This is a genomic window from Sphingobacterium sp. MYb388, from assembly GCF_037479535.1.
Taxonomy (GTDB): Bacteria; Bacteroidota; Bacteroidia; order Sphingobacteriales; family Sphingobacteriaceae; genus Sphingobacterium; species Sphingobacterium anhuiense.
Map to the genome: position 1 here is coordinate 173,015 of NZ_JBBGYV010000008.1, position 57,671 is coordinate 230,685.

The 57,671-nt window shown below is 35.7% G+C and carries 52 protein-coding genes (2 of these 52 running past the window's edge); 21 read left to right on the plus strand and 31 right to left on the minus strand.

Annotated features, from left to right (window positions below; all coding sequences use genetic code 11):
• Positions 1 to 869, plus strand: the 3' portion of a protein-coding gene (locus tag WH188_RS21205) for a mechanosensitive ion channel family protein (protein WP_132772163.1). 457 nt of this gene lie to the left of the window's left edge; the window shows 869 of its 1,326 coding nt (coding positions 458-1,326); the start codon falls outside the window, past its left edge; it ends in the stop codon at positions 867 to 869.
• 237 nt (positions 870 to 1,106) lie between these two features.
• Here the strand turns inward: WH188_RS21205 and WH188_RS21210 are convergent, their stop codons facing one another.
• The 3 genes from WH188_RS21210 to WH188_RS21220 form a co-directional block, all read right to left on the minus strand.
• Positions 1,107 to 2,678 carry a calcineurin-like phosphoesterase C-terminal domain-containing protein gene (locus WH188_RS21210; RefSeq protein ID WP_207898696.1) on the minus strand — a complete coding sequence of 524 codons (1,572 nt, stop codon included), beginning with the start codon at positions 2,676 to 2,678 and terminating at the stop codon, positions 1,107 to 1,109.
• A 144-nt stretch (positions 2,679 to 2,822) separates the two neighbouring features.
• On the minus strand, positions 2,823 to 3,251 hold the full coding sequence (locus WH188_RS21215) for a hypothetical protein (RefSeq protein ID WP_132772321.1): 429 nt from the start codon (positions 3,249 to 3,251) through the stop codon (positions 2,823 to 2,825).
• A gap of 177 nt (positions 3,252 to 3,428) precedes the next feature.
• Positions 3,429 to 3,920 (minus strand): C40 family peptidase, encoded by a 492-nt coding sequence (locus WH188_RS21220; protein ID WP_243656097.1) that lies wholly within the window; start codon positions 3,918 to 3,920, stop codon positions 3,429 to 3,431.
• A gap of 190 nt (positions 3,921 to 4,110) precedes the next feature.
• Between WH188_RS21220 and WH188_RS21225 the strand changes: the two genes are divergently transcribed.
• Positions 4,111 to 5,007, plus strand: coding sequence for an EamA family transporter (locus tag WH188_RS21225; RefSeq protein ID WP_132772160.1), 897 nt, complete (start codon positions 4,111 to 4,113; stop codon positions 5,005 to 5,007).
• Positions 5,008 to 5,062: 55 nt separating this feature from the next.
• Here WH188_RS21225 and mtaB read toward each other — a convergent pair whose 3' ends face one another.
• On the minus strand, positions 5,063 to 6,382 hold the full coding sequence (gene mtaB / locus WH188_RS21230) for a tRNA (N(6)-L-threonylcarbamoyladenosine(37)-C(2))-methylthiotransferase MtaB (protein ID WP_339424631.1): 1,320 nt from the start codon (positions 6,380 to 6,382) through the stop codon (positions 5,063 to 5,065).
• A 334-nt stretch (positions 6,383 to 6,716) separates the two neighbouring features.
• Here mtaB and WH188_RS21235 point away from each other — a divergent pair, with 334 nt between their 5' ends.
• The 3 genes from WH188_RS21235 to WH188_RS21245 all read left to right on the plus strand — a co-directional run bounded on the left by WH188_RS21235 (position 6,717) and on the right by WH188_RS21245 (position 9,391).
• Positions 6,717 to 7,538 (plus strand): thymidylate synthase, encoded by an 822-nt coding sequence (locus WH188_RS21235; RefSeq protein ID WP_132772159.1) that lies wholly within the window; start codon positions 6,717 to 6,719, stop codon positions 7,536 to 7,538.
• A gap of 37 nt (positions 7,539 to 7,575) precedes the next feature.
• Entirely contained in the window at positions 7,576 to 8,070 is a 495-nt protein-coding gene (locus tag WH188_RS21240) for a dihydrofolate reductase (protein ID WP_339424632.1), read from the plus strand.
• 136 nt (positions 8,071 to 8,206) lie between these two features.
• The gene (locus WH188_RS21245) at positions 8,207 to 9,391 is read left to right on the plus strand and encodes a serine hydrolase (RefSeq protein WP_132772157.1); all 1,185 of its coding nucleotides are present in this window, start codon (positions 8,207 to 8,209) and stop codon (positions 9,389 to 9,391) included.
• Between the two features lie 54 nt (positions 9,392 to 9,445).
• On the opposite strand, the gene WH188_RS21250 is transcribed toward WH188_RS21245, so the two are convergent.
• A complete protein-coding gene (locus WH188_RS21250) occupies positions 9,446 to 10,450 on the minus strand; it encodes a D-alanine--D-alanine ligase (RefSeq protein WP_132772156.1) in 1,005 nt (334 codons plus the stop codon).
• Positions 10,451 to 10,605: 155 nt separating this feature from the next.
• Here WH188_RS21250 and WH188_RS21255 point away from each other — a divergent pair, with 155 nt between their 5' ends.
• The 8 genes from WH188_RS21255 (at position 10,606) to WH188_RS21290 (ending at position 18,233) form a co-directional block, all read left to right on the plus strand.
• Entirely contained in the window at positions 10,606 to 11,424 is an 819-nt protein-coding gene (locus tag WH188_RS21255; protein WP_132772155.1) for a PASTA domain-containing protein, read from the plus strand.
• Between the two features lie 2 nt (positions 11,425 to 11,426).
• Positions 11,427 to 12,467, plus strand: a complete 1,041-nt coding sequence (gene mltG / locus WH188_RS21260) for an endolytic transglycosylase MltG (RefSeq protein ID WP_339424633.1) — start codon at positions 11,427 to 11,429, stop codon at positions 12,465 to 12,467.
• Position 12,468: 1 nt separating this feature from the next.
• Complete coding sequence (locus WH188_RS21265) at positions 12,469 to 12,876, plus strand: acyl-CoA thioesterase (RefSeq protein WP_168128372.1); 408 nt, start codon at positions 12,469 to 12,471, stop codon at positions 12,874 to 12,876.
• 2 nt (positions 12,877 to 12,878) lie between these two features.
• Positions 12,879 to 13,853: a YihY/virulence factor BrkB family protein gene (locus WH188_RS21270; protein ID WP_031288364.1), complete on the plus strand. Its 975-nt coding sequence runs from the start codon at positions 12,879 to 12,881 to the stop codon at positions 13,851 to 13,853.
• A gap of 467 nt (positions 13,854 to 14,320) precedes the next feature.
• Positions 14,321 to 16,255: a 30S ribosomal protein S1 gene (gene rpsA, locus WH188_RS21275; protein ID WP_021190131.1), complete on the plus strand. Its 1,935-nt coding sequence runs from the start codon at positions 14,321 to 14,323 to the stop codon at positions 16,253 to 16,255.
• Between the two features lie 105 nt (positions 16,256 to 16,360).
• On the plus strand, positions 16,361 to 17,194 hold the full coding sequence (locus WH188_RS21280; RefSeq protein ID WP_339424634.1) for a sulfurtransferase: 834 nt from the start codon (positions 16,361 to 16,363) through the stop codon (positions 17,192 to 17,194).
• A gap of 13 nt (positions 17,195 to 17,207) precedes the next feature.
• Positions 17,208 to 17,771: a YdeI/OmpD-associated family protein gene (locus tag WH188_RS21285; protein WP_132772152.1), complete on the plus strand. Its 564-nt coding sequence runs from the start codon at positions 17,208 to 17,210 to the stop codon at positions 17,769 to 17,771.
• A gap of 123 nt (positions 17,772 to 17,894) precedes the next feature.
• Positions 17,895 to 18,233, plus strand: coding sequence for a YciI family protein (locus WH188_RS21290; RefSeq protein WP_206368701.1), 339 nt, complete (start codon positions 17,895 to 17,897; stop codon positions 18,231 to 18,233).
• Between the two features lies 1 nt (position 18,234).
• Here WH188_RS21290 and WH188_RS21295 read toward each other — a convergent pair whose 3' ends face one another.
• The 4 genes from WH188_RS21295 to gyrB form a co-directional block, all read right to left on the minus strand.
• Positions 18,235 to 20,136, minus strand: a complete 1,902-nt coding sequence (locus tag WH188_RS21295) for a RecQ family ATP-dependent DNA helicase (RefSeq protein ID WP_339424635.1) — start codon at positions 20,134 to 20,136, stop codon at positions 18,235 to 18,237.
• Positions 20,133 to 22,220 (minus strand): ComEC/Rec2 family competence protein, encoded by a 2,088-nt coding sequence (locus WH188_RS21300; RefSeq protein ID WP_339424636.1) that lies wholly within the window; start codon positions 22,218 to 22,220, stop codon positions 20,133 to 20,135. Before WH188_RS21300 ends, WH188_RS21295 begins: the two co-directional genes overlap by 4 nt.
• Complete coding sequence (locus WH188_RS21305) at positions 22,220 to 24,265, minus strand: helix-hairpin-helix domain-containing protein (RefSeq protein WP_206368698.1); 2,046 nt, start codon at positions 24,263 to 24,265, stop codon at positions 22,220 to 22,222. The genes WH188_RS21300 and WH188_RS21305 overlap by 1 nt, the downstream gene beginning before the upstream one ends.
• A 566-nt stretch (positions 24,266 to 24,831) precedes the next feature.
• Positions 24,832 to 26,790, minus strand: coding sequence for a DNA topoisomerase (ATP-hydrolyzing) subunit B (gene gyrB / locus WH188_RS21310; protein WP_168128367.1), 1,959 nt, complete (start codon positions 26,788 to 26,790; stop codon positions 24,832 to 24,834).
• 190 nt (positions 26,791 to 26,980) lie between these two features.
• Here gyrB and WH188_RS21315 point away from each other — a divergent pair, with 190 nt between their 5' ends.
• Both WH188_RS21315 and WH188_RS21320 read left to right on the plus strand, forming a co-directional pair.
• On the plus strand, positions 26,981 to 27,592 hold the full coding sequence (locus tag WH188_RS21315) for an OmpH family outer membrane protein (protein ID WP_021190122.1): 612 nt from the start codon (positions 26,981 to 26,983) through the stop codon (positions 27,590 to 27,592).
• A gap of 111 nt (positions 27,593 to 27,703) precedes the next feature.
• Positions 27,704 to 28,606, plus strand: coding sequence for a CorA family divalent cation transporter (locus WH188_RS21320; protein WP_168128366.1), 903 nt, complete (start codon positions 27,704 to 27,706; stop codon positions 28,604 to 28,606).
• Here WH188_RS21320 and tsaB read toward each other — a convergent pair.
• The 5 genes from tsaB to mscL form a co-directional block, all read right to left on the minus strand.
• Positions 28,601 to 29,308 (minus strand): tRNA (adenosine(37)-N6)-threonylcarbamoyltransferase complex dimerization subunit type 1 TsaB, encoded by a 708-nt coding sequence (tsaB, locus tag WH188_RS21325; RefSeq protein ID WP_168128365.1) that lies wholly within the window; start codon positions 29,306 to 29,308, stop codon positions 28,601 to 28,603. The two genes, WH188_RS21320 and tsaB, sit on opposite strands and share 6 nt — an antisense overlap.
• A 16-nt stretch (positions 29,309 to 29,324) precedes the next feature.
• The gene (gene yidD, locus WH188_RS21330; protein ID WP_168128364.1) at positions 29,325 to 29,579 is read right to left on the minus strand and encodes a membrane protein insertion efficiency factor YidD; all 255 of its coding nucleotides are present in this window, start codon (positions 29,577 to 29,579) and stop codon (positions 29,325 to 29,327) included.
• Positions 29,530 to 29,967: a ribonuclease P protein component gene (locus WH188_RS21335; RefSeq protein ID WP_168128363.1), complete on the minus strand. Its 438-nt coding sequence runs from the start codon at positions 29,965 to 29,967 to the stop codon at positions 29,530 to 29,532. Before WH188_RS21335 ends, yidD begins: the two co-directional genes overlap by 50 nt.
• Positions 29,968 to 30,033: 66 nt before the next feature.
• Positions 30,034 to 30,192 carry a 50S ribosomal protein L34 gene (rpmH, locus tag WH188_RS21340; protein ID WP_045753170.1) on the minus strand — a complete coding sequence of 53 codons (159 nt, stop codon included), beginning with the start codon at positions 30,190 to 30,192 and terminating at the stop codon, positions 30,034 to 30,036.
• 187 nt (positions 30,193 to 30,379) lie between these two features.
• Entirely contained in the window at positions 30,380 to 30,787 is a 408-nt protein-coding gene (gene mscL, locus WH188_RS21345; protein WP_021190117.1) for a large-conductance mechanosensitive channel protein MscL, read from the minus strand.
• 258 nt (positions 30,788 to 31,045) lie between these two features.
• On the opposite strand from mscL, the gene WH188_RS21350 reads away from it, so the two are divergent.
• On the plus strand, positions 31,046 to 31,687 hold the full coding sequence (locus tag WH188_RS21350; RefSeq protein WP_168128362.1) for a response regulator transcription factor: 642 nt from the start codon (positions 31,046 to 31,048) through the stop codon (positions 31,685 to 31,687).
• Between the two features lie 23 nt (positions 31,688 to 31,710).
• Here the strand turns inward: WH188_RS21350 and WH188_RS21355 are convergent, their stop codons facing one another.
• From WH188_RS21355 to mraZ, 14 genes are all read right to left on the minus strand, one after another.
• The gene (locus tag WH188_RS21355) at positions 31,711 to 32,853 is read right to left on the minus strand and encodes a sugar phosphate isomerase/epimerase family protein (RefSeq protein WP_168128361.1); all 1,143 of its coding nucleotides are present in this window, start codon (positions 32,851 to 32,853) and stop codon (positions 31,711 to 31,713) included.
• A gap of 181 nt (positions 32,854 to 33,034) precedes the next feature.
• The gene (gene ftsZ, locus WH188_RS21360; RefSeq protein ID WP_168128360.1) at positions 33,035 to 34,720 is read right to left on the minus strand and encodes a cell division protein FtsZ; all 1,686 of its coding nucleotides are present in this window, start codon (positions 34,718 to 34,720) and stop codon (positions 33,035 to 33,037) included.
• A gap of 140 nt (positions 34,721 to 34,860) precedes the next feature.
• Complete coding sequence (gene ftsA / locus WH188_RS21365; RefSeq protein ID WP_132844597.1) at positions 34,861 to 36,225, minus strand: cell division protein FtsA; 1,365 nt, start codon at positions 36,223 to 36,225, stop codon at positions 34,861 to 34,863.
• A gap of 24 nt (positions 36,226 to 36,249) precedes the next feature.
• Positions 36,250 to 37,092 (minus strand): cell division protein FtsQ/DivIB, encoded by an 843-nt coding sequence (locus WH188_RS21370; RefSeq protein ID WP_021190259.1) that lies wholly within the window; start codon positions 37,090 to 37,092, stop codon positions 36,250 to 36,252.
• Positions 37,085 to 38,440 carry a UDP-N-acetylmuramate--L-alanine ligase gene (gene murC / locus WH188_RS21375; RefSeq protein WP_168128359.1) on the minus strand — a complete coding sequence of 452 codons (1,356 nt, stop codon included), beginning with the start codon at positions 38,438 to 38,440 and terminating at the stop codon, positions 37,085 to 37,087. The genes WH188_RS21370 and murC overlap by 8 nt, the downstream gene beginning before the upstream one ends.
• 5 nt (positions 38,441 to 38,445) lie before the next feature.
• A complete protein-coding gene (murG, locus tag WH188_RS21380) occupies positions 38,446 to 39,549 on the minus strand; it encodes an undecaprenyldiphospho-muramoylpentapeptide beta-N-acetylglucosaminyltransferase (RefSeq protein WP_168128358.1) in 1,104 nt (367 codons plus the stop codon).
• A gap of 12 nt (positions 39,550 to 39,561) precedes the next feature.
• Complete coding sequence (locus WH188_RS21385) at positions 39,562 to 40,770, minus strand: FtsW/RodA/SpoVE family cell cycle protein (RefSeq protein ID WP_021190261.1); 1,209 nt, start codon at positions 40,768 to 40,770, stop codon at positions 39,562 to 39,564.
• Between the two features lie 35 nt (positions 40,771 to 40,805).
• Positions 40,806 to 42,179: a UDP-N-acetylmuramoyl-L-alanine--D-glutamate ligase gene (gene murD, locus WH188_RS21390; protein WP_168128357.1), complete on the minus strand. Its 1,374-nt coding sequence runs from the start codon at positions 42,177 to 42,179 to the stop codon at positions 40,806 to 40,808.
• Between the two features lie 4 nt (positions 42,180 to 42,183).
• The gene (gene mraY / locus WH188_RS21395) at positions 42,184 to 43,428 is read right to left on the minus strand and encodes a phospho-N-acetylmuramoyl-pentapeptide-transferase (RefSeq protein ID WP_132772137.1); all 1,245 of its coding nucleotides are present in this window, start codon (positions 43,426 to 43,428) and stop codon (positions 42,184 to 42,186) included.
• 4 nt (positions 43,429 to 43,432) lie between these two features.
• Positions 43,433 to 44,890 (minus strand): UDP-N-acetylmuramoyl-L-alanyl-D-glutamate--2,6-diaminopimelate ligase, encoded by a 1,458-nt coding sequence (locus WH188_RS21400; protein ID WP_168128356.1) that lies wholly within the window; start codon positions 44,888 to 44,890, stop codon positions 43,433 to 43,435.
• A 1-nt stretch (position 44,891) separates the two neighbouring features.
• Entirely contained in the window at positions 44,892 to 47,015 is a 2,124-nt protein-coding gene (locus WH188_RS21405; protein ID WP_021189602.1) for a penicillin-binding protein, read from the minus strand.
• A gap of 9 nt (positions 47,016 to 47,024) precedes the next feature.
• Complete coding sequence (locus tag WH188_RS21410; RefSeq protein ID WP_021189603.1) at positions 47,025 to 47,435, minus strand: FtsL-like putative cell division protein; 411 nt, start codon at positions 47,433 to 47,435, stop codon at positions 47,025 to 47,027.
• A gap of 20 nt (positions 47,436 to 47,455) precedes the next feature.
• The gene (gene rsmH, locus WH188_RS21415; protein ID WP_168128355.1) at positions 47,456 to 48,370 is read right to left on the minus strand and encodes a 16S rRNA (cytosine(1402)-N(4))-methyltransferase RsmH; all 915 of its coding nucleotides are present in this window, start codon (positions 48,368 to 48,370) and stop codon (positions 47,456 to 47,458) included.
• The gene (mraZ, locus tag WH188_RS21420; RefSeq protein WP_031288067.1) at positions 48,363 to 48,836 is read right to left on the minus strand and encodes a division/cell wall cluster transcriptional repressor MraZ; all 474 of its coding nucleotides are present in this window, start codon (positions 48,834 to 48,836) and stop codon (positions 48,363 to 48,365) included. Before mraZ ends, rsmH begins: the two co-directional genes overlap by 8 nt.
• Before the next feature lie 519 nt (positions 48,837 to 49,355).
• Here mraZ and aspS point away from each other — a divergent pair.
• The 3 genes from aspS to WH188_RS21435 all read left to right on the plus strand — a co-directional run bounded on the left by aspS (position 49,356) and on the right by WH188_RS21435 (position 53,809).
• Positions 49,356 to 51,110 carry an aspartate--tRNA ligase gene (gene aspS / locus WH188_RS21425; protein WP_168128354.1) on the plus strand — a complete coding sequence of 585 codons (1,755 nt, stop codon included), beginning with the start codon at positions 49,356 to 49,358 and terminating at the stop codon, positions 51,108 to 51,110.
• A gap of 93 nt (positions 51,111 to 51,203) precedes the next feature.
• On the plus strand, positions 51,204 to 52,592 hold the full coding sequence (locus tag WH188_RS21430; RefSeq protein ID WP_168128353.1) for a LutB/LldF family L-lactate oxidation iron-sulfur protein: 1,389 nt from the start codon (positions 51,204 to 51,206) through the stop codon (positions 52,590 to 52,592).
• An 80-nt stretch (positions 52,593 to 52,672) separates the two neighbouring features.
• Positions 52,673 to 53,809 carry an acyltransferase gene (locus WH188_RS21435; protein WP_168128352.1) on the plus strand — a complete coding sequence of 379 codons (1,137 nt, stop codon included), beginning with the start codon at positions 52,673 to 52,675 and terminating at the stop codon, positions 53,807 to 53,809.
• Between the two features lie 69 nt (positions 53,810 to 53,878).
• Here WH188_RS21435 and WH188_RS21440 read toward each other — a convergent pair whose 3' ends face one another.
• Positions 53,879 to 54,388 carry a hypothetical protein gene (locus WH188_RS21440; RefSeq protein ID WP_168128351.1) on the minus strand — a complete coding sequence of 170 codons (510 nt, stop codon included), beginning with the start codon at positions 54,386 to 54,388 and terminating at the stop codon, positions 53,879 to 53,881.
• Between the two features lie 147 nt (positions 54,389 to 54,535).
• Positions 54,536 to 55,432, minus strand: coding sequence for an energy transducer TonB (locus WH188_RS21445; protein ID WP_168128350.1), 897 nt, complete (start codon positions 55,430 to 55,432; stop codon positions 54,536 to 54,538).
• A gap of 195 nt (positions 55,433 to 55,627) precedes the next feature.
• Here WH188_RS21445 and WH188_RS21450 point away from each other — a divergent pair, with 195 nt between their 5' ends.
• Complete coding sequence (locus WH188_RS21450; protein WP_132772129.1) at positions 55,628 to 56,413, plus strand: hypothetical protein; 786 nt, start codon at positions 55,628 to 55,630, stop codon at positions 56,411 to 56,413.
• A 57-nt stretch (positions 56,414 to 56,470) separates the two neighbouring features.
• On the opposite strand, the gene tsaD is transcribed toward WH188_RS21450, so the two are convergent.
• Positions 56,471 to 57,472 (minus strand): tRNA (adenosine(37)-N6)-threonylcarbamoyltransferase complex transferase subunit TsaD, encoded by a 1,002-nt coding sequence (gene tsaD, locus WH188_RS21455; RefSeq protein ID WP_168128349.1) that lies wholly within the window; start codon positions 57,470 to 57,472, stop codon positions 56,471 to 56,473.
• A 20-nt stretch (positions 57,473 to 57,492) separates the two neighbouring features.
• Between tsaD and WH188_RS21460 the strand changes: the two genes are divergently transcribed.
• On the plus strand, positions 57,493 to 57,671 hold the start of the coding sequence (locus WH188_RS21460; RefSeq protein ID WP_206368696.1) for a translocation/assembly module TamB domain-containing protein. 4,204 nt of this gene lie beyond the right edge of the window; 179 of the gene's 4,383 nt are visible here — the first part of the coding sequence; the start codon lies at positions 57,493 to 57,495; its stop codon lies beyond the right edge, outside the window.

Sequence of the window (57,671 nt, forward strand, 5' to 3'; positions counted from 1 at the left end):
TTGCTGACAAACCATTGGAAAGTTATTTGCAAGTTTCACAGATTGTCTTAATCTGTATTGGAGGAACAATTACTTTTTCTATCTTAACAGGTATTTCTCCGCTATCATTTTTGGTCTCGCTAGGAGCTGCCTCTGCCATTTTAATGTTGGTTTTTAAAGACACCATCCTTGGCTTTGTCGCAAGCATATCCGTTTCTGCAAATGACTCCATACGGGTGGGGGACTGGATTGAAATGCCAAAACATAATGCCGATGGAACAGTTATCGAAATCAACCTAAATAATGTGAAGGTGCAAAATTTTGACAAAACGATCACCACGATACCCACGCATACTTTATTGATTGATTCTTTTAAAAATTATAGAGGTATGCAGACCTCTGGTGGGCGAAGAATAAAAAGGGCAATAAATATTAAGATTTCGACTATTCGGTTTATGACTGAGGAAGAAATCAAAGATTTAGAGAGAATTCAAATTCTTAAACCTTTTATTGAACAACGCAGGTTAGAAATTAGCGAATACAACAATAGAAGTCAAGCCGATCAATCCATGCCTGTAAATGGACGCAAAATGACAAATATCGGTCTGTTTAGAGCTTATGCGACAGCATATATTAGACAGAATCCAAACATAAACAAGGATATGATCAGTATGGTACGTCAAATGGATCCGACAGAACATGGAGTACCATTAGAAATATACGTATTTTCAAATGACACCCGCTTTGAGATCTATGAAGGTATCCGATCTGATTTATTTGACCATTTATTTGCTGTCATTACATACTTCAAACTAGAAGTTTTTGAAAGTCCTGCATCTGATGATCTGCGTAACTTAAGTATAAAAATAGATCATACACATTTACAATAAAAAAAGAAAAGGTAATCTTCTCCAAGATTACCTTTCTTTTTAAAAACAAACTAAATTTCTGGGTGTGTTTCCCAACAGACCCCACATTAACCCTTTACTATATGAATCAAAAATTACTCTGATACAAATATAAAGTTGTCATATTAAGCAATCCTTAACTAAAGTTTAATCTTTCATCATTATTTATAAAAAAAGCAACCTTAAAAAGGTTGCTTCACGGTTTTATATGGTTATTTACTATTTTGTTTTATTTACAACCTCAATTTCCTTTACAGCTGTATGTATCCGGTTAAATAAATCAGTGGCTTTCACTTCAATTTTATATTTTCCTGCCTTTAATTTTGGCAATTTCAATCTCCATAAGTGAGAACTATTAGTACCATCAGAAGGCCTTCTTCCCTCTTTATAATCGGTTGCTAGGTCATACTGCTTAACCGCATCATCAAAGGATGGATCAACTTCTTTGACCTGATCCATTTCTTTCCATTGACTATCATTTATACGATATAATACTTGATCACCTTCTTTTCCAATAAAAAAATTTGCATAAACTGGGTATCGTTGTACATATTTTTGATCTACAATTGATGGTCCAGATAGTGCAATTTGATAAGCCTCATCTTTCCCTACCACCTTATAATCAAATGTATATTGATTATTTTTAATATTTAAAATAGCGTAACCTTTTGGGGTACCATCTCGCATGGTCGATACAGGTATTCCATTTTCATCCAGTTCTCCAGAGTACCAATCGCCAGAAGTTGTTCCTACATTATATTCATGGTGCGGTTTTGATTGCTTCCAGCCATCCTTAGCGCCAAAGAAATTTTGTTGCTGGAAATGTGTATGAGCCGATAAAGAAAGTGTGTGGGGAAATTCACTTAAAATATCAAATAATCGATCACGATCTTCAGTACGAAAAACCTCAGAATTTTCATGTTCAAGCGGGATGTGAAAAGCCAATACAATTAACTTATCTTTTGGCACAAACTTCAGATCATTGGCAATAAACTCCAATTGATCTTTACGCAAACCTCCTTTATATCCTTTTCCTGTATCAGGATTAGGATAAATAATATCATCAAGAACTAAAAAGTGAGCATTTCCATAATTAAAAGAATAAGTTGCGGGACCAAAAGAAGCTTCAAAAGCTTCATCCGAATAGCTATCATCTTTTGTATCAAAATTTAAATCATGATTACCAATTACATTAAACCAGGGTAAACCCATTAATGAAATTGTACTTTTATATGCCGGATGCAATGACAAATCATTACCAACTAGATCTCCTAAGCTGATCCCAAACACAGCAGCATTTTTATTGGATATACGATCTATAATTCCTCTTTTAAAATAATCCATTTCGGTCATATCATAAGCTTGTGGATCTCCAAATACAAACGCAGAAAAATCTCTTGATTCAGATTGAGCTGTCAAACCAAAATTGATATCCTTAGGTAATTTTCCAGTAGGTGAAACTCCCTTATAGGTCAATTCGGGACTTCCCTGAGGTTTATGTATATAATAAAATTGTGGTTGATTTGCTGTACTAAGCGGTAGTGCATAATCAGCAGGTTTAATAACAAAAATAATATTGTCTTCATCAACAGGCAATTTATATTGACCCTGAGCATCAGTTTGAACGACCTCTACCCCATTACTCACAGAGACATTTGGTATACCCCGTTCTTTTTTATCAAGAATTCCATTTTTATTGATATCATCAAAAACAACACCTTTTGCAATTTCCTGAGCACTAACCGTGTAATTTAGAGATAAAGCTGTTGCAACAGCAAAAATATTTTTCATTTGAATATATAGCATAATTAAAGCCGAAGCTAATACTCTAATATGAATCAATAGTCACCTGATGTTTAACAAACTGTTAATTTATATACAAAAAAGGGATAATCATATGATTATCCCTTTTTTGTATATAATATTTTATTTTATCTACTTAACGTTCGATCTAGATTGAGCCGCGGCTAATATTCGGTTGACTTCATCGATCATAGACTTTCCTGCATTCCGCATTTTTTCATTACCCGCAAAATCAGCGTCCATCGTGACTTTTTTTGATTTGTCTTTATAATTCATCTCTAAATAAAATCGAGGCGTTTCTGTTTCAGGATTTACTTTTGCTTCAGGTCCCGTCATGTCATCATCCAAATTCCAAAAACCTAATTCTTGAGCTTTTCGATGTAAGTAAAGCAAATCATCTTTAGTCATGCGAACGGTATCACGCTCTATCTCGTTTGTTTTGGTCACATACTGAAAAATTCCAGTTTTTGAATCATACTGATTATCCATATGATTAGGCTCACCGTATCGAAAGACCACAGACTGAAAATCTGTGAAACGGAAAGGCGCATTGCTAATCATATTACTGTAGTAGTAAACACAGTAAATTAGAAATGGTACAACAATACATAAACCCAAAAAAATCTTTTTACCCTTGATACTCATCTTTATTTTAGTTTTTGACAAAAATAAGGATTAAAATAGCTTTATAAAGTTTTATCTATTATTTGACATAAAAAAGGGAATTCGTATTACCTATCAGGATTTTGGTGTTCCAGCATTCGTGAAATATTTGGCGTACCACGAATCTTTTAAGTCAGAAATAATAACACCTTTTTTTGTCGATACATGCACAAATTTATTATTATGCAGATATACGCCAACATGATCCACATTACGTCCCCCGAACGAAAAAAATACCAAATCACCTTCTTTAAGTTGGGAATTTCGCTTGCTCTTAATTGCACCATCCATATCTCTAGATGAACGAGGTAAATTCTCTTTATATACTTTAAGATATAATATATTAACAAAACCTGAACAATCCACCCCTCTTTTTGTTGCACCTCCCATTCGATGTGGTATACCCATCCATTCGTCAATAAAAGAATAAAGCGTAGGATTGAGTTCCTTTTTCTTTACTTGCAAAAGATCTGCGTAATTATCTAATGAGCTTGTACTATAATTCTTACCTCTAGCTTCACTGGCATCTGTCAAAACTGAACTGCTGTGGCCACTGTTACTGTTCACCTTTTTATTAACTGAACAACTACTGAGTAAAAGTATCAGGCTGAAAAAAAATAATATATTACGTTTTATAGACATATCAATATCAAATGTTAGGTAAATGTAATAAAACCAAATTTAACTGACAAACAAGCCCTTCTTTCTTCATATCTCTTTTCAAATTGTAATTTTGTCGGAATTTGTAAAATATAATATGGAAAAATTAAAAGGTGCTATTGCTGTATTTGTCGGTGCAAGTAGTTTTGGACTGTTGTCAACATTTGTCAAAAAAGCATATGCGCAAGATTACACTTTAGGGCAAGTAACAGGAGTACAAGCTATTTTTGGAATGATTATCTTATGGGCAGTTTATCTACTGATTCAGTTGCTAAACCCAAAAGCAAATCATGGTTTCTCTAAAAAATCTAATAAATGGAAAATTGTTATCAGTGGTATTTCTACAGGTCTAGTAAGTTTAGTTTATTACAAATGCGTTCAATTAGTGCCTGCTTCATTGGCGATTGTTCTATTAATGCAATACATCTGGATAGGAACGTTAATTGAATATATTATATTCAAAAATAGACCTACTAATCGTCAATTGATTGGTATTGCAATTGTACTTATAGGAACTGTATTTGCAACAGGTCTTATTGAACAAGGAATCGATAAACTCAATTGGACCGGCATTACCTACGGAGTATTAGCAGCAACTGCTTATGCAGTATTTCTAATTGTTAACGGACGAGTTGGAAATGACTATCCGCCAGTTCAAAAAAGTGCATTAATGGTCACTGGATCCTGCATCATGATCTGTTCCATCTTTCCGCCAACATTTTTGATATCGGGAGCTTTAGGTGACAGCATATGGCATTTCGGACTTATTCTTTCTTTCTTCGGAACTGTTATTCCACCATTATTATTTGCTTATGGAATTCCTAAAATCGGTTATTCTCTAAGTGGTATTTTAAGTTCTGCAGAACTACCAGTAGCAACTGCTATGTCATACTTCATACTTAAAGAAGCTGTAAGTCCTGTTCAATGGATAGGTGTATTCATGATATTAGCAACCGTCATTTGGTTAAATGCTAAAAAAGAAAAAGTCGCATAACGACAAGGGCTCAATTCGATTAGAATTGAGCCCTTATCTTTTATATCATCTAGCATTAGTGTGCTAATATTTCTTTTAACTCTACTATTTCAACTTCACAACCGTCTGTAATCGATAAGAATTTTACATGTGCAACTTCGTTGACCAGCAAAGGATCGTAGGCTGTACGAACTTTCACATAATTTTTGGAGAAACCATGCATATATCCGTCCTTCTCATCACTCTCAAAAAGTACTTCGCCTACTTTATCCAATTGTTTCTCATAGAAAGCACGACGCTTTTTCTCTGACAAAATGTGTAGCATTTTACTACGGTCACTGCGCTGAGATCCAGGGACTGCCCCTTCCATCTGTGCAGCTATTGTATTTTCACGTTCAGAATAAGTAAAGACATGCAAATAGGAAATGTCCATGTCATTTAAAAAATTGTAAGTGTCTATAAAGTCTTCACGAGTCTCTCCAGGAAACCCCACAATGACATCAACGCCAATACAGCAATCCGGCATTAATTCCTTAATCTTCTCCACACGCTGTGCATAAAGCTCCCGCTTGTAACGGCGGCGCATCATACTCAATACTTTATTATTTCCAGACTGTAAAGGCATATGAAAATGTGGAACAAAACGTTTTGATTGTGCTACAAATTCAATAATCTCATTGGCCAAAAGATTTGGCTCTATCGAAGAAATACGGATACGGTCTATTCCTGACACTTCGTCCAAAGCCTTTACAAGGTCTAAGAATTTATCTTGTCGTTTACCGTCTCGAATACCAAAATCACCGATATTTACACCCGTTAGCACAATTTCTTTTACGCCAGATGCCGCAATTTCCTCGGCTTGACGTACGATATCCTCAATTTTCCCCGAACGGCTTGCTCCACGAGCAAGAGGAATTGTACAAAAAGTACAAGAATAATCACATCCATCTTGTACTTTTAGGAATGTACGCGTACGGTCACCGATTGAATATGCAGATACAAATTGATTGGTTTCATCAATTGGTGCATTATGAACAACAGCCTTCTCGTTTTTTGTCAGATCATTGATATGTTCGATAATATTGAACTTTTCTGCGGCACCTAAAACCATATCCACTCCCGGAATTTCAGCAATCTCAGCTGGTTTCAACTGCGCATAACAACCGACAATGGTGATATAAGCATTAGGTGAATATTTAAGTGCTTCCTTTACTACCTTGCGACATTTCTTATCTGCATGATCCGTTACTGAACATGTATTAATAACATAAACATCTGCCGCACTATTGAATGGCGTGGTTTCATAACCCGCATCTTGAAAGACACGACCTATGGAGGATGTTTCTGAAAAATTCAATTTACATCCTAAGGTATAGAAAGCTACTTTTTTACTCATAATGATTTTGCAAAAATACAACAAAAAGCTCCAAATGAAAATTCTTAATTCTGATTTAAACGCTTTTCAATTAATTATGAGATTTTAATGATCCAAAATTTAACAATATCAGTTTTGATTTCTTTATTTTACAGTCTTTCTTTACATTGCTATGATAGTGTAACACATATGAAAATGATGTGCACACTTTTATAAATTTTCATGAGAATACTTCAAAAAATCTTACCTTCGTATAGAATATTACATGATTATACAGCGAGCATCTTTGTTGGTATATTACAGCCAAAAAGACGCTGTTTGTTAATCACAAAATAAATAAAAGCAACTATTTACAATGAAACAATATATTGACTTACTAAAGCACGTATATACAAACGGGGTTATTAAAACTGACCGTACTGGAACTGGAACTAAAAGTGTATTTGGATATCAGATGCGTTTCAATTTAAAGGAGGGCTTTCCACTTGTTACGACAAAAAAATTACATTTAAGATCAATTATCCATGAATTGATCTGGTTTTTGAAAGGTGAAACAAACATCAAATATTTAAAAGACAATGGTGTCAGTATCTGGGATGAGTGGGCTGATGAAAATGGTAATTTAGGTCCTGTTTATGGATCACAATGGCGTTCATGGCCAACTCCTGATGGAGGCCATATCGATCAGATTGAAAAAATAATCAAGCAATTGAAGACTTCACCCGATTCAAGAAGAATCATTGTGTCTGCCTGGAATGTTGCAGAAATTGAAAATATGGCTTTACCTCCTTGTCATGCATTTTTTCAATTCTATGTTGCTCCTGCTGATCCTGAAAATGGAATCTTAAAACCACAGTTGTCTTGTCAGCTATATCAAAGAAGTGCAGATATCTTTCTAGGTGTACCATTTAATATTGCATCTTATGCTTTATTAACCATGATGGTGGCACAGGTTTGTGATATGGAAGCCGCTGAATTTATTCACACCTTAGGAGATGCCCATATATACAGTAATCACTTCGAACAAACAGAATTACAATTGAGCCGTGAACCAAAGGCTTTACCTCAATTAAAAATCAATCCAGAAGTAAAAGATATCTTTGATTTTAAATTTGAGGACTTCGAGTTGTTAAATTATGAATCCCATTCGCATATTAAAGCTCCTGTAGCAGTTTAAAAAGAATCTTCTTTATATACATGTGTAACCTATAGAAATGAGTAAACTTAAAATAACATTAATTGTCGCCGCTACTGAAAATAATGTAATCGGTAAAGGAAATAAAATGCCTTGGCATTTACCAAATGATCTTAAATATTTCAAAAAAAACACACTTGAACATAGTGTGGTTATGGGGAGAAAAACTTTTGAGTCTCTTGGTAAACCATTACCAGATCGCAGAAATATTATCTTGACAAGAGACATGACCGCAAAATCTGATGATGTGGATATCGCCAATAGCTTTCAAGAAGTATTAAATTATTGCAGAGATGAAAGAGAGATCTTTGTTATTGGTGGTGGCGAAATATTTAAACAAACGTTACCATTCGCAGATAAAATATTATTGACCAGGTTGCATACAACTATTGATGGAGATGCTTACTTTCTAGAATTACCAGCACATGAATGGATATTAGAAAGCGAAGACACGCATGAAAAAGATGAAAAACATGCTTTTGACTATAGCTTTCAGGTGTACGTCAGAAAATAAAGATAAAGGCTTCTCTAATTGTAAGAAGCCTTTATTGTAAACCATCCTTTCGAAAATCAGTATACTAAATCCAATTATGCATAAATTTCTAACATTTTTTTTCATCAGTATCATTCCTTACTCCTTTGCTCAAAAAATGGATACAATTTACCTCGAAAAATTATTACAAGGCCATCCCGAATTGTTTCAAAAGATCTTAGATCACCCGAGTAAAAATGAAGTTCAAATTCTCTATACGCAAATTGATCGGGATAAAAATAATGTGCCACATTTTAAATCATTCAGTTATAGATTAAATCCAAACTGGTATTTCTATCCTGCCAGCACAGTTAAGCTCCCAACGGCAATCCTAGCATTAGAAAAAATAAATGAGCTAAAGATTGCTGGATTATCAAAAGATACACCGTTAAGAATCGACTCTTCTTATGAGAAACAAACAGCTGTTGTACAAGATGAGTCTGCTAAAAATGGTCTCCCGTCAGTTGGTCAATATATTAAAAAAATCCTTTTGACAAGTGACAATGACGCACAGAACAGACTTTTCGAATTTATCGGACGTGCTGAATTGAATAGCAAATTACAAAAGCATGGCGCACAAAACTCACGCATTGTCAATAGACTGGCCATAGGTGACAAAGGTGTCTGGGCAAAACACACCAATCCCATTACTTTCTACTTAGAAGATAAAACCCTCTATAAACAGGATGCCCAATTTGATCCAAACGACTACCCTATTAAGCTAGAAAATACTCGTCAAGGAAAAGGTTACATGAATGACAAAGACGAGCTTATTCATGAACAATGGAGTTTTGAAGGGTTAAATGTTTACCCGTTAGATGATCAGCAACTGATCATGAAAAAATTACTTTTCCCGGAAGCTTTCGATGCTCGCAAAAGATTCAAATTAACAAATGATGATTATTCATTTTTGTACGACTACATGTCGCGTTATCCGTTTGAGTCGGATTACCCTAAATATGACACAACTGAATTCTGGCCGACATATAGTAAATTGCTTTTTTATGGCCGTGATAAAAAGGCAACAATAAATCCAAATATTCGCATTTTCAATAAATATGGAGATTCCTATGGTTATAATATTGATAACGCATACATTGTTGATTTTGAAAAGGGGATAGAGTTCCTATTGGCTGTAGTAATCCAATCTAATGAAAATGGAATTTATAATGATGGAATCTACGAGTATGAAACTGTCACCTACCCATTTCTAAAAAACATAGGCCAAATTATCTACCAGGAAGAACTCAAAAGAACGAAAGAATTTAGACCTGATCTAACGAAATTTGATTTTAGAAAATAAAAAAAGTTACATTACATGAAGTTGTAATGTAACTTTTAAAATCTCATACTGAAGTTATTTTTTTAGCGCCACTTCGATTAAATTACCGTAAAACTCTTGTTCCGTCAATCCTGCCGCGCGGACTTGTTGAGGAATAAAACTTTGGGGAGTTTGCCCTGGAATGGTATTGATTTCAATAAAATAAAACTTATCCGTATCGTTTTCCAAAAAGAAATCAATACGGACCATTCCTTTACAATTCAATCGCACATAAATATCTTTTAAAATCTTTCCTATACGCAATTGCTGATTTACATCCAGATCCGCTGGTGTAATTTCTTCTGTAAGCCCGGGAATATACTTTGCCTCAAAATCAAAAAACTCACGTGTTGTTTTCACTTCAGTAGCCGGTAAAACAACCAATTCCCCGTCGACATTACGATAAATACCTTCCGAAAATTCACGGCCGTTTACAAACTCCTCAACAATAACCTGGCTACCGGTGTTTTCAGCATCAAAAGCTTTATCAATGGCTACTTTTAGTTCATCTGCCACTTTTACTTTGGTCATACCTATACTACTACCTCCAGCATTAGGTTTTACAAAATAAGGCAGGGATAATTTATCTTCTACTAGCTCAACGGCTTGAGCTCGTTGATTTTCAAACAATAAGACAGATTTAGCTAAAAACAAATCATTAAGATCTGCCAAAATCGCTTTTGTATATCCCTTATTCATTGTTAGCGCCGAAGTCAACGCATCACATGATGTATAAGGTATGCCAACTAAGTCAAAATAGCTCTGTAATCGCCCATCTTCACCGGGTGAACCATGAACCATTATAAAAGCCAATTCAAACTGAACAATACTATCATCAAGCACTAAAGTAAAATCTTCTTTATTGATTGCATGCTTTATTCCTGAATCACTAACATAAAACCATGCATCTTTGGTAATCGTAATTTGATAGATATCGTACTTATTGTGATCAAGCTGTGAGTATACAAATGCAGAACTTTTAAAAGAAACTTCTGCTTCACCTGTATAACCTCCAGTTATTAATGCTATTTTTGTTTTCATAAAATTATCGTGATTCTTCTAACAAATATAATTTGCTATACACAGAAAAACGAATATTTTTGTTCAATATTTAAAAGGGCAGATATTGAACAAAAATAGTGGCTTTAATCTTGCTTAGAAAATATACGATAAAATGATTTTTTAAAGAAATATAAATGTCAAAAATATTACAGTATTTAAAAACGAATACGTTTAGAAACAACATTCTAATCGCTATTGGATTTGTTTTAGCAATTTTCCTATTCATCTATCTTGGTTTAAAAGTATATACCAAACACGATGAATCGATAGAAGTTCCACAAGTAAAAGGCTTACATATTAATGCTGCTATCTCAGCATTAGAAAATGCGAACTTGGAATATCAAATTGATTCCGTTTATCAAATGGATGCTAAACCAGGTCTAGTAATTGAACAAGATCCCGAAGCTAAATTTCATGTAAAAAGCGGACGTACAATCTACTTAACTATTATTACACAGGTAGCTCCTGAAATCGCGTTTCCAAAAATCAAGGATAAAACATTAATTGAAGCATCCTCTATACTAAAAAACCATAATTTACGTATAGGTGATACAACTTATATTGCAGACATAGCAAGAGATATTGTTTTAGATGCCCAATTTGCAGGGCAATCTATTCGTGATGGCAGAATGATTCCAAAAGGATCTAAAATTGATTTAATATTGGGTAATGGTCAGGGCGCAAATGAAGTTCAAATACCGGATTTATCAGGATTGACTGTTACGGAAGCAAAATTTGCATTACAGGGAATAGGATTATCTTTGGGTACGGTGACTTACGATATTGGCGTGTCGGATACGAGTACAGCCCGTGTTATCACACAGTTTCCTGGTTTAGAGACCGGGATCACGAGTATTGGATCCAAAGTGGATCTTACGTTGTCCAATACTGTCCCTGCTACTCCACCAGTAACAGCTCCTTCTTCACCGCAAAAACAAAAAACAAATCCATAAATATGGAAAATAAAAAGAGAATACCAAATTGGTTAAAAATCATTGCACTCCTAATCTTTATTATTGGAGGATATTTCGGCTGGACAGCTTACACCACTTTCCTAGCATCAAATGTTACAGATAATCAAAAATACCTGTATATCAATACAGGTGATACTTATTTACAAGTATTACAAAAAATAAAAGATCAAAAAATAGTGGAAGATCCAAATAGTTTTGATCGCGCTGCTAAATATCAGAATTATACGGAGAGTGTTAAGCCTGGTCGTTATGCTTTGACTCCAGGAATGAACAACCGAAGATTTATCGGTAATTTGAGAGGAGGCTATCAAGATGCTGTTAAATTTAGATTCGAAAATATCCGCTTAAAGGAAAACTTTGCTGGTAAACTTGCAGAAAATTTCGAGGCTGACTCTATCACGTTCTTAAAACTATTAAATGATGAGAATCTAGCAAAGTCATACGGTTTTAATAAAGATAATTTCATTGCAATGTTTATTCCAAATACATATGAACTTTATTGGAATACTGCGCCCGAAAAATTATTTGCACGTTTTCATGATGAATGGGAAAAATTCTGGACAAAAGATCGCTTAGCAAAAGCAAAAGCAATCAACCTGACACCACAAGAAGTTAGTTCCCTTGCTGCCATCGTTAAAGGTGAAGCACTTCACAAAGACGAGATGCCCGCTATCGCTGGGTTATATCTCAACAGATTAAAAAAAGGAATGCTTTTACAGGCTGATCCGACAGTTATTTTTGCCACTCAAGATTTTACTATCCGACGTGTATTGAATAAACATTTAAGAACTGATAATCCATATAATACCTATATCTATAAAGGTCTTCCTCCAGGTCCTATTATGATGCCTAGTATTGTTGCCATAGATGCTGTATTAAATTATAAGCATCACGACTATATTTATATGTGTGCTAAAGAAGACTTTTCTGGATACCATGCTTTTGCTACTAATGTCGCTGAACATCAAATAAACGCCCGCAAATTTCAAAAAGCATTAGACGAACGAAATATCAAAAAATAGTATGTTTCAATTCGAATATCAAACACGTGTACGGTATGCAGAAACCGATCAAATGGGTTATGTGTACTATGGAAACTACGCTGCATTCTACGAAATAGCTCGAACCGAAATGCTACGAAGCACCGGAATCTCTTACCGTGAACTGGAGGAGATGGGTGTTATGCTACCGGTTATGGAGATGAAATGTAAATACATTAAACCTGCACGTTACGATGATTTTATAACGATTAAAACTACAATCAGAAAAAAACCTGCAGTAAGAATAGTTTTTGAATATGAACTGTTCAATGAAAAAGAAGAGCTCCTAAATACAGGTGAAACAACACTCGTATTTGTTGATATCAGTAAGAACAAACCCACAATGCCACCCGCCATTTTTCTTGAAAAAATGGCGCAATACTTTGAATAAACATGTCCAATATTCATCAATACTTATTGAAATTAAAACCTTACAATCAAGTTATTGAATGGAGTAAAGGAGTGATTTTACCTGGATTTGGATCTTTGCCTCTCTATACTGTAGCCATATTCTTTTTTCAAGAAATATCTCGTGACTCTATTTTAAGCAAAGCATCATCACTTTCTTATAGTTTCATGCTGGCTATTTTTCCGGGGATCATCTTTCTATTTACATTGATCCCTTATATACCAATAGACAATTTTCAAGAACAGCTTTTAGATTTTTTGGAAGTAGTCATTCCACATAATGCTTATGAAGTAGTCGAGACTACATTAGAAGACATTATTAAAAATCAGAATGGAGGACTTTTATCTTTCGGTTTTATATTGGCAGCTTACTTTGCTACCAATGGAATGGCCTCCATGATGCGGGCTTTCAATAAGGCTTCTCTTATTGCTGAAAAACGTACGTGGATAAAACGTAGAATGATTGCGCTTGGACTCGCTTTTTTGATTATAACAGCCTTAACCATAGGAATGACTATATTTACTTATGCTGGCATTGTTGTTAATTATCTTAAAGATAGTATTGCTATAACCAATAGTTTCTGGGCCTTTGTCATAAAGGCGGCTCGTTGGTTCGTCATATTCGGTATATATTTCTTTACTGTGAGCTGCCTTTATAAATTTGCACCAACATCTTCCCGTCGCTGGAAAATATTTAGCCCCGGAGCAACTTTAGCTACTATTTTAGCTATTCTAACTTTCTCCGGATTCGCATTCTATATCAACCACTTTGGCACGTACAATAAGCTATATGGGTCTATTGGAACTTTAATTGTCATCATGATCTGGATGTATCTCAATACATTAATATTACTGATAGGTTACGAACTAAATGCGGCCATTGCTCTGTCCAAACAAAGTATTAAAATCGTAAGGCCAAAAACCTACAATTCATTCAGAGCAAATAACGAAAATTTATAGTTCGGCTTGAGATATCGTCTATTTTTTAAAAATTAGTTTATTACAATATAAATCGGAACAGCTGTTCAATCTTCTTATTAATTCTGCTTTTAAATATCGGCTACCAGAAAAAAGGCACAATCCCCTATCTCCCTCTAAATCAACAAAATTCATAGCCCCTATTTTTTACGTTACAATTCGATCATACTGCTCAATAATTTCTCAAATGTACTTGTACAACCAAATCAAAGTAATTTACACCCTACAATAACTCCTAGATTGGAACAATTGATAGGAACATACGCCCAATTCCATATGGAAGAGTCATAATTCAATTATGTTTTAGCAGTGGATTTCACTCGAAATTGCAAGCAATTCCATAAATGTGGATAACAATTTAAAAAAAAATAGATATAAATACTTGTTAATAAAAGTTTTTCGTATTTTTGCAGTCCCTACAATGTGGGGAAAAGGAGAAAAAATAATTAATGGCAAAAAAACAAGAAGTAGAAAAAGAGTTAGCAGCGAAAAACGCGGAGCTACAAGGCGCTGACACCAAAGTGGTGAAAGACACAGAAAAAATTGAATCAGAGGCTGATTCAAAACTAATCGAAGAAATCAAATCTAACACATGGATCACTCCAGAAGGCGAATTCGACTGGGATGCTAGTGATAAAGGTTTCGGAAATTACAGCGAGGCTGAGCGCGCTAAATTAGAAGAACAATACGCAGGTACTTTCAACCAAATCAATCAAGGTGAAATTATCGAAGGTACTGTTGTTTCTATCAACAATAAAGACGTTGTCTTAAATGTTGGTTTCAAATCTGATGGTTTGGTTTCATTATCTGAATTCCGTGACTTACCAGAATTGGCAGTTGGTGACGTAGTTGACGTTTTTGTAGAGTCGCAAGAAGATGCTAATGGACAATTAGTATTATCTCGCAAACGTGCTAAAACTCAAAAATCTTGGGAAGCTATCAATGAAGCATTGGAAAATGATGCTATCATTAACGGTTTTGTTAAAAGTCGTACTAAAGGTGGTCTTATCGTTGATATCAAAGGTGTTGAAGCATTCTTACCTGGATCTCAAATCGATATTAAACCTATCCGTGATTACGATATCTACGTAGGTAAAACAATGGAATTCAAAGTTGTTAAAATCAACCACGAATTTAAAAACGTTGTCGTATCACACAAAGTATTAATTGAAAACGATTTAGAGAACCAAAAATCTGAAATCGTATCTAAATTAGAAAAAGGTCAAGTATTAGAAGGTACTGTTAAAAATATCACTGACTTCGGTGTGTTCATCGATTTAGGTGGTGTTGATGGTTTACTTCACATTACTGATATTTCATGGGGTCGTATCGAGCATCCAAAAGAGGTATTATCATTAGATCAAACTATTAACGTAGTTGTTTTAGATTTTGATGATGAGAAAAAACGTATCGCTTTAGGCTTGAAACAACTTTCTGAGCATCCTTGGGAATCTTTAGATAAAGACTTAGCTGTTGGTTCTAAAGTAAAAGGTAAAATCGTAACAGTTGCTGATTACGGTGCTTTCTTAGAAATCATCCCGGGTGTTGAAGGTTTAATTCACGTTTCTGAAATGTCTTGGTCTCAAAACTTACGTTCTCCACAAGAGTTCTTAAAAGTAAGCGATGAAATCGAAGCTGAGATCTTAACTTTAGATCGCGAAGAGCGTAAAATGAGCCTAGGTATCAAACAATTAACTCCAGATCCTTGGAAAAACATTGTTGAGCGTTACCCAGTTGGTTCTAAACAAACTGCAGTAGTTAAAAACATGACTAACTTCGGTGTGTTCGTAGAATTAGAAGAAGGTATCGACGGTTTAATCCATATTTCTGATCTATCTTGGTCTAAAAAAATCAACCACCCTAACGAATTCACTAAAGTTGGTGAAAAATTAGATGTTGTTGTTTTAGAATTAGATGAAGAAAACAGAAAATTATCTTTAGGTCACAAACAATTAGAAGAAAACCCTTGGGACACTTTCGAGACAATCTTCACAATTGATTCAGTTCATGAAGGTACTGTATTGAAAGTTGGTGACAAAGGTGATATCGTTGCTTTACAATATGGTGTTGAAGGATTCTGTCCATCTAAACACTCTGTAAAAGAAGATAATTCTGCACTTAAAGTTGACGAAGTTGCTTCATTCAAAATCATTGAATTCAACAAAGAAAACAAACGTCTAGTAATTTCTCACTCTCGTATCTGGGAAGATGAAAGAGCTGAAGCACGTGTTGAAGAATTCAATGCTCGTAAAAAAGAAGCTAAAGTAGCAAACAATGCTGTTAAAAAAGTAAAAGATTCAGTTGAGAAATCTACATTAGGTGACTTAGACGTTCTTGCACAATTGAAAGAGCAAATGGAAGGTGATGAGAAAAACGCTAAATAGTTTTTAACATCAACTCGATAATATTAAGCCCTAGCATTTAGCTAGGGCTTTTTTTGTTTATAACAAAAACATGATTAAATTTACGTAACGTAAATGAAATAACCCATGTACTTTCCCTCTTCACTAATCACTCCTGCACAGCTTAGTAGTGAATTAAACAATTCCAAAATTGTATTATTAGATTGTACAATCGACAAAGTAGGTCAATCGCTAAAGGGTACGAACTTAGAAGTAATAGGCAACTCGCTCTTTTTTGATATCGAAACTACCTTTTCAGATAAAAACAACCCGCTACCACACACACTTGTTTCCCAAGAAACTTTCACAAATGGAATTCAGGAACTAGGTATCAATCTAGATAGCATCATTATACTATATGACCGGTGGGGTATATATTCAAGTCCTAGAGCTTGGTGGATGTTTAAGATTATGGGGTTTGATCAAGTTTATATACTTGAAGGTGGAATTCCAGCATGGAAAGAACAACATTTTCCCATAGTAGACCATCATATAAAATCAAAACAAAGAGGTAATGCCAAAGCTCATTTTAATTCAAAATGGTATGCAGATAAAGATTACGTGTTAGCTCATTATGAAAATAGTGAAACAAGCATTATTGATGCTCGTAGTCAAGGAAGATTTATTGCATCAGCTCCAGAACCCAGAGCAGGATTAAGAGGGGGACATATTCCCAATTCTCATAATCTTCCATTTGATCTTGTTCTCGAAGGAAACAGCTACGATTCAAAAGAAGAGTTGCAAAAATTGTTTAAATCATTTAATAACAGCAATGAACAGATCTTCACCTGTGGATCAGGTGTTACAGCATCGATCCTAGCTTTTGCCAGTCATTTACTTGGGAATAAAAACATCAAAGTATATGATGGTTCTTGGTCTGAGTGGGGACAGGAAAAACTCAATTTACCTATTTCCAACTAGTTATTACAAATTTATGGATAAGCAAAGCAAATGGGGGGAAGAATTATTAATCCTACGCAGCATAATTGAAGAGTTCCCACTTGAAGAAACAACAAAATGGGGTGGTCCGGTATTCACGTACCAACAAAAAAATGTTATTTCATTTGCTGGATTTAAAGATCATTTTGCACTCTGGTTTTTTAACGGATCGCACCTAGTAGATCCCGCAGCAGTTTTAACGGCAACACAGGGAGAAAAAACGAAAAACCTGCGCCAATGGAAATTTACAGATCCAAGCCAAATTGATAAATCTCTACTCAGACAATATATACAGCAGGCCATTAATATTGAAGAAATGGGATTAAAACTCATTCCAGGGAAAAAAGAATATTTATCCATTCCCGCATTAATTGAAGAAGCATTAAAGAACGACCCGCAATTAAAAAGGAATTTTGAGAATCTCAGTGATGCAAAAAAGAATGAATATTATGAGTATATTCATGAAGCAAAACAAGATAAAACAAAAGTAAACCGTCTAGAAAAAATTAAACCTATTATATTAAGTGGAAAAGGTTTATATGATAAATATAAAAAATAGATGAAAAATATACTTTACCTTGGATTATTGATATTAGGTACGCTACCTCGTTCGTATTCACAAAAAGCTAATGCCAAATATGACCATTTATTAGCCGATTAATTAGGAGCTGACAATTATGGAATGAAGTATTATAGTTTTGTGCTTCTAAAAACGGGCGCAACAAAAATAACCGATAAAGATTCTGTCAATCGACTTTTTGATGGACATATGAAAAATATTCAACGCCTAGCAAAAGAGAAAAAACTAATTGTAGCTGGTCCATTTGGGAAAAATGAAAGAGATTATCGCGGTATCTTTATATTAAATGTTAAAACTATCAAAGAAGCAGAAGCATTATTGGCTACAGATCCTGCCATTAACGCTGGTTTATTAATCTCCGAAATTACGTTATGGTACGGATCTGCGGCGCTACCATTATATTTGGAAGCCAGTAAAAAAGTAAATAAATTTGAATTTTAAACTAGATATTGGTATTCCAGATATACCGATCATCTACGACCTTAATCTTATGATGATCTATTAAATTTCGCACTACTTCCAATTTTATTTCATCATCACCAAGAGAAAGCCTTCCAATCAGATCATGTATCGTTTGAGCTTCGTTCAGTAAAATGCGTTCTATCTCTAATTTTATATTATGATGCAATTTCACACGATGATTACGAATTAGGCACAGATCACAGACCTGACAAAATAGTGTATTCTGTTCACCAAAATAATGGAGTAGTGACTGGCTACGACATTGTGAATGCTCAATATAATTGAGCATCGCCTCGATCTGAACAGTCTTTACGCGTTGTCTTTCTCTAATGAAAACATGGTCTACATAAAGATTTTTATAATCAACACGGTCCTGCAGAAAAGATAGCTGTGGGCTATCTGTTGGAGGAATATAACTCGCAATTTCCATTTTAACCAAGGCGTTGATTAAACTTACAATTTGCTCATAAGAAACACCTAACTTTTTTGCAAACTCATATTCATTTATGGAAATATAATCATCAAATACTCCTCCATACGATCTTAATATAGCCTTTATAAGTTTATCATAATGCTCATATTGAACTTGAATTTTGTAGAGCTCTTGATGGTTCACTGCAAATTTAAATCGAGAAGGAATAAAGACAGCTTCAGAAAGCGTCAACCAGCCATCCTTTTCTAAAAACTTGAGGGCACTTAAAGTAGGAATTGTTTCAAGTTTATATTTTTTTATAAAGGAGACTACATCAAAATCAAATACAACTCCCTCCCCTGCACCATAAGGAATTTGAAAGTGATTACATAGGTAATGATAGACTTGTTGAATGAAGGCTACGGTTGGAAAACTCAGTTCTAAATTTTTTAAAAGACGATTCTTATCTTCCTGCTGATATAACATAACAGGATAAGCCTTTTTTCCATCCCTGCCCGCTCTTCCTGCTTCTTGATAATAAGCTTCTAAAGATTCAGGGATATCCAAGTGAATAACAAACCGGACATCCGATTTGTCAATTCCCATCCCAAAGGCATTGGTCGCAACAATAACGCGTGTTCTATTTTGCATCCAAGCTTCTTGCTTATCATCACGGTCTTTTCCTATCAAACCAGCATGATAAAAATCCGCGGAGATCCCATTGTTTACTAAGAAACGTGCAATCTCTTGAGTCTCTCTTCTATTTCGCACATAGACGACACCTGAGCCTCCCAGCTTTTGAATGACACGAAGCATCCGTCCCGATTTATTTTCTTCTTCCAGCGCCATATATCCGAGATTATCACGCAAGAAACTTTTAACAAATACGTTCTTCTTTTTAAAGGCTAATTTATCCTGAATATCTGCAATTACAGACGTGGTAGCTGTTGCAGTTAAAGCTAGAAAAGGAATATCAGGATGTATCTCCCTCAGTTTAGACAACTGAAGGTAAGAAGGTCGAAAATCATACCCCCATTGTGAAATACAATGAGCCTCATCGATTGCATAGAGATTGACAGGCATATGTTTGATACGTTCCTGTACCAATTCACTATACAAACGTTCGGGAGATAAATAAAGAAATTTTATATGGCCAAAAATACAATTGTCCAATATAATATCAACTTCTCGTGGTTTAAGACCCGAATAAATAGCAACAGCTTCGATACCGATATCCTTGAGATGTTTTACCTGATCTTTCATCAAAGCGATTAAAGGCGTCACGACAATACAGATACCAGGAAGTATCATTGCCGGAACCTGGAAACAGATTGATTTACCACCACCTGTAGGCAATAAAGCTAGGGTATCTTTCTTATCCAGTACAGATTGGATGATTTCCTCCTGAAGAGGTCGAAACTCATCATGTCCCCAATACTGTTTTAATATGCTGATGCTATCTACACTCATAATAACTCCTTGTCCCAAACATACGCAAAATTATTTTTTATGGTATAATGCGCCACCCCCATATCATCAAGTTGCTGTCTCCACATCTGAATATTGAAATCGCTATTCGTTCCATCAAACAGCACAAGCTTAGGTTTTATAATTCTTACATTTTCCATAAAATTCCATTTACTATTTTTTCTAACAAGTAAAATATCTGTAGAGCGATGACTTAGTAAAGAATGCTCCATAATTTGGATTGTTAAATTGGGTTTCTGAATAAGGTAATTTGTCCTTACAGAATCATATGATATCAATGGAAGAAAATTAATATCTTCCCAATTAGAGAAACGTGACAAATCCCTTTTTACACTATAAACCAAATTTCTGGCATCTAAAGAATTGAAAGAACTAACCATGGTGATGTTATTCTTTTGTATAAAAGCAAGTGCAATCTCTTTTCTGGTACTGTAAATGCGAAATCCTGTATAATTAAACTGCAAATACTGTAAATAGCTGAAAGTGCTAAGGCCAATCAATAGAAAACATACACTCATGTATAGAGCAAACTTATTTTTCCAATAAAATGCATAACTACAACTGAACAAGAAAACTAAACTGATCAAAACTAAAGTTGGAGAAAGGACAATTCCAGTCCATGTTGCAAAAGGTAATTGATCCAAAAACTCCAATGTGAAAAACATTTTCTTAATAAGCCAATCCATAGCATACCCTAACCAAACATTGATAATATCAACAGGAATGAACATCATCGCCATCCCGATATACATAATGAGCGTAACAGGTAAAACAACAAGTAAGTTCGCAATTAAAAAATAATTTGGGAACTGTCCAAAATAAAACAATGAAAACGGTGCTGTCATAATTTGAGCACTCAAAGAAATAGCGACGCTATCCCATATGATGCGACTGAAGCGATTACTTTCAAAAATAGATAGACGTTTAAACAGTGGAAAAAATAAAACAATTCCTAAAACAGCAAAGTAAGATAACTGAAACCCGATATCAAATAATATATTGGGCTGCAATAATAAAAGTAGGAATGCAGAAAATGCCATTGTATTGAGCATATTGCCTTCCCGCTGCATTGATCTAGCAATAAGAAAAAAACTCAACATGATCGCTGCGCGTAATATGGAAGGTGCCATTCCCGTTAAGATGGTATAACTCCAGATCGCACAAAGCAACATAACAATTCTTAAAAGATTTAGAGTATAATTACCACTTACTTTGGCTAGCAACCACATCAAAACAATAAAGACTATTCCAACATGCATACCTGAAACACTCAGCACATGAATAGTACCTGTATTACTAAAAGTCTGCACAATATCTTGTGACATCACTGCTCTATAACCAACGATCAATGCCACTGCAATTTGAAAAGAATCTTCATCTTTCAGATATTTTCTAAATTTACTGACGAGCTCCCTCCTTAATTCTAAAGCTCGGGCTTTAATCCCAAAACCTTGATGATGACGAATGATTTTATACTCCTTTGACTTCAAATAAATCTGGCCATCGATACCCTGATTTTTTAAATAATCTCTATAATTGAACTCCAATGGATTAAGTGGCTTTGGGATGGGTTTCACCTTATTTTTTAAAACCATCTCATCACCATATTGTATACGAGAGTCTTTTTGATCAAAAGGCAACGTCACCATAAGCCGACCTGTCGCCTTTTGAAATGTTGAATCGATACGTTTTGCTAACAGAGTTACAGAAAATCGAACTGAATTATTGTAAAAAACCGGTTCTTCATCCACCATCGCAATATACTGATCACTAGTACCAATGAGAAAATGGTTAATATCCACCTGATCATGCGTTCTCCAGATATTCCAAATTCCGAAAAAAATCAAAATAATGTAGCTATTTACAATAGATAAAATTTCTAAACGGGAAGTATAAAAGAAAAATACGAGATGCGATAAAAAGCTAAAAACAAGCAGTAATTGTATCAAATTAAACATGCTTTTGCTAGGTTCAAAAAAATTGGCAATTCCTATTCCAATACCATAAAATAGCACAATTTTAAGAAATGGAAGCTTTTTCAGCTGTTCTTCAAAATTCGTCTTCATTAAAATTGGAATCTTAGCTGTACTTTAACTTCTGATTTGATATTTCCCTGAATTTCATCTAACCCCGAACCTATTTTTTCAAGTTCAGGATAATAGAAAGCTGATATTTTAGTCCATAAATCAATATTTCGATGTATTCTGTAACGTATATTATTATACATTCGCCAACCTTTTTGATAATACAGTGGAAAGGAAGAAGCATATAAGACATCATTTTCAAAAGCATAAATCCGGGTATTATAACTATCAGTATGAAAATAAGCTAAACGCATATTTGTTGCTATTTTACTACTCTTGGGGTTAAAAAACAGATCCTGATAGGCCATCCACCCAAATTCTTTTTGTTCGGACTCTTTCAGATATTGAACACCTTCAAGCCTACTACGAATGCTCCAGATATTACTTAATTTATATTTGTATTCAAATCTCAATTGGTATTTATTAACTGTTGCCAAGAAAACCTTTTCATTTTTTGAAGCCGAAGTATTTTCTTCTTTCACACGGTATCGGAAGCGCACTGATATCTGGCCCTTCTTATACCAGATATAAGAGAATTGGGACATAATATCATAGCCTGAAGAAGGTGCTAGTACGCGGTATCGCAACCAAGGGAACTTAAAAACATCCAGATAAGCGGTCCATTGAATTTTTCGAGAGGGATGAAAAACAAGACCTGTATAGAGTCCTTTTTCATTCTTAGTACTGCTATTTTCTCCCATTGACTGGGCAAAGAAACTATGATAGTTCTTTTGATAATCACGATATAAAAGAACTGTGGAAAACTTTGGAGTTATACTGGTCATAATTCCCGTTAACCAAGCATATCCTTCATCAAAACTCGTAGCAATCTCTCCAAAAAAATAAGAATTACGATAAGTGTAATTATAATAGAGGCTAGCATTTCGAAGTAAATTACCCTCAAAATCATATTTATTTTCAAGAGCTTTGCCCAAAAGTTTAACACCTTCTAGATGGGTAGCAACAAAATTTCCACCTATCTTAAATCTATTTTTGCTGTAAAGTAAGTTACCTCCATAAACCAGTTGTCCGATCGCATTACGATATCGCTGTTCTGTTGGGGTACGATGAAGACCTGAAGTGGACAAAGTAGATATCACCCAATCATCATTGACCTTTTCCATATTGCCATCAATCTTTCGATAAGAAATATAAGGTGTAAATTCAAATTTACCTAAAGACAAAGAACCTGCTACACCTCTTAAAAAATTTGCTTCATTCAAAGATGTGTACTGTCTTAAACCTATCCCCTGCCTAGCAGAACTTTCGATCATGCTTCCTTTACCGAAACTCAATCCATTCCACATCGTCAAACCCTGACCAATTTGTAAGGCAAAATCTCCAATGACTACATGTTTTACTTTCCCAAGATCTCTAATTGATAGACTCGCACCATAAAAATCAAAACCATATTGTTGCTTGTCTCTGAAGAATAACTCCCCGGCATCTTTATCCATATTAATAGCAAGCCGAATCTTATCATTATAATTGAGCCTATAACGTACAGTATATCGATTCGGATCCCCAATGTACCGCGACCTGGCTGTATCAGTAATCGAATATCCTTTGGCACGTTGCAATAAACGTCCATATCGTAACATAACTTCTTGCTTCGATTTTAAGAAATTCTTAACTGTAAAATCTCTGTAATGCATATCACCTGAAACAGTAACAAAAGGAAGTAAATACTGAACTGTACGCAAATCAAACCCGATTATACTTTGTAACTCCTGTTTAGAAATAAAATCACCGGATTCTTTTCTGTGTGCCAACAGGCTTTCGATCTGAATAACACTTAAAAATAATAAATCGTTTAATTCACGTCCGTCTGTTTTATTTAAATCAATCGGATTTTTCAGGTAATATGACCATCTCTCTGAAATTTCGCTCGCATCGACATCCTCCTCTAATTCTTCCAATAGTTGTTCAAGTAACTGATCAAAAGTCAATTCATTATACTCTTGACCATATGTTGCAATAGCGCTACCTAACAAGATCCAAATTAATAGGTAAAGTTTAAGTCTCAAAAACTTATTACTTAAAAAAATAAGAATCATAAATTTGATATATAGATAATAAAAAGTTTAATTTCATATTATTTCACATATCGGAACACGACTATTACAATAAGTAATAATTATGTTACTTAAAGAAATATTGTAACGAATGCATCAATTAATTCTTTAAAAGAAGCTATAACGGTTGCTACAATTAAAAACCAGGAGAGGTTTTTTTATAGCATTATCGCATTCTCACTTAGGGTAAAAGCAAAAATAATCACCTAAATAAGATAGGCGAAGTAAATCATAATTTTTATCAATCAGCATCATTAATCTTTAATTACAGCAAACCAATACGTATTATATGGTTGAAGAAGGTTATCAACGGATCATAGAACACGCTTTAGTAGAGAGCTAATCGTTAACCTAAAATCGACGAAAAAACGTAATTTAAGTACAACGAAAATACTAATACCATATATAAGTTACAGTTATTAACCTAATTAGACAAAAAATATAGATTTTTCTAATTCAAAAAAAAAGGTCTAACTACCTGAGTAGTTAGACCTTTCAAAGATTAAAATCTAAAATAATTAAATATCGATCTTAGCGTAACGTGAATTGCGCTCAATAAACTCACGACGGGGTGCAACCTCATCACCCATTAACATTGAGAATATACGATCACATTCAGCCGCATTTTCGATGTTCACTTGTCTTAATGTACGCGTCTCAGGATTCATTGTTGTATCCCATAGTTGTTCAGCGTTCATTTCTCCAAGACCTTTATAACGTTGTACATGTACGCTGTCTTCTTTACCTCCACCTTTCAATTGCTGAATAGCATTTAAGCGTTGATCTTCAGTCCAAGCGTATTGATGATCTTTACCTTTTTTAACCAAATATAATGGTGGAGTAGCGATGTAAATGTATCCCTTCTCAATCAATTCTTTCATGTATCTAAAATAGAACGTTAGAATTAAAGTTGTGATGTGAGAACCATCGACGTCCGCATCGGTCATGATAATGATACGATGGTAACGTAATTTATCTAAGTTTAATGCTTTAGGATCATCTGGGGTACCTAAACTAACACCTAGGGCAGTAAACATATTTTTGATCTCTTCATTTTCATAGATCTTATGTTCCATTGCTTTTTCTACGTTTAGAATTTTACCACGAAGTGGCATAATCGCTTGATATTTACGATCACGTCCTGATTTTGCTGTTCCACCTGCCGAATCTCCCTCCACAAAGTAAATTTCACATTTTGTAGGATCATTATCTTGACAATCTGCGAGCTTACCAGGTAAACCAGAACCACCCATTACAGTTTTCCTTTGTACAAGATCACGAGCTTTACGAGCCGCGGCACGAGCCTGAGCTGCGATTACAACCTTTTGTACAATTGCTTTTGCTTCCCGAGGATTCTCTTCTAAATAGATATTTAAAATCTCTCCTACGGCAACATCAACAGCACCCATTACTTCAGAGTTACCCAATTTGGTTTTTGTCTGTCCCTCAAACTGCGGTTCAGCGACTTTCACCGAAATAACAGCTGTTAGACCTTCACGAAAATCATCTCCAGTAATTTCTACCTTCAAATTTTTCAATAAACCAGATCTATCGGCATATGCTTTTAAAGTACGGGTCAAACCACGACGAAAACCGGCAACATGTGAACCTCCTTCAATGGTATTAATGTTATTCACGTATGAATGTACATTTTCAGTGTAAGTCTCGTTATACTGTAAAGCCAATTCAACAGGAATACCTTGTTTGATACCCTCCACATAAATCGGATGTGGTATGATCGGGTGACGGTTACTATCTAAAAACTGGACAAATTCTTGTAGACCACCTTCAGATAAAAACACATCTTGACGTAAAGTACCGTCTTCCAAAGTTTCTCGCTCATCTGTTAAAGATAAAGTGATCCCTTTATTCAAGAAAGATAATTCACGAAGACGACTCGCTAATGTATCATAGTTATAAGTCGTAGTCGTTGTGAAAATTTCACTATCGGGAGTAAACGTAACAATAGTACCCGTAGCATCAGACTCACCAATCTCCTTCACCGTATATAAAGGTTTTCCCTTTTCATACTCTTGCTGGAAAACTTTACCATCACGGTGAACAACTGCGGACAAATGAATAGATAAAGCATTTACACAGGAAACCCCCACGCCGTGAAGACCACCTGATACCTTATACGTATCCTTATCAAATTTACCACCAGCATGTAATACAGTCATTACAATTTCCAGTGCCGATTTATTCTCCTTTTTATTGATACCTGTTGGAATACCACGTCCGTTATCCTTTACGGAAATAGAATTGTCTTTATGGATAGTGACAAAAATATCTGTACAATAACCTGCAACGGCTTCATCGATAGAGTTATCGACGACCTCATATACCAAATGGTGCAAACCTTTAACCCCTGTGTCTCCAATATACATGGAAGGACGTTTACGTACAGCCTCTAATCCCTCTAAAACTTGGATATTATCGGCTGAATAGGATGATGCATTTTTGTTTTCTTCGCTCATTGAAACTAATTAAATACTTGTAATCAAAAATACGAAATTTTAACCACTTTAACAAGTCAACGAGAAGTGATAACAAGCAATTTAATGCGCTATTATTCCATAATTATTTTATATTTTAGCAGTCGAAAATCCTAAATGTAATTTTTTTATAGTAGGTTTGTTCTTATTAAAACGTGTAATCAAATAAACAATGAGTAATATATTTTCAACATTATCAAAGGTAACTTTAGGCGTAGCAATATCAGTAGCCGCTATTTCTTGTAACCAAGAGGGAAAAAGTACTGGTGCTACAACTTCCAAAGATTCTACTTCAGCAAACACTTCTTCAACAAAAGTTGAGAAAATTGTATACATCAATTCAGATTCTTTATCTCAAAAATATGAGTACTTTAAGGACATTAGAAGTAAATTAGAAGCAAAAGTTAAAAAAGCACAAACAGATCTTCAGGCAAAAAGCCAAGCTTTTCAACGTGAAGTTGCAGAATACCAACAAAAAGCACCTAATTTAAGTGCTGCAGAAAGACAAGCGACAGAAGAAAAATTAGCACGTAAACAAGACGAATTAAGCCGTTTAGATCAAAATGCATCTGCTTCAATACAACAAGACGAATCCGCTGAATTTAATAATGTCTACAATAAAATTACCGAATTTTTGAAGAAACATGCAAGTGATAACGGTTATACACTTGTACTGACATATTCGAAATCAAATCCGACAGTATTATATGCTGATTCAAAATTGGAAATCACGAATGAAGTGGTGAAACAATTAAATGAAGAATATAAAAAAGAAAAGAAATAACATTTCTAAAATAGTTAAATAAGAAAGCCGCTCATGAGCGGCTTTCTTATTTAACAACAATTTGCTTTTTGAAAATCTCTTCGGTATATTAACCTAAAATCCGATTAATTTATGATATCCACTATAGTAAGTAAAGAGCAAGCTAGTTATGAATGGGTCGATGTATTCGAGCCAAGTATAACGGATCTCGAAATTTTGAAAGAAAAATATAACCTCAATCAGGCATCTATTAAAGATTCTTTAGAACCTGAACATCTTCCAAAAATAGAAGAGTTTGACAACTATACTTTTATTATCCTAAGGATGGTATCTGCAACATTTAAGGATAACTCCGACAATATTGGTGAAATAACAGACCGTTTAACTATTTTCTATGGTGCAGACTTCGTCATTACACTTCATAAGAAAAATGTAGAATTCATTCATAAAATGAAACTTTTGGATTTTAGATCTCCAAAATTAAAAGACAGTAAACATTTAGCTAATTACCTGAGCACGGCGGCGCTGGCCTCTTTTGAAAAAATACTGCCCAAAATATCTACTAAATTGGATGAATATGAAGAAAGCGTTTTTCTGACACGTCAAAAAAAGCTAGTCCTCAAACATGTCTATTTTATTAAAAGACAGATTGATGTTGTCAGGAAGGTTATCATATTGTACAAAGAAATTGTAGAGCACTTTCATGCTAATCAAAAACGCAATGTCTACAGCCGAGATTTAAAAGATCTATATTTGAGAGCCAATACCCTGTACGACAATCTTTCAGAGAACACAAGTCAGCTCCTCAATATCTATTTTAATATTTCCTCCAATCACACGAACGAAATCATGCGTATTTTAACCATTTTTTCCGTGTTTTTTATGCCGATTACTTTTGTCGCTGGCGTTTACGGTATGAATTTCAAAAACATGCCTGAACTAGAATGGTACTATGGATATCCTGTAGCAATTATTATTATGCTCGGAATATCGCTAGCAATCTATTACTGGTTCAAAAGAAAAGGCTGGTTATAAACCAGGTCTTTTCTTTGCAGTGGTTGCAACAAAATCTTTTAAATAATAGGGTTCGAAGTAAGCAACATCTTCAAAATCTTTAGCTTGATACTTATCGAAAGCAATTTTGCTCATATCAGTCGCGTTCGTCTGTACTTCCTCAATAATATCTACACCTTGTCCAGTACTAAATACATCTTTTAATTTATCCGCTCCCGGACCAAATAAACAAATACGAGGGTATTGTACTATAAATTGATCAAAACTTGTAGCATCGATAATCAAAGCTTGAGTAGTTACTACCGATTTTCCTGTATCATCAAATGAAGCACAGTACACCTCCATCCTTCTCGCGTCTAACATCGGGATATAAAGATCGTACGATAGTGATTTCCCTTCATTCGCACGAAAACCTGAATAAATAGCATCTAGCGTATTGACAGCGATCAAAGGTATATCCAGGGCATAGCACAAACCCTTAGCGGTAGAAACTCCGATCCTTAAGCCAGTGTAAGATCCAGGCCCCATACTTACTGCAATCGCGGATAAATCTTTAAAACCTATATTTTCCTGATCCAGCAAAGCTTGAATAAGAAGTGTCAATTGAGAAGCGTGCACATTCGGCTCATCAACACTTTCGTGCTGACGGACGTTACCTGATTCAACTAGAGCTACTGAACATACAGAAGTCGAGGTTTCTATTTGTAAAATATAAGTATGCATATTTATAGTAAAAAGATTAAGGAACCGGATCGTGGCCATGACCACCCCACGGATTACAACTCAAGATACGTTTAATAGCTAACCATCCTCCTTTAAATGGGCCATACTTTTGTATAGCTTGATAACCATACTGAGAACAGGTTGGCGTATAACGACAATTAGCTCCCAAGAAAGGAGAGATAAAAATTTGATAAAATCGGATAATACCTAAGAATAGCAGACTAAATATCCGCTTGATTATCTTTTGCCAAATATAGTTTAGAACACTCATTCTTTAATTTTATCAAAGCTTTTTCCATATGACTATACAGAAAATCATATGCTAACAAGCCTTTACCAACATATTGTATTGTAAATAACAAAGGTAATTGATGTTCCAGTAAAAATGGTGTTAAGCCATCATTTTTTTGTAAACGATAACATTCACGCATACGTCTCTTCATCAGATTACGATCAACGGCACGTTTGAACCGGCGTTTTGAAACCGCTAAGATTACCTGTGATAAAGAATTTTCCAAAATGAGGTTAGTATCTTCTCTTTGAGCATAGAAGACAACACGGTAGGGATAACAAACAAAAGAAGAACCTTTATGAAACAGCGTGTCAATCAACTTGACACTACATAAACGTTCTTCTTTTTTAAATGTATTTTTAATCATAATCGATGACTGAAAAGTCGGCCATGTCATTACACGAGCCTCCTGGCCACCAGCTACGCAAAAATATTAACCTTTGTGACGACCTTCGTCAGAAACTGTAAGGCGTTTTCTACCTTTTGCTCTACGAGAAGCTAAAATTCTTCTACCATTTGCAGAACTCATGCGATCTCTGAATCCGTGCTTGTTTCTTCTTTTTCTTTGCGATGGCTGAAATGTTCTTTTCATGACGCTTAATATGCTAAATTATGTTTTGATTCTATTAATAAAACTCCCTAAAGAGGAATGCAAAAGTAAAATATATTTTAGAGAATAACAAACAATAAATGCAACTTCTCCAAAATATCGAAATATTCCATAAAAAACAGATGAAGAATAGGGTATTCTTCATCTAATTTTTTACCAAAGTATATGATTACTTATTTTTAAGTAAATCTCTGATTTCTGTTAAAAGTGTTTCTTCTTTTGTTGGAGCAGGTGCCACTTCAGGAGCTTTATCTTCCTTACGTTTCATCGAATTTAAGGCTTTTATCACCATAAAAATACAAAATGCAACAATTAGAAATTGGATCACGACATTAATAAAGTTTCCTAAGTTAATCGCTACTTCTGGCTTTTTTGCAACCTCATCTGCAGCTTTAAGTACATATTTAATTTCTGAAAAATCAACACCTCCTGTCAAATAACCAATTGGTGGCATGATGATATCATCTACCAATGACGTTACAATTTTTCCAAATGCACCACCGATAATAACACCGACTGCTAAATCAACTACGCTACCGCGCATAGCAAATTCTTTAAACTCTTTCAAAATTCCCATAAAATAAATGTTTAATATTGCAATTATTGTAATTCTCTACCTAAATATAAGCTTATTTCAATATAACTGACACAAAAATATTAATATTTACGGTAAAATATCGTTAGCCAATTTACAACACAAAGTAGCGAGAAATAAAATAAACAGAAAAGAACTAATCTTTGACTATATTTACACGCATTTATTATTTCGAATTCAGTATTTTTGTTTATTTTTAAACAACACAATTCGCAACATAATATTTCCTAAATATCGCTCATGAAAAAAATATTAATTGCCGACGACCATAGTATTGTTCGATTAGGAGCATCTGTCATTATAAAAGAAACTATGCCATCCTGTATCATTACACAGGCTCAGGATTATAGTGAGGTTCTAACATTGTTGGAAAAAGAAGATTTTGATCTACTATTACTCGATATCAATATGCCTGGAGGAAATAATATTAGAGTAGTAAAAGAAATTCTAGAAATACAACCGTCCATCAAAATACTGGTATTCTCTTCTTATGATGAATCTCTTTATGCTTTAAGATATATTGAAGCTGGCGCTGCAGGATTTGTCAATAAAAGCACGGCTATGGCAGAGCTTAGTAATGCAATATTAACAATAAAAGAAAGAGGAAAATACATGTCGGATGAAGTAAAAGACCTTTACGTTAAGAAGCTAACTCAAACCAAAGCTAAGATAAACACGATGAATCCGCTTTCACGACTTTCAAACAGAGAAGTGGATGTTGCAAAGTATTTAATGCAGGGATTGGGTATCATTGAAGTCTCTACGAGCTTAGATCTTAGCCCGTCAACTGTAAGTACTTACAAAAGCAGAATATTTGAAAAATTAAATGTCTCTAATATTCCAGAGCTCATTGAAATATTTAAAATTCACTCTGCAAACTAGTTTGCAGAGTGAATTCTATTTTTTTAAGATAACTCATCAATTGTTACAACAGGAATATCTTTTCCGTGTACGATCTGTAAGTCACGTTCATTTTTATATGAATACCCGCTCTTTTCATCCAGTTCCCATAGCATTGGTGCAAAGAAATTAACACAGGTATTAAAGCCCTGTAAGATAGCAGACATAACCCCTGTATCTTTAGAATTTTTAGCTTCGTTTTCTATTTCAAAAACTCCGTTAAAAGCGCGGTTTTGCAAAGTATCAACAAATGCTCTCCAGTCCATGCTATCTGACCCTCCAAATCCAGGAAGCATGGCTTCGTAATGATGTCTATCCCAATCATGTGCTGGAATTGCAATATTAGCAGCCTTAGCAAGGTCAGCATCAACATGCTGCATTGGATACATACCGCCCCAGTCCGTGCGCGCTTGTGTACTTAAATTGCGTGTAGTCTTGATATGAATACGGTGTAACCGCTCAATATCCATAGCATTGATAACAGATACTGGATCTGTATTTTGCCAGACATCATGTGATGGATCATAGATTTCACCATGTGCTTTACTTGGTATCATTTCATACATCAATTTTCGTGCGGCCAATACTGCTGGCAAATTATTATAAGTACTGCTATAACGCGACGATCTCCAGCCTTCCATAGGACAGTTTTCATACAATACCGTTACCCCTAGATCTTCAGCATATTTAATAATTGGTGCAAAAACACGTTTGTACTCATCTAGATTTTTCTGAAAGCCATCTATCTGATTACCAAGATCATGATTATAACCAACAAAAGTCCCCACTTTTACATTATTGGCATCTCCTCCGAGTAAATGAGCAATCCGAATAAGTTTTAATAAATGATTCTGATTTTTAACCCGTTCACCTTCTTCTCCACCGATCATATTCTCGAAAGCCCCCAAAGACAGATGTAAAGCGGCCTGATTGAAAACTTCTATTGTACGTTTTGCATCCTCCGCTGTAAAACCTTCATAATTGAGATGTGTTGCCGTATGATCCTGACGTGTGCCATCTTTTCTAAACACACATAAATCAATACCTGAAGCTCCGACTTCTTTTGTTTTATCTATTAATTCAGTTAAATCCAGCTTGTCAAATGCTGAACTCATCACCCATATTGGATTATTCAATTTGCGATTCATATCTATACTACTTGTTTTTATCGGTTCTATGACATAACCATGCATATGCTCTTTTTTAGAGTTTTTACAACATTGCTATTTCATAAATATAATGTATTTCTATATAAATGGTAAAAATTAAAGATACAAAAAAAAGCTATCTCACACGAGATAGCTTTCATATTATTTATGCAAAATTAAACTAATCTACATTGTCATGTAAAAAAGAATTATTGGGTCTAATTTCTGTATTTCCATCTTCAAAAGACAGTGTAAATCTGGAAACCTGAGATTGTGAAGAATGCGGCGTATCATCTAATGACATTTGCTTTCTTTTGTAAGCTGGCTCATTTTCCAATTCCTGAAGACCATTTGAAGATTTTAATTTCATACTCAACTCCTTCAATCTCAAAATACGTTCTTTTGTACGTACCAATTGATCTTCAAAAGAAACTTGCTCCTCTTCCACCTGTTCTATTTCAGCTTTATTATTGACAGAAGCAGAGAAATTATTTGCCTGCTCCTCTTGCGGAGAAACAGATCCAGCAGTGTAATCGTCAAATACCGTAGGCATCTGAAATTGAAATACAGAAGGAGAAGTTTTTAATTGGAAATCATTTCCCTGATTTGCTGACGAAGCCTCTTCTTCGACCACTTCTTCAAAATTTAATTCATGACGAATAATCGAATTCCCTTCAACAGCAACCTGTTGTTGAACAACATTTTTAGGTGCAGAAAACAAATCATTTGTCGGGATAGGAGCTGAAACGTTTTCTGGATTTGTTTGCACAGGATTAACAAGAGGTGTATTCGTAACTTCCTTCTGTACAAATTGATTAACCGGTTTAACAAAAGATGCTACTTGTTCTGCAGCCGTTAAAGGCATCGTAACTTTCGTATTTTCGCGTTCAATATCTCTTTCCTCAGAAGTCTGGAATCCTGTCGCAATAATTGTTACAGATAGTTCCTCGCCAAAGTTTTCATCAATACAATTACCCCAGATTAAATCTGCAGAAAGACCAGCTTTCTCTTGAATATAATCAGTAATAATAGCAACCTCATCCATAGTTACTTCCTTTAAACCAGAAGTAATATTCAGTAAGATATAACGGGCACCTTCAATTTCATTATCTTTTAATAGCGGAGAAGCAAGAGCTCCTTCAACTGCTTTAATAGCTCGGTCTTCACCTTCAGCAACAGCATTACCCATAATGGCAACACCACTATCATTCATCACTGTGCGCACATCTTTAAAATCGACGTTTACATAACCAGGGATAGTAATGATCTCAGCGATACCTTTTGCGGCAGTTGTTAAAATATCATCAGCTTTTGCAAAAGCTGCTGTCATGGTAAGATTCCCAAAAATCTCTCTCAAACGATCGTTAGAGATCACTAAATACGAATCTACATATTTACGCAATTCAGATAAACCTTCTTCGGCTTGCGAACGGCGACGTTTACCTTCGAAAGTAAAGGGAGTTGTAATAATCGCAACAGTCAAAATACCTAATTCCTTAGCTGCTTTTGCCAATACGGGACTAGCTCCAGTACCAGTACCACCACCCATTCCTGCAGTAATAAACAGCATTTTGGTATTAGTACCTAACATACGTTTGATATCGTCAATACTTTCGATAGCTGAATTTTCACCTACATCAGGATCTGCACCAGCACCCATACCTTCTGTCAAACTCATACCCAATTGTACTTTATTAGGTATTGGACTTAACTCCAAAGCTTGAGCATCGGTATTACACACGATGAAATCTACCCCACTAATTCCTTGTTTATACATGTGGTTAACGGCATTACCGCCACCACCACCAACCCCAATAACCTTAATTATTGATGATTGTTCTTTTAACATTTCAAACTGTATTGACATAACTTATCCCTATTTAACTCATAATGACTTCAGTACAAACTTCACCTAAACTCAATATTCGTAATGTAATAATAACATATTTTCAACAATTTTTTTCCACAAATGTTTAAAATGTGGAAAAAAACATAAAGTGTTGAAAACTATTTTTTATCCAAGAAAGTGGCATCATCAATTTCATTGCCATCCTTCATTAATTTTTTGAACCATGTTAGCAAACCATGCTCCTTCTGTTGTTGCTCGCCGACCTCTTTCACAGACTCAACATCCTTCTTTACAACTTTAGGCGCTCTTCTGGTCTCTACTTCATCCTCGTGCGCCTGAATACCCTTCATCAACAAACCTATACTGGTAGCATATAATGGACTTTTCAATTCTTCATACAAAGCCTTTGGCAAAACTTCATTTTTTGCCAAGTATTCATTAGGAAAACCGATACGGCAATCAATGCCAGTGATATATTCAACAAGTTGTACCAAATGTTTCAATTGGGCACCACCTCCAGTAATAACGATTCCACCGATCAGTTTATTTTCATAACCAGAAGATTTGATCTCATAGTACACATGTTCAATAATCTCCTCCATACGTGCTTGAATAATGTATGCAAGATTTTTTACTGAAATCTCTTTAGGTTCACGACCTTTTAATCCGGGAACACAAATTACTTCGTTTTCCTTATTTTCATCAGCTAATGCAGATCCGAATCGTGTTTTTAACAACTCAGCTTGACTTCTCAATACAGAACAACCTTGACGAATATCTTCCGTCACGATATTCCCTCCTAAAGGAATTACAGCAGTGTGACGAATGATTCCTTCATGGAAAATCGCTACGTCTGTAGTACCTCCTCCAATATCAACTAAAACAACACCAGCATTTTTTTCGTCATCATCCAATACAGCTTCAGATGATGCCAAAGGTTCAAGAATTAATTCTGAAACCTCTAAATTTGAATTATCAATACATCTTTTAATATTTCGAATATCCGTAACACGTCCCGAAATAATATGGAAATTCGCTTCAATGCGACGTCCTGCCATACCGATCGGTTCTCGAATACCCGGCTCATTATCGATCGTAAATTCCTGCGGCAACACATGGATAATTTCTTCTCCAGGAGGCAACACTAATTTATACATATCCGAAATAAGACGTTCAATATCTTTTCTTGTAACTTCATCATCGCTATCAGTCTTGGTAAAAATACCACGATGTTGAATACTTTTGATATGTTGGCCAGCAATACCAACATTCACCACTTTGATATCAACATTTGATTGATTTTCGGCTATTTCAACCGCTTCAAGAATGCTGCTCACCGTTTTTTGAATGTTCGCGACCACACCTCGGCTTACTCCTGCCGAATCTGCTTTACCAACGCCTAAAAGTTCTATTTTATTTCCGCCACTACGTCTTCCAACTGTAACGCAAATCTTGGTTGTACCAATATCGAGTCCCACAATAATTGGGTTCTCTCTTTCGATTTCTGCTGATTTTGGATTCATAATATTCTGTATTGATGCTGTATACTATAATGTGTTATTCTTTACTTTCTTCTCCGGATTATGCAGATCATCAAATGTCCAAACACCACGTTTTTCACAAATAATTTGACCTGCATATTTTACATTCACTTTATTGTAAGCGTCAACCCCGACTTTAGGGATTATTTCTTTATAAAATGTCTGCAACAAACTAAACTTTTGGTCTAAAGAATCGGCAGTGCCGATAACAAGCTGCTGATTTCCGACTCGAGGTACCAATTCAATATCTTTATCATTGTTAACAAATACCTGTACAACTTGATTGCTCCACAGCTCATCATTTTCGATAAACTGTGTCACTCGTAATAAATCCTTTACCAGTGTAGAGTTAATCGAATCCAAAGGATTCTTATACCCCTCTTCAATATTACCTGTTGCAATCATGACATGAGGTACATATTTCAATGTAGTTGGTACCTTCAATCCATTTAAATCGATATAATATTCCCGACCATTCTTATTAATGACACGCATAACGACTTCCCGTTGCGCGATATTAATGGCTAGAATACCATCCATATCCAAATGAACCGTTGCCTTAGATACGTAAGGCAACTTTTTCAACGTTTTTTCGATCTTTTCTAAAGGAATATCAAGTAATGGCTTACCAATTATATTGCCATAACTTTTACTGATAAGCGCAGAGATATCTCCTTGATCAATAAAAGCTTCTTTTCCTTCAATAAAAATATTTACCTCACGACATACTTGAAGGTCATCTTTGCGATTGACCAAGGACATCACAATGATTACAGCTATCACACCTAAAAAAAAGAGTGATAAATATAATACGCGATTCCATCGTATGTTGTGTAAATATTTAAGCATGTGCTAAAATTTCCTTCAATGGTTTTACTAATTTATCAATATCACCAGCTCCAACTGTCACCAACAATTCCAGTTTTTCACACTGAGCAATTGCCAATACTTCCTCGGCTGTAACAACAGCTTTTTCCGGTGCCGTGATTTTACTCAACAACCAAGATGAATTTACACCTTCGATAGGTAATTCACGAGCAGGATAGATTTCCATAAGTAGTACACGATCTGCCATAGAAAGCACTTCTGCAAATCCTTCTATAAAATCACGGGTTCTCGTAAAGAGATGTGGCTGAAATACAACTGTCAACTTCTTATTCGGATATAGCTTACGCATCGAGCTCAAAAATGCACGCAACTCTTCCGGATGATGTGCATAATCATCTACATAAATAGCAGACGGACTTCTTACGATATATTCAAAACGTCTTTTAACACCTCTAAAATTCGTTAGTGCAACTTTTATTTTATCATCTGCAATACCCAAAATACGGGCAACAGTTATTGCCGCTACAGCATTTTCAACATTATGCGTGCCCGGTATTCCCAAATGAATATCTTCAATCTTTGCATCTCCTGAAATGTAATCAAAATAAAATTCTCCATCTTTAACATGTACATTAGAAGCATAAACATCTGCAACATCATGTCCAGAATACGAGATTTGACTTTCAAAAGGTAAACCCTTCTTAACAATACGCGTACCACCTTCAACAACTCGATCCAAATACATTTGAAAAGTCGTCAAAAGTTGGCTTGCATCACCATAAATATCCAAATGATCAGCATCAGCTGAAGTCACAATAGCTATATTAGGATGTAAGGTTAAGAATGAGCGATCATATTCATCCGCTTCTACGACGACCACATCATTATTACCATACAAAACATTTGTATCGTAATTGGAACTGATACCGCCTAGAAAAGCAGAGCAGTCAAAACCACTATCCTTTAATATGTGGGCCACCATGGTAGAAGTTGTCGTTTTACCATGTGTACCCGCCACACCAATTGTAAAACGACTTTCACTAATGATGCCTAAAACTTCAGATCTCTTATGTAGCGTATGCCCTACTTCTTCCAGATGATGTTTAATTTTAGAATCTTTAGGAATAGCAGGAGTAAAAATGATTAATGTTTCTTCATTAGAAATATTAAATATCGGATCTATCGTATTGACATCATCAACATACGAAATTTCAATTCCTTCTGACACTAATGTTTTAGTCAATTCCGTTTCCGTACGATCATATCCCTTCACTACGCATCCTAAGTGAGCAAAATAACGAGCAAGTCCACTCATTCCAATTCCACCTATCCCAATAAGATATACTTGTTTGATTGCGTCAATTTTCATTATTTCTACCTTTTATTTGCCAATTTTATAACTTCTTTTGCAATGACTACGTCCGCATCAAGAAGCGCTAATTTCTTTATATTTTGAGCCAAAGCTTTCGATTCAGATTCATTACCGAGCAAAGCAATAGCTGTGTCAAATAATGTTGCTTTTGCCTCGTTATCCTTAACTAATACCGCCGCATGTTTATTCACCAAAGCCATCGCATTTTTTGTTTGATGATCTTCCGCTACATTGGGCGAAGGAACCAATATTACCGGCTTACCAACCACACATAGTTCTGAGATCGTTCCAGCACCTGCACGGCCAATAATCATATCAGCCGCTGCATAAGCGTAATCCATACGTTGCAAGAAAGCAAGCATATGAACACGACCAGAAAGTTTATCTTTCAATTCTTGACTTAATTTATCGAAATAGTAACTTCCACACTGCCATATCACTTGTATATTTGCATCATCAAACTTCCCGAGAGAAGCCATTACACTTTCATTCAAAGTACGTGCTCCTAGACTGCCACCCGTGACTAAAATTGTCTTTTTATCAGCATCTAATCCAAAAAAGGCCAACGCTTCTTCACGCTTACCTTCAATCTCAATAGAAGCACGGCGAATCGGATTACCCGTTAACAATAATCTCTCTGCTGGAAAAAATTGTTCCATACCTTCATAAGCAACACAAATCTTAGCTGCCTTATTTCCTAAGCGCTTATTGGTAACTCCCGCATAAGAATTTTGTTCTTGTACGAGTGTTGGTATATGCAATCGATTTGCTACCATCAATAAGGGGCCAGAAGCAAAACCACCAACACCAACAGCTACATCAGGTTTAAACTCACGGACAATTTTACGTGCTTTGTTCATGCTTTTAAACAGCTTGAACGGTAAAAATATATTTTTCCAAAACTGTTGTCTATTGATCCCTTGAATATCTAATCCCGCAATTTTATAACCTGCTGCTGGAACTTTCTCCATTTCCATACGGCCGTTAGCTCCAACAAAAAGAATTTCATTTTGCGGATCCAATGCTTTTAGTGCATTAGCAATTGCTACTGCCGGAAAAATATGTCCGCCAGTACCACCACCACTTATGATCACACGTATAGCCATTCTTTATATCTTTTATACTGGAATCGTACCAACGACCACTCTTTTTTCCTTTGGTCGTTCATCCAATTCCTGTTTACCTTTTAACTCTTCAATATTTCTACTTACACTTAAGATAATTCCTAATGCAATACTGGTAAATAGAATTGATGTTCCTCCCATACTCACTAAGGGAAGCGGAACACCGGTCACCGGACCCAAACCTACTGCTACTGCCATATTCGCAAATGCTTGAATAGTCAAACTAAAGCCTAGCCCTGCGGCTAAAAAAGCACCAAATGCTTTAGGGCTTAATGTCACAATACGAATACATCTATACATCAAAGCGAGATATAGAAAAATTAAGACGACACCGCCTATTGTTCCATATTCTTCAATGATGATGGCAAATATAAAATCCGAATAAGGGTGTGGCAATACATTTCTCTGAATACTATTACCTGGTCCTTTACCAAAAACACCTCCCGTCGCTATTGCAATCTTCGCATTATTAGCCTGATAGTTTTTATCATCCTGAAATGAAACAGGCATACCTTCCTGTTTATCTTTTTCAACCCCGATAAAAGACTTGACACGACTGTAATAAGTTGCTCGTCTTGGACCGATCGAAACAACAATTATTCCGAGCAATACCACACCGGCAGATACAATAGCGATCTGCTTAAAACTAATACGCCCAATTAAGAGCAGTAATACACATACCCCAAACAACATAATTGCTGTAGACATATTCGCCCAAGCAATTAAAACAAAGACACCACAAACAGCACCCATGATCGGAATAAATGATTTCTTGACATCTTTTATCTCCTCTTGCTTCCTAGACAACATACGAGCTAAGAACGTAATCAATGCCAACTTTGCCAAATCGGAAGTTTGAAAAGTCTGATTAATCACAGGGATCGTAACCCAACGACTTGCATCATTCACCTTACTTCCAAAAATCAATGTATATAAAAGCAATGGAACCGTTATCGCCATCAACAATTTGGAAATACCTGCATAATAACGGTAATCCAGTTTATGCGATAAATACATCAACACAAAACCAACAGCAATTAAAGAGAAGTGCTTGAACAGATATAATTCTGTTCCCTTACCTTCTTTATATGCCAACGTTCCTACAGAACTGTAGACCGCTAACAAAGACCAGCCCGAAAGCAGGATTACAATAATCCATATCCAACGGTCGCCCTTTAATTTAGAAAGTAGATGCTCTACCATATTTAATTACTTTAGATTTATAAAACCTATATCCACTACAACTCCATCACTGCGGCTTTAAATTTATCACCGCGATCTTCGTAATTTTTAAACCAGTCAAAACTTGCACACGCTGGTGACAACAATACCGTATCTCCTTTTTGAGCCAAATGAGATGCTAATTGCACCGCATCTTTCATAGAAGAACTGTTTACGATCAATTCCGTATCATCTTCAAATGCGGCGTGAATAGCCGTATTATCTTTGCCGATACAAACAATAGCACGTACTTTATTTTTAACTAAATCGCGCAACATTTCATAATCATTGCCCTTATCCACGCCACCTAACATCAAAACGATAGGTGTGGATACACTTTCCAAAGCATACCAAACCGAGTTAACATTGGTTGCTTTTGAATCATTAATATAATTAACGCCACCTATACAAGCTACTTGCTCCAAACGATGTGCAATATTAACATATGAGCTCATACTTTCCTTCATAGCTTGATTTCTCAACTCTTGAACCTTAGCAATAAGGCCAGAAGCCATATTGTTGTACACATTGTGTTTCCCTGTCAAAGACAACTCTTCCGTTCTCATAGTAAATGTATCGCTATTAGGTATGTTAATTATAATATCTTTAATTGAAGTCAAATATGCTCCAAATTCTACTTTTTGTTCCTGTGTAAAAGGCAAATGCATTGCTGCAGTATGATGTCTTTTTAAACCTGCTGCTGTTTGTGGATCATCAAGACAATAAATGAAGTAATCGTCTTTTGTCTGATTTTGAATCATTCGAAACTTAGAATCCACGTAATTCTCCACCTTATAATCATAACGATCCAGATGATCAGCGGTAATATTCAAAATAACAGCGATGTCTGCTCTAAATTGGTACATATCATCCAGCATAAAGCTCGAAATTTCCAATACATAAACATCAAATTGCTCACGTGCGACTTGCAGCGCAAAGCTTTTACCGATATTTCCTGCTAATCCTACATGTTTACCTGCATGCTTCAGCATCTCATAGGTCAACATGGTAGTGGTCGATTTCCCATTTGATCCCGTAATACAGATCAATTTAGCGTCGGTATATTGTGCAGCAAATTCTATTTCTGCAATAACAGGAATATGTTTAGCTTTCAACGCAATGACTAAAGGAGCATGTTCCGGAATACCGGGACTTTTCACAACAAGATCCGCCAATAAAATACGTTTCTCGGTATGAGTGCCCTCCTCATAAGTAATCTGTTCTTCATCCAGCTGCACTTTATAGTGCGATGCAATCATTCCCATATCAGAAACAAAAACATCAAAACCTTTCTGTTTTGCCAGTATAGCAGTACCTACACCACTCTCACCTGCTCCAAGAACGATTAGTTTTCCCGACTGTGGATAATATGTTGATGAAATGTTCGCCATACTGTTATCTAATTTTTAATGTTACGATGGTCAAAATGGCCAAAATAATTCCAACAATCACAAACCGGGTTACAATCTTAGCTTCATGATAACCTTTCTTTTGAAAATGATGATGCAAAGGAGACATTAAGAAAATACGTCTTCCCTCACCATATTTTTTCTTTGTGTATTTAAAATAAGAAACCTGCAAAATAACAGAAACCAGTTCCAATAAGAAAACACCGCACAATATCGGGATCAGCAGTTCTTTACGGATCAAAATCGCAAAAGCGGCAATAATACCACCAATAGCCAAACTACCCGTATCTCCCATAAATACCTGAGCAGGATAAGTATTGTACCATAAAAAGCCAACGCATGCCCCAACAAAAGCACCTGCAAAAATCACAAGCTCTCCCGAATTAGGAATATACATGATATTCAGGTAGTCTGAAAAAATAACGTTACCGGACACATAAGCTAAAATGGCTAGTGTAACACCAATAATTGCAGAAGTACCCGTTGCTAAACCATCAATACCATCTGTGATATTTGCACCATTAGATACCGCTGTCACAATAAATACTACAACGACCAAGAATACAATAAACGTTAAAACATTACTATTAAGTCCAAATACCTTAAACACTTTAGCATAGTCAAATTCGTTATTCTTATAAAAAGGAATATTTGTTTTCGATGATTTCACATTCTCTGCATAAGTCTTCTCACCGGTACTCTGATTGATCACAACCTCAACAGGTTTAGTCGAAGTAGGTGATGCAACATTTTGACGTACGACAATTTCTGGATGAAAATACATTGTACATGCAATGAAAATACCTAGACCAGTTTGACCGATTACCTTAAAACGGCCAGCCAGACCTTCCTTATTATGACGAAATACTTTAATATAATCATCCAAAAATCCGACAGCTCCCATCCAAAGTGTAGCAACGATCATAATGATGACATAAATATTCGTCAGCTTCGCAAACAATAAAGTCGGAATTAGAATACCTGCAATAATAATCAAACCACCCATAGTTGGTGTACCTTGTTTCTTTTTCTCCCCCTCTAATCCTAAATCACGGATGGTCTCTCCCACTTGCTTATTCTGAAGTACCTGAATCAGTTTTCCTCCAAAGACAGTCGTGATGATCAATGATGCAATCACCGCCATCGATGTTCTGAAAGAAATATACTGAAACAGTCCAGCTCCTGGAATGTGCACGTATTCGTTTAACCATGTGAATAAATGGTACAACATATTCTTATTCTTCGTTAAATGTTAATTCTAAAATTTCTTTATCATCAAAATGATGGCGTACACCATTCACTTCTTGATACTTTTCATGTCCTTTTCCAGCTATCACAATAATATCACCTGGCTTAGCCAATTGATATGCTACTCGGATAGCCTCTTTACGATCGGCAATAGACAAAACTTTACTCTTTTGCTCAGGAGCAACACCCGCTTCCATCTCTTTGATAATAACAAGCGGATCTTCCGTTCTTGGGTTATCTGATGTAATAATCAGACGATCACTATAACGTAATGCCGACTGTGACATCTCGGGTCTTTTTGTTTTATCACGATCACCACCACATCCCAGTACCGTAATAATCTGCTGACTCTCATTACGTAATTTTTCAATGGTCTGCAATACATTCTCAACAGCATCAGGTGTATGTGCATAATCAACAATTCCGAAGACGCCATTCGGTGCTTTCATGGTTTCAAAACGTCCTTCTGCACCAGTCAAGACACTCATTGCAGTCAATACACGAACAGTTTCTTGCTCCAGCAAAATAGCAGCTCCATAAACTGCCAATAAATTATAAGCATTAAAGCCTCCAACCAATTTCACCCAAACATCATGACCATCGATGTTCATCAACATCCCATCGAAATGACTTTCCACAATTCTAGCACTAAAATCTGCACCAGAATGCAAGCCATATGTCTTTTTATAAGCAAATGTGTTTTGCAACATCACCTGTCCATTACGATCATCTTCATTCGTCAGTGCAAAAGCTGCTGTATCTAAATCATCAAAAAACTTTTTCTTTGCCTTAATGTAACTACTGAAAGTTTTATGAAAATCTAGATGATCATGCGTAATGTTCGTAAAAATAGCGCCTGTAAATTTCAAACCTGCAATCCGTTGTTGCACTACTGCATGCGAACTTACCTCCATAAAACAGTAATCACATCCCTCTTCAACCATTTCACTCAATAAGTGATTTAATTGAATAGGATCAGGAGTTGTATGTGTTGCAGGTATAATACGATCACCGATCTGATTCTGTACAGTTGACAAAAGCCCAACATGATAACCCAATTCTGAAAACAGCTGAAACAACAACGTTGCAACAGTTGTTTTACCATTCGTTCCCGTCACGCCAACCAATTTCAATTTCTTTGACGGATTATCATAAAAATTAGATGCAACAATACCCAAAGCTAATGCTGAATCGGCTACAACAATATAAACAACAGAATCCAACGTCTCTGTCGGCAACTCTTCTACAATTACTGCTCTTGCTCCAAATGCAATTGCTTTTTCAATAAATAAATGCCCATCAGTATGTACACCTCTAACGGCAATAAACAAACTTCCGAACACGACCTGACGCGAATCAAAGCAAAGCGATACTACCTCAACATCTAGTTGACCGACTACCTCCTGTACAGGAATAGCATGTAATATTGATTTTAAATTCTTCATTCTACTTCAGTTCTATTGTTACACCTGTACCAATTGGTAATTTTTGACTTGCAATCAAAGATTGCTTAATCACTTTTCCTTTTCCAATCACGCTTGTTTTAAATCCAGAATTCTCCAGAGCAAACAAAGCATCAATCAACCCCATTCCCATAACATTTGGCACTACACCCTCTTTTATTTGATACTCCACAAATGGAACTCCAAGCGTTGAACTTGTTGAATCATTCTGTGCAATTGAATTCCAATTCACAATTTTTAAACCTAACTGCTCGTACACCTTCTGAGTCGCTTCGCGCGATCCCTTTAATGTTAAAGCCTTCGTATTCAAGGCCGACGTATTTAGTTTTTTTCTATTAAAAGCACTGTGCATATCCAAATCATTTGCATACACCATATCAGCTAGCTCTTTAAAAACCGGTCCCGCTGTTGACGCACCATAATATCCGTTTCTCGGATTTCGAATCACCACGATGATCGAATATTTTGGATCTTCAGCAGGAAAATATCCTGCAAAAGAAGATTGATATTTACGATTACGATATCCCATCGCACCGTCTGCCATTTGAGCCGTTCCTGTTTTACCACCGGAACTATACAATGGATTTCTCAAGGTTTTCCCTGTTCCATCTTTCATCGTACCTTCCAGCATTCCCCTAATTTGTCCCAAGGCTTTATCAGAAGCAATCTTCTCATTAATAACCCTTGCTTCAAATTTTTCAACCGTATTACCTAGGTGTCTGATTTCTTTTACAAAAAGCGGAGAAATCATTCTTCCATTATTCGCTACGGCATTATACAATGTCAACATCTGTAATGGTGTCACTTTTAGCTCGTAGCCATAAGCCATTTGTACAAGTGACAGACCACTCCAACTCTTACTTTTTGGAGTTTTTATCAAGGGAGCTCCTTCTCCCGTTATTTGTAATTTTAATTTCTGATCTAATCCAAAAGAATGCAGCTTAGCTGAAAATTTCCCTGGATTATCTTTATAATGCTCATAAATCAATTTCGTAATACCTACGTTTGACGATTGTTCAAAAGCTTCCTGCGCACTCATTATTGATTTTTTAGGCGCATGTGAATCTTTAATCGTGTGACGGTAGATCGGCCAGTTTCCGTTTCCAACATTCACATGAGTACTCGAATCGATCAACCCATCATCAATAGCAGCCAGATAAGATGCTAGTTTAAATGTAGATCCTGGTTCAGCACTCTGTGCAATCGCAATATTCATTTTTTCACGGTAGACACCATCTTTGTCTTTCGTAAAATTTGCAACAGCACGAACTTCTCCCGTTTTAACCTCCATCATCACAACACAACCTTCATCAGCATTACTTGCTATCATCTGCTTCTCCAAGGCCCTTTGTGCCATATCCTGCATATTGATATCAATGGTTGAGATAATATCAGCCCCATCTACAGGAGCCACTTCAATATCACGGTTAACAGGAATCCATACACCCCCTGCAATTCTTTGCATCAGGCGTTTTCCACTTTTTCCGTCAATATATTCACCATAGGCACCTTCAAGTCCAACATGAATATTTTCTTTGACATTTTTATAGCCTATTGTCCGCGCAGCCAAATTAACAAACGGAAGAATACGCTTATTCTGACGCTCTGTAATCAAACCACCAGGATAACGTTCTTTACCAACACGAACAGCTTTAAGCAACGGAAAATTCCTAATAACTTTCAGGTCTTGATGCGAAACAGCTCGCTTAATCAAGACATAACGTTGCTTTTTATTTCTTGCCTGTTTTAATAATGTCAAATACTGTCTAGAAGATTTATCTTTAAAAAATCCCGACAGTTTAATCGCCAAAGAATCAACTTTCAGATTGAAATAATCGTTTTCCTCTTCCGGAATAGCCATAGCATCAAAGCGCAATTCGTATTCAGGTACAGATGTCGCCAGTAAGCTTCCATCATTAGAGTAGATATTTCCACGAGCAGCCTCTACTTCACGCTCCTGAATGGATAAACTATCTGACAACTCCCGCCATTTATCACCGTCAATATACTGTAAATGAAAAAGCTTCGTAAACACAGCAATCGCCACAAGGACGATTAAACCGAATGCGATATAAACACGAAATAGAATGGTAGTTCTGATATTCATAAACGTCTCCTACTTCTTTTTTTCTTTTACAATTTCGATCTTGATCGGTGGCTCTACCCGCTCTTTCAAACCTAAAGAATCCACACGTTTCGCAATTTCAGTTTGAGTGGACATTTTCATGAGTTCTGCCGAAAGTGATTTATGATCCCAGCTTAACTCTTTAACTTCCTTCCCCAGCTTATCGATATTACGAATCGTACGCTCCGCAAAATGCCTATTTGTAATATAAAGCAACATGAGCAGTGTTACAAACCCAATAAATGGCAGATAATTGACGATGGAATATATAGACAAATTACCAGCAGTAAGTAGCGTCCGCAGAAACTTCTGGGTCTCCTCGGCTTTTTCCTCAACTGCTTCCTGTAGTTCCTCTTGAAGCTCCTCGCTTAATCCCTGCTGTTTTATTGTATTCTTGCCCATCTCGACACTTTATTAAAGCATTAAGCTATCTCCAACTTTTCAGCAATACGCAGTTTCGCACTACGCGATCTATTATTTTCAACCAGTTCTGTATCATTAGCCGTAATTGCTTTACGACTGATAACATGAAATGGTTTTATTTCATTCCCAAAAAAGTCCTTCTCTACATCACCTCTAAACTTGCCCTTAGCCATAAAATTCTTAACCAAGCGATCTTCTAAAGAATGATAAGACATGACCACAAGACGTCCTTCTGATTTTAAAACATCGACCGTCTGTAATAAAAACTCCTGCAGAGCTTCTAACTCTTTATTAACTTCAATACGCAAAGCCTGAAAAACCTGCGCATGATATTTATGCTCTTTCCCTCTAGGCACTAACTTCTTGATCGCTTCCTTTAATTCCGCAACCGTATTAATAGGAGCAGTCAAACGAGCTGTCACAATTGTCTTTGCCAATGTTTTTGCATTAACGATCTCCCCGTACATTCCGAAAATACGATGAAGATCCTCCTCAGCGTAAGTCGCTAATACTGCACGAGCGTCAACATCAGAAATCTGATCCATACGCATATCCAGATCCGCATCAAAACGAATAGAGAAGCCACGGTCAGCGGCATCAAACTGATGAGACGAAACTCCCAAATCAGCTAAAATACCATCCACCTGCTTCACCCCGTTCAAACGAAGATTGTTTTTTAAGAAACGAAAATTTTGATGGATCAAGGTAAATCTAGCATCATCAATTACATTATTTAATGCATCTGGATCCTGATCAAAAGCAAATAACCTGCCCTCAGGTCCCAAGTGTTTCAAAATTTCTCTTGAGTGCCCTCCGCCACCAAAAGTAACATCCACATAAATACCATTTGGCTTAATCGCCAAAGCATCCATGCACTCTTTTAACATTACTGGTACGTGATAAACATTATCCATTCGCTAATCCTCCTAAATCAAAACCTCCCATAACCTGCTCGGCCAAAGCTGAAAAATCCTCTCCAAGATCTCCATTCATAAACTCTTCATATCCGTCTTTGGACCAAACTTCAATTTTATTAACCTGGCAAGCCAAAACAACTTCACCTGTGATACCTGAATAATCTAGCAAACCCTTTGGCAACAAAACACGACCAGCAGCATCCAAACTTAGCTCCGTTGCACCACGTGTAAAATTTCGGATAAACATCCTATTTTTTTCAACGTACTGATTCAACTGAGCTAACCGAGCTGTAATCGCATTCCACTCCTCGCGCGTATAGATCACCAAATGTTTTTCAAATCCACGATTGATCACAAGTCCCTCACGCTCAACATCAGGCAATTGCCTTTTGAGCGCAGCGGGCAACACCATTCTTCCTTTGGTGTCCAACTTGCATTCATATTCGCCAATTAAAAAACTCATTTTGTACACATTGGTTTCAAATTCAATGTAAAAGTATACACTTTCACCCACTTTTACCCACTTTTACCCACAAAAAAGTTTTCCACATAGCCAGCCCGCTACATTTAATTGAAAATTACTTGAGGAAAAAGCAGGCAAAAAGCTAAATATCAGCGCATAAATACAGTTTTTATACCGTTTCAAAAAACGGTATAACACGAAAAAAAAGACCTCAAAAATCACTTTTATTTTCGTCAAACTGGACTGAAACTACGTCAAAAAACATATTTTTTACAAAAAATGACTCAAAAATGGGAGAATGTGGGATAAAAAAACAGTTAAATAAAAACATTAAAATTCATCCTTAAAATACACCAACTAGTTTCAAAATTCACCAATTCTAAGAATGAAAAATTTAATTTACCATGGAAATAATAGCAGCTTCCAAAAGTGTAATGGAGTTTCTTTCAAAAAACAAAATTGCCATTCGTTATTCTCCCTAAAAACAGATAATTTTGTAGTAAAATTAAAATTTAGCGTATGCATAGAACAAACACGTGCGGAGAATTAACAATAGCTGACTTAGGTAAAACAGTAACACTTAGCGGTTGGGTTCAAAAATCTCGCGATTTAGGCGGAATGACTTTCATAGATGTAAGAGATCGCTATGGCATTACACAATTAACTTTTAATTCGGATGACGACGATTCTTTACGCGCTAGCGCACGTGAACTAGGCCGTGAATATGTGATTAAAGTAACTGGAACAGTTATCGAACGTTCGAGTAAAAATCTAAAAATTCCAACTGGAGAAATTGAAATCAAAGTTTCTTCTTTAGAAATATTAAATTCGGCGAAAACGCCACCATTTACCATCGAAGATGAAACCGACGGCGGGGAAGACATCAGAATGAAATTCAGATACTTAGACTTACGTCGTAACCCAGTTCGTGAAAACTTAATTTTACGTCACAAAACAGCTCAGGAAGTTCGTCGTTTTCTTGACGAGCAAAACTTTTTAGAAGTTGAAACCCCTGTATTGATCAAATCAACACCGGAAGGTGCTCGTGATTTTGTTGTTCCCTCTCGTATGAATGCAGGAGAATTCTATGCCTTACCACAATCGCCACAAACATTCAAGCAATTATTGATGGTATCTGGTTTCGACCGGTATTTTCAAATTGTAAAATGTTTCCGCGACGAGGATCTACGTGCAGACCGTCAACCCGAATTTACACAGATTGACTGCGAAATGTCATTCGTAGAGCAAGAAGATGTTTTAAATATATTTGAAGGTTTAGCAAAGCATATTTTCAAAAAAATCAAGAATATTGATTTGGGAGAAGTACCTCGTATGACGTACGCCGATGCGATGCGTTTATACGGTTCTGATAAACCAGATATCCGATTCGGTATGCAATTCGTAGAATTAAATGAAGTTGCAAAAGACAAAGGCTTCCCTGTGTTTGATGCAGCTGAATTAGTAGTTGGTATTAACGCAGAAAATTGTGCATACTATACTCGTAAACAGCTCGATGCATTGACCGATTTTGTAAAACGTCCTCAAGTTGGTGCAACAGGTCTTGTATATGCGCGCTACAATGAAGACGGTACGGTAAAATCTTCCGTTGACAAGTTTTATACACCTGAGCAATTATTAGAATTTGCAAAATTATTTAATGCTAAACCTGGTGACTTATTCCTAATCATGGCCGGTCCAAAGGATAAAGTACGTAAACAATTAAATGAACTTCGTCTTGAAGTGGCCAATCAATTGGGTCTTCGTGATAAAAACAAATTTGCACCACTTTGGGTACTTGATTTTCCACTATTAGAGTGGGATGAAGAATCTGAACGTTACCATGCGATGCACCATCCTTTTACTTCTCCAAAACCGGAGGATATTGCATTATTGGATACTAATCCTGGTGAAGTTAGAGCAAATGCGTACGATTTTGTACTCAACGGTACTGAAGTAGGTGGTGGTTCGATTCGTATCCACGATCGTGAATTGCAATCTTTGATGTTCAAACATTTAGGGTTCACACCCGAAGAGGCACAAAAACAATTTGGTTTCTTAATGGAAGCATTTACTTACGGTGCTCCTCCGCATGGTGGATTAGCATTTGGATTTGATCGTTTAGTTGCATTATTAGCTGGAATAGACTCTATTCGTGACGTCATTGCTTTCCCTAAAAACAATTCAGGAAGAGATGTGATGATCGATGCTCCTTCAACTATCCATCAGGATCAATTGAACGAATTGAGCTTAAATTTGAATTTAAAACTTAAATAATTTGATCGCATCATGCGATAAATAATTTATAAGCGTTATCTTTAAAAGTTGGTAATTTATTACCAACTTTTTTTGTAAAATTAAAAGAATTAGATGTCAGTAAGCTCTGCAGATAAATTTTTAAAAGAAAGTGCGACAAAATCTTTCGACAGTAAACATCGCGATATTATTAACTATAATATCGACAAGTATACTATTGCTTTCGAAAAAGGGAAGAGTAAATTTGTAAATCTGGAGAACTCCCGTTTAGAAGCCAATCTAACAAAATGGAGAGCTATTGAAAATTTAGATAAATATCTACTCGAATTTGAAAGCAAATTTATAGCACGAGGAGGTAAAGTAATCTGGGCCAATAACGCAGAAGAAGCGCGTCAGGAAATCTGGAAGATCATGGAACGAAATAATGCAAAAACTGTTATCAAATCCAAATCCATGGCTTCTGAAGAAATTGAACTCAATCATTTTCTAGAAAATAAAGGAATAGAGGCATTAGAAAGTGATCTCGGTGAATTTATAATTCAATTATTGGATCAAAAACCTTACCACATCGTTACACCGGCGATGCATTTAAGTCTTGCAGATATAGCGCAATTATTCAACGAAAGATTTGGCACTCCGCTCGAAGCAACAGCTGAAGAATTGACAATGAAAGCACGTGAACTTTTACGTGAAAAATATAAAACTGCTGATATCGGTATTTCCGGAGCAAACTTTTTAATAGCAGACACCGGTAGTATTGCCATTACAGAAAATGAAGGAAATGCCCGTCTAACAACAGCTTTCCCAAAAATTCACATTGCTATTGTAGGTATTGAAAAAATATTACCATCGATCAATGACCTTGATTTATTCTGGCCTTTGCTTGCCACTCATGGAACAGGTCAAAATTTAACAGTTTATAATACACTACTGAGCGGCCCAAGACAAGCTTATGAATCTGATGGTCCAGAAGAGATGTATGTCGTCTTACTGGATAATGGACGAACCAATCTATTAGCGCAAAAAGACCAACGTCAGGGCCTTTATTGTATCCGATGCGGAGCATGTCTGAATGTATGCCCTATCTATCAAAATATTGGTGGACACACTTATGAAACGACTTATCAAGGTCCAATCGGTTCACTCATATCTCCACACCTCAGTGGCATGAAAGAGTTTAAACACTTAAGCTATGCTTCATCGCTTTGCGGTAAATGTACAGAAGTATGTCCGGTTGGTATCGATATTCAACGTATGCTGTTGCTAAACCGTAGAGATTCCGTAGCAGAGGATCTATCACCAGCAATCGAGAAAAAAGCATGGAAAGGATTTACTTACTTAATACAAAGGAGAAAGCTGATCGATTTATTCGGCGGAAAGATCAAGAACTTCTTTATTAGTAAATTTTTCAAAAAAACATGGGGAAATAATCGACAATTACCAAAAATCGCAGACAAATCATTTTCCAAACAGTGGAAAGAGCAACAAAAAAATAAAGATTAACAAGATTGTAGCAATTGATTTGAAATCAATTGCTATTTTTTTTCCTAGCTTAGCTCCATCAATAAAAACCTAATTTATTTATGGATTTACAAACAAAAAGAACTTACATTCCCTGGATTGATTTTTTAAGAATCTTCGCTTGCTTTTTAGTCGTACTCTGCCATAGCTGCGATGCATTTGTCGCTTCTTTTGATAATAGCTTTTCTTTTCATACAGCAGTATTCATAGGAAGTCTTGTGCGACCATGCGTTCCTTTATTTGCCATGATGTCCGGTATTTTATTATTTCCGATTAAGACCGACCTCGCTACATTTTATAAAAAACGTATCGGGCGCATCATTATTCCATTATTATTTTGGTCCATTGCACTTCCAGTAGCATTTGCATTATACGCCTATTTTATTCAAAAAAGCCCAAATGGGTTGATTTCAATTGAAAAATACACTGTAGAAGGAACTATGACGAAAATAATTACCTCAATTTTTAATTTCAATTACGATACAACACCCCTTTGGTACATTTACATGCTCATTGGCATTTATTTAATCATACCCATATTTGGTTCATGGTTAGATCGCGCTTCGAAAAAAGACATACAGATCTTTTTAGGCTTTTGGATTGTAACCTTAGTTTTGCCCTACATTAAAATGGCTGCTCCACTATTAGGTTACAACGGCAACTACGGCAATACGGGTATTTGGGGAGTCTGTACCTGGAATGAGTTTGGAACTTTTTATTATTTTTCTGGTTTTATCGGCTACATCATTCTCGCCTACTATTTAGTAAAATTCCCTTTAAATTGGTCTTGGAACAAAACATTATCAATCGCTGTTCCGCTCTTTTTGATCGGATTTGTTATTACTTTTTCAGGTTTCCTAATTACACAAAAATATTTTCCTGCCAACTATGCTAATTTAGAGATCGTGTGGTATTTCTGCTCCATAAACGTCGCGATGATGACTTTTTCAGTATTTATTATTTTTCAAAGATTGAAGGTGCGTGAATCAAAAGCATTAAAAGATTGGTCTCTTGCAACATTTGGGATATTCCTTTCGCACTTTATAATTGTACAGGGTATATCCGATTTGTTTTTCAAAATTCCATATCTACCTGCTGGTCTAAAAATAATTCTCATCGCCGTTATTAGTTTTGTCTTAAGTTACCTAGTGACTAAGCTATTTGACACCAATTCCATAACAAGAAGATTTGTTAAATAAAAAAAGGTCCGCTCTTACGAACGGACCTTTTTTACCAAAAACCAATTAAAACCAAACCATTAAAACAGACTAACTATTTTTTTCGGTTATATCTTTTTTAACCTCTATACTATTTTTTTCACCTTTATTATTTCTGTCCAAACGATCACGACGCATTGGACGATCTTCAGATTTACGCATGCGGTGCTGTTTATGATTTTCAGCAAATGACTCTTTATACAGTTTTTGTTGATCAGGATTTAGATTTTTCATCAACTTTTCACGTTGAGCCATGCGATCCTTCTTCATCTGTTCCATAGCAGCTTTACGATCCGCAAAGTTCTTTTTATCCTTTTTCGCTTGATCCAATTGCAATGAATAGATTTCCTTACGCTGCTTATCCGTAAATTTTAATTTCTGATCTATACGATCCGTACGCAATTGCGCAATTTCTTCTGCTGATTTTTTATCTAACTTAAATTCTCGTTTTCCAGAACGGTGACCATCATGGTTTGCGTTTTCTTTAATATTAGCTTTTTCTTGTGCAAAACCCGCAAACATTGCTCCAGATAGCAACAAACTTAACATTAACTTTTTCATGATATTTTCTATTTAATACTATTAACAACTTTGTCTACTCCATTTTTAATTGATGAGTTTACAGACATTTGTTAATAAGATGTTGAAAACTACCTAAAGTTTAAATCGTCCACTGTTAAATAAAGTTAAACCCTAATAGTAATATATTTATTGAGAGACTGTATTTAACCGAATAGGCAATGTATAGGCTACCCGAACCGGACGACCGTTTTGAACTCCTGGTTTCCATTTTTTTGCTTTGACAAGCAATTCAACAGCAGCTTTCCCTGTTCCATGGGAAACATCACGCTTTACATGGATATCTGTTAGTGTACCGTCTTTCTCTATTACAAATGAAACCTCAACAATTCCACTAACACCTTGTTGTAAAGCGGCTTCAGGATACTGATAATTTTCGCCTACCCATTTCATAAAAGCTTCCATCCCACCCTGCGGTCTTGGCTGAATTTCTATATGCTCAAACCCAACAATAGCATCTGGATCTCCATGTAATGCACCATCTTTGTTAGTGCCGGTTATTCCACCATCCCGTTTTACTGTACCAAACTCACCTCTTGCAATAGATGTTCCATTAGGATTTGCCTTCAAACTCAAGCGTCCCGCCAATTTATTGGTTTTGTTTAGTTCATCTTGCGTCACCACATCTTCTTTTACCATACTTTGAGGAGCAACTTTAGGTTCAACGAAACGAATTACTTCCTCCTTTGGTAAATCTATAGCAACCTGTTGTGGTGCTTCTTTTTCAATAGGAATAGGTTCTACAATTTTGTCTTCCTCCTCTTTTTCCTTCTGTTCAACCTGGGGAGGTAAATCGACAACTGTTATTCGTTCATTTATAATTGGCGCTTCTGATTTGAAATATGTTTTGTATATGCTACTACTTAGCACGATTAAAGCAACTGCACTTAAAACAATTACGACCGACCAGTTCGTTGCCTTATTCGATAAATTACGCAATTCAAAAGCGCCATAAGATTGGTTACGTCCTGCAAAAACGACCTCTAACCATTCCGATTTGTAAATATTCAATTTGGAGTTTAGCATAGCTTTAAAAATTAAGTTTACATTTTAACATATGATGCACAGTAATTAAAATTCCATAAAAGAAAATTTTTCATTTATAAAATTTCCCGTATTTTTAAACCATAGAGAACAAATCAATCCATAAAATAGAAAATGGTTAAAAACTTTACAACATTCTTATCGGCCATCATAGCTTCTTCATTATTAATAAGTTGCATGAACGAAAAACCAAAACAAATCAAGCAAGAAAAAAAAGAAAGCAATCTCAAAACAGACAAGGCTGAAGCCTTTGTAGGTTTTGCTTTTTTAAATGAAAAAAAAGATTCTTTAGTTAGTTTGGCTGTTGAAGACGAAAAAATTAAACCTGAGGTGGCAACACATGCTATTATTGAAAACAAAATCACTTCTATTGATTTTTCAGGTACTAAATCTGAAAGTGAATCCTCTAATGGTCGACAAACAAGCAACAATTTCTCGAATAATGGTGGTACTTTTTTCAGTATAAAGGAGCAAATAAAAGAGGGTGATTTTGCTTTAATAGTGAATCAAAAATTCATTGATCAAAATCAAATTCTACCATTCAAGAAGATGGACAAAGCGACAGATGAACAGATAAAGTTAAAAATAGCGAAGCAGTATAATCGAAAGATCTCCCAAAGTTCAATAGTAGCAGAACTTAATAATAAAGCTCAGATTAATATAACATTATTTGAGGTTAAAAATGATTCAGCACTTGCTGTACTATCTTATCTGCATGATGATCAGCTGATCACGTTAGATTTTCCTGCAAAATATGATGAAATGAGTACTTGGCGAGTAGATGACGGCGGCGTATTTGATTTTGAAAATCTACAAGTATTATCTATTTTTCAATCCGATAAATCCATCAAAATAGCAACCGCATTTTGGGGAGCAGAGGGTTATAATCTCAATTTTTACAAATCAGTAGATGGAGTTTTTAAAAACATTGCTGAAGCATACGGTTATAGTGCCCCATTGTAGAAACAAAAAAAGACTAGTTAAACAACTAGTCTTTTTTTTATGATCGGGATCCATGTACTACATAGGCATACGTGCCAGTGGACCGACATCCTGTCCGACAAAATCTTTAATTAAATATTTTTGATATCCCGCTATTGCAATCATAGCCGCATTATCAGTACAGTACTCAAACTTCGGAATAAATACATTCCATTTATTCCGTTCTCCCATTGCTAGCAATTCTCTTCTTAAACCTGAATTTGCCGAAACTCCACCAGCAATTGCAATATCTTTTACTCCAGTTTCTTTGGCTGCCTTTTTAAGTTTATTGAGCAATATCGATACGATACGCGATTGAACTGAAGCGCAAACATCATCCATATGATTTTTCAAAAAATCGGGATCCGCTTTTTCCTCCTTTTGCACCATATAAAGAATGGCCGTCTTCAAACCCGAAAAACTAAAATCTAAACCTTGTATTTGCGGTTCAGGAAGTTTATAGGCATCTGGGTTACCATTTTGTGCATGTTTATCGATTAACGGCCCGCCCGGGTATGGTAAATTCAGAATTTTTGCTGTTTTGTCAAACGCCTCGCCGGCGGCATCATCTAATGTCTGCCCTAAAATTTCCATTTCGAAATAATCTTTCACCAACACAATTTGTGTATGTCCCCCAGATACAGTAAGACATAAAAACGGGAAAGTAGGTTTAGGATCTTCAATAAAATGCGCTAATATATGAGCCTGCATGTGATTGACATCTATCAAGGGGATATTACGAGCAAGAGCAAAAGACTTTGCAAATGAAGTTCCAACCAACAATGCGCCTAATAATCCCGGACCACGTGTAAAAGCTACTGCATCTATTTGATTTTTATGTATTTTTGCAATGCGAATGGCTTCTTCTACTGTAGGAATAATATTTTGTTGATGCGCACGCGATGCTAGTTCGGGTACAACACCCCCATACTTAGCATGAATCGCCTGAGTAGCAATAACATTAGAAAATATTTCACCGTCGATACAAATTGAAGCAGATGTTTCATCGCAAGATGATTCAATACCTAAAATAACAGCCATAGCTTTGGGGTAATTAATAATTGTACAAAAGTATCAAAAAAATAATTAAAATAGCACTGATTACACTGGCTAGCATACTCGTTTTGCTAGGAGTATTGCTACTATCGTTACAATTAGAGCCCGTTCAGAATTTTATTGCCAAGCGAGCAGTTTCTTACCTCTCCAAAGAATTAAATACAAAAATCGCTCTAAAAAAAAT

Bases quoted from the DNA above. Each gene is read 5' to 3' on its own strand.
- ftsA (WP_132844597.1), bottom strand. From the start codon at position 36,225: ATGAATCCAAAATCAGCAGAAATCGAAAGAGAGAACCCAATTATTGTG.
- rpmH (WP_045753170.1), bottom strand. From the start codon at position 30,192: ATGAAAAGAACATTTCAGCCATCGCAAAGAAAAAGAAGAAACAAGCAC.
- WH188_RS21440 (WP_168128351.1), bottom strand. From the start codon at position 54,388: ATGAAAAAGTTAATGTTAAGTTTGTTGCTATCTGGAGCAATGTTTGCG.
- WH188_RS21445 (WP_168128350.1), bottom strand. From the start codon at position 55,432: ATGCTAAACTCCAAATTGAATATTTACAAATCGGAATGGTTAGAGGTC.
- yidD (WP_168128364.1), bottom strand. From the start codon at position 29,579: ATGAGTGTTCTAAACTATATTTGGCAAAAGATAATCAAGCGGATATTT.
- murD (WP_168128357.1), bottom strand. From the start codon at position 42,179: ATGGCGAACATTTCATCAACATATTATCCACAGTCGGGAAAACTAATC.
- ftsZ (WP_168128360.1), bottom strand. From the start codon at position 34,720: ATGTCAATACAGTTTGAAATGTTAAAAGAACAATCATCAATAATTAAG.
- mraZ (WP_031288067.1), bottom strand. From the start codon at position 48,836: ATGAGTTTTTTAATTGGCGAATATGAATGCAAGTTGGACACCAAAGGA.
- WH188_RS21290 (WP_206368701.1), top strand. From the start codon at position 17,895: ATGAAGTATTATAGTTTTGTGCTTCTAAAAACGGGCGCAACAAAAATA.
- WH188_RS21370 (WP_021190259.1), bottom strand. From the start codon at position 37,092: ATGCTTAAATATTTACACAACATACGATGGAATCGCGTATTATATTTA.
- WH188_RS21285 (WP_132772152.1), top strand. From the start codon at position 17,208: ATGGATAAGCAAAGCAAATGGGGGGAAGAATTATTAATCCTACGCAGC.
- WH188_RS21280 (WP_339424634.1), top strand. From the start codon at position 16,361: ATGTACTTTCCCTCTTCACTAATCACTCCTGCACAGCTTAGTAGTGAA.
- WH188_RS21435 (WP_168128352.1), top strand. From the start codon at position 52,673: ATGGATTTACAAACAAAAAGAACTTACATTCCCTGGATTGATTTTTTA.
- gyrB (WP_168128367.1), bottom strand. From the start codon at position 26,790: ATGAGCGAAGAAAACAAAAATGCATCATCCTATTCAGCCGATAATATC.
- WH188_RS21300 (WP_339424636.1), bottom strand. From the start codon at position 22,220: ATGAAGACGAATTTTGAAGAACAGCTGAAAAAGCTTCCATTTCTTAAA.
- WH188_RS21355 (WP_168128361.1), bottom strand. From the start codon at position 32,853: ATGAATCGCAAATTGAATAATCCAATATGGGTGATGAGTTCAGCATTT.
- mscL (WP_021190117.1), bottom strand. From the start codon at position 30,787: ATGGGAATTTTGAAAGAGTTTAAAGAATTTGCTATGCGCGGTAGCGTA.
- tsaB (WP_168128365.1), bottom strand. From the start codon at position 29,308: ATGCATACTTATATTTTACAAATAGAAACCTCGACTTCTGTATGTTCA.
- mltG (WP_339424633.1), top strand. From the start codon at position 11,427: ATGGAAAATAAAAAGAGAATACCAAATTGGTTAAAAATCATTGCACTC.
- WH188_RS21335 (WP_168128363.1), bottom strand. From the start codon at position 29,967: ATGATTAAAAATACATTTAAAAAAGAAGAACGTTTATGTAGTGTCAAG.
- WH188_RS21215 (WP_132772321.1), bottom strand. From the start codon at position 3,251: ATGATTAGCAATGCGCCTTTCCGTTTCACAGATTTTCAGTCTGTGGTC.
- WH188_RS21255 (WP_132772155.1), top strand. From the start codon at position 10,606: ATGTCAAAAATATTACAGTATTTAAAAACGAATACGTTTAGAAACAAC.
- WH188_RS21430 (WP_168128353.1), top strand. From the start codon at position 51,204: ATGTCAGTAAGCTCTGCAGATAAATTTTTAAAAGAAAGTGCGACAAAA.
- rpsA (WP_021190131.1), top strand. From the start codon at position 14,321: ATGGCAAAAAAACAAGAAGTAGAAAAAGAGTTAGCAGCGAAAAACGCG.
- WH188_RS21400 (WP_168128356.1), bottom strand. From the start codon at position 44,890: ATGAAGAATTTAAAATCAATATTACATGCTATTCCTGTACAGGAGGTA.
- WH188_RS21225 (WP_132772160.1), top strand. From the start codon at position 4,111: ATGGAAAAATTAAAAGGTGCTATTGCTGTATTTGTCGGTGCAAGTAGT.
- WH188_RS21240 (WP_339424632.1), top strand. From the start codon at position 7,576: ATGAGTAAACTTAAAATAACATTAATTGTCGCCGCTACTGAAAATAAT.
- WH188_RS21265 (WP_168128372.1), top strand. From the start codon at position 12,469: ATGTTTCAATTCGAATATCAAACACGTGTACGGTATGCAGAAACCGAT.
- WH188_RS21385 (WP_021190261.1), bottom strand. From the start codon at position 40,770: ATGGTAGAGCATCTACTTTCTAAATTAAAGGGCGACCGTTGGATATGG.
- aspS (WP_168128354.1), top strand. From the start codon at position 49,356: ATGCATAGAACAAACACGTGCGGAGAATTAACAATAGCTGACTTAGGT.
- WH188_RS21235 (WP_132772159.1), top strand. From the start codon at position 6,717: ATGAAACAATATATTGACTTACTAAAGCACGTATATACAAACGGGGTT.
- WH188_RS21270 (WP_031288364.1), top strand. From the start codon at position 12,879: ATGTCCAATATTCATCAATACTTATTGAAATTAAAACCTTACAATCAA.
- murC (WP_168128359.1), bottom strand. From the start codon at position 38,440: ATGAAAATTGACGCAATCAAACAAGTATATCTTATTGGGATAGGTGGA.
- rsmH (WP_168128355.1), bottom strand. From the start codon at position 48,370: ATGGATAATGTTTATCACGTACCAGTAATGTTAAAAGAGTGCATGGAT.
- WH188_RS21350 (WP_168128362.1), top strand. From the start codon at position 31,046: ATGAAAAAAATATTAATTGCCGACGACCATAGTATTGTTCGATTAGGA.
- tsaD (WP_168128349.1), bottom strand. From the start codon at position 57,472: ATGGCTGTTATTTTAGGTATTGAATCATCTTGCGATGAAACATCTGCT.
- WH188_RS21405 (WP_021189602.1), bottom strand. From the start codon at position 47,015: ATGAATATCAGAACTACCATTCTATTTCGTGTTTATATCGCATTCGGT.
- WH188_RS21245 (WP_132772157.1), top strand. From the start codon at position 8,207: ATGGATACAATTTACCTCGAAAAATTATTACAAGGCCATCCCGAATTG.
- mraY (WP_132772137.1), bottom strand. From the start codon at position 43,428: ATGTTGTACCATTTATTCACATGGTTAAACGAATACGTGCACATTCCA.
- murG (WP_168128358.1), bottom strand. From the start codon at position 39,549: ATGGCTATACGTGTGATCATAAGTGGTGGTGGTACTGGCGGACATATT.
- WH188_RS21410 (WP_021189603.1), bottom strand. From the start codon at position 47,435: ATGGGCAAGAATACAATAAAACAGCAGGGATTAAGCGAGGAGCTTCAA.
- WH188_RS21315 (WP_021190122.1), top strand. From the start codon at position 26,981: ATGAGTAATATATTTTCAACATTATCAAAGGTAACTTTAGGCGTAGCA.
- WH188_RS21295 (WP_339424635.1), bottom strand. From the start codon at position 20,136: ATGAGTGTAGATAGCATCAGCATATTAAAACAGTATTGGGGACATGAT.
- WH188_RS21250 (WP_132772156.1), bottom strand. From the start codon at position 10,450: ATGAAAACAAAAATAGCATTAATAACTGGAGGTTATACAGGTGAAGCA.
- mtaB (WP_339424631.1), bottom strand. From the start codon at position 6,382: ATGAGTAAAAAAGTAGCTTTCTATACCTTAGGATGTAAATTGAATTTT.
- WH188_RS21320 (WP_168128366.1), top strand. From the start codon at position 27,704: ATGATATCCACTATAGTAAGTAAAGAGCAAGCTAGTTATGAATGGGTC.
- WH188_RS21210 (WP_207898696.1), bottom strand. From the start codon at position 2,678: ATGAAAAATATTTTTGCTGTTGCAACAGCTTTATCTCTAAATTACACG.
- WH188_RS21450 (WP_132772129.1), top strand. From the start codon at position 55,628: ATGAACGAAAAACCAAAACAAATCAAGCAAGAAAAAAAAGAAAGCAAT.